This is a genomic window from Rhizobium sp. AC27/96 (genome assembly GCF_001692325.1).
Classification (GTDB): Bacteria; Pseudomonadota; Alphaproteobacteria; order Rhizobiales; family Rhizobiaceae; genus Rhizobium.
The window spans coordinates 1-54,515 of sequence record NZ_LXKN01000021.1 but is presented as its reverse complement, the minus strand read 5'-3'; the positions used below and the strand labels follow the sequence as shown (position 1 = coordinate 54,515).

The 54,515-nt window shown below is 60.0% G+C and carries 61 protein-coding genes and 1 tRNA gene (1 of these 62 running past the window's edge); 39 read left to right on the top strand and 23 right to left on the bottom strand.

Features of this window, described 5'->3' with window-relative positions; genetic code table 11:
• From A6U86_RS19445 to A6U86_RS19390, 12 genes are all read left to right on the top strand, one after another.
• On the top strand, positions 1-619 hold the 3' portion of the coding sequence (locus A6U86_RS19445; RefSeq protein ID WP_068394523.1) for a LysR family transcriptional regulator. The gene continues 239 nt to the left of window position 1, outside the view; only the last 619 of its 858 coding nucleotides appear in the window; the start codon falls outside the window, past its left edge; the stop codon is at positions 617-619.
• Positions 620-784: 165 nt separating this feature from the next.
• On the top strand, positions 785-1,441 hold the full coding sequence (locus A6U86_RS19440) for a response regulator transcription factor (RefSeq protein ID WP_068394590.1): 657 nt from the start codon (positions 785-787) through the stop codon (positions 1,439-1,441).
• The gene (locus A6U86_RS19435; RefSeq protein ID WP_068394521.1) at positions 1,438-2,814 is read left to right on the top strand and encodes a HAMP domain-containing sensor histidine kinase; all 1,377 of its coding nucleotides are present in this window, start codon (positions 1,438-1,440) and stop codon (positions 2,812-2,814) included. Before A6U86_RS19440 ends, A6U86_RS19435 begins: the two co-directional genes overlap by 4 nt.
• 105 nt (positions 2,815-2,919) lie before the next feature.
• Positions 2,920-3,603: an MtnX-like HAD-IB family phosphatase gene (locus tag A6U86_RS19430; RefSeq protein ID WP_068394519.1), complete on the top strand. Its 684-nt coding sequence runs from the start codon at positions 2,920-2,922 to the stop codon at positions 3,601-3,603.
• 20 nt (positions 3,604-3,623) lie between these two features.
• On the top strand, positions 3,624-5,042 hold the full coding sequence (locus A6U86_RS19425; protein ID WP_068394517.1) for an aspartate aminotransferase family protein: 1,419 nt from the start codon (positions 3,624-3,626) through the stop codon (positions 5,040-5,042).
• Between the two features lie 4 nt (positions 5,043-5,046).
• Complete coding sequence (locus A6U86_RS19420) at positions 5,047-6,000, top strand: arginase family protein (RefSeq protein WP_068394515.1); 954 nt, start codon at positions 5,047-5,049, stop codon at positions 5,998-6,000.
• Positions 5,997-6,350, top strand: a complete 354-nt coding sequence (locus A6U86_RS19415) for an EamA family transporter (protein ID WP_068394513.1) — start codon at positions 5,997-5,999, stop codon at positions 6,348-6,350. The genes A6U86_RS19420 and A6U86_RS19415 overlap by 4 nt, the downstream gene beginning before the upstream one ends.
• On the top strand, positions 6,347-7,219 hold the full coding sequence (locus tag A6U86_RS19410; RefSeq protein WP_068394510.1) for a fatty acid desaturase: 873 nt from the start codon (positions 6,347-6,349) through the stop codon (positions 7,217-7,219). Before A6U86_RS19415 ends, A6U86_RS19410 begins: the two co-directional genes overlap by 4 nt.
• Positions 7,209-8,024, top strand: coding sequence for a carboxylesterase (locus A6U86_RS19405; protein ID WP_068394508.1), 816 nt, complete (start codon positions 7,209-7,211; stop codon positions 8,022-8,024). Before A6U86_RS19410 ends, A6U86_RS19405 begins: the two co-directional genes overlap by 11 nt.
• Positions 8,005-9,153, top strand: a complete 1,149-nt coding sequence (locus tag A6U86_RS19400; protein ID WP_068394506.1) for a GNAT family N-acetyltransferase — start codon at positions 8,005-8,007, stop codon at positions 9,151-9,153. The genes A6U86_RS19405 and A6U86_RS19400 overlap by 20 nt, the downstream gene beginning before the upstream one ends.
• Complete coding sequence (locus tag A6U86_RS19395) at positions 9,153-9,578, top strand: EamA family transporter (protein WP_068394504.1); 426 nt, start codon at positions 9,153-9,155, stop codon at positions 9,576-9,578. The genes A6U86_RS19400 and A6U86_RS19395 overlap by 1 nt, the downstream gene beginning before the upstream one ends.
• On the top strand, positions 9,578-10,918 hold the full coding sequence (locus tag A6U86_RS19390) for a cyclopropane-fatty-acyl-phospholipid synthase family protein (RefSeq protein ID WP_068394588.1): 1,341 nt from the start codon (positions 9,578-9,580) through the stop codon (positions 10,916-10,918). Before A6U86_RS19395 ends, A6U86_RS19390 begins: the two co-directional genes overlap by 1 nt.
• On the opposite strand, the gene A6U86_RS19385 is transcribed toward A6U86_RS19390, so the two are convergent.
• Complete coding sequence (locus A6U86_RS19385; RefSeq protein ID WP_068394501.1) at positions 10,859-11,671, bottom strand: MipA/OmpV family protein; 813 nt, start codon at positions 11,669-11,671, stop codon at positions 10,859-10,861. The two genes, A6U86_RS19390 and A6U86_RS19385, sit on opposite strands and share 60 nt — an antisense overlap.
• A 333-nt stretch (positions 11,672-12,004) precedes the next feature.
• Between A6U86_RS19385 and A6U86_RS35230 the strand changes: the two genes are divergently transcribed.
• Both A6U86_RS35230 and A6U86_RS19380 read left to right on the top strand, forming a co-directional pair.
• Positions 12,005-12,184, top strand: a complete 180-nt coding sequence (locus tag A6U86_RS35230; protein ID WP_141683751.1) for a hypothetical protein — start codon at positions 12,005-12,007, stop codon at positions 12,182-12,184.
• Positions 12,185-12,281: 97 nt separating this feature from the next.
• Positions 12,282-13,028 carry a phosphatase PAP2 family protein gene (locus A6U86_RS19380; RefSeq protein ID WP_068394499.1) on the top strand — a complete coding sequence of 249 codons (747 nt, stop codon included), beginning with the start codon at positions 12,282-12,284 and terminating at the stop codon, positions 13,026-13,028.
• 36 nt (positions 13,029-13,064) lie between these two features.
• Here the strand turns inward: A6U86_RS19380 and A6U86_RS19375 are convergent, their stop codons facing one another.
• On the bottom strand, positions 13,065-13,706 hold the full coding sequence (locus A6U86_RS19375; RefSeq protein ID WP_068394497.1) for a DUF1007 family protein: 642 nt from the start codon (positions 13,704-13,706) through the stop codon (positions 13,065-13,067).
• Between the two features lie 220 nt (positions 13,707-13,926).
• A tRNA-Gly gene (locus A6U86_RS19370) sits at positions 13,927-14,001 on the bottom strand.
• Between the two features lie 242 nt (positions 14,002-14,243).
• Here A6U86_RS19370 and A6U86_RS19365 point away from each other — a divergent pair.
• The 4 genes from A6U86_RS19365 (at position 14,244) to A6U86_RS19350 (ending at position 16,955) form a co-directional block, all read left to right on the top strand.
• Positions 14,244-14,753: a prolyl-tRNA synthetase associated domain-containing protein gene (locus A6U86_RS19365; protein WP_068394490.1), complete on the top strand. Its 510-nt coding sequence runs from the start codon at positions 14,244-14,246 to the stop codon at positions 14,751-14,753.
• A gap of 159 nt (positions 14,754-14,912) precedes the next feature.
• Positions 14,913-15,887 (top strand): thioredoxin, encoded by a 975-nt coding sequence (gene trxA / locus A6U86_RS19360; RefSeq protein WP_068394586.1) that lies wholly within the window; start codon positions 14,913-14,915, stop codon positions 15,885-15,887.
• Between the two features lie 200 nt (positions 15,888-16,087).
• Positions 16,088-16,756, top strand: coding sequence for an LON peptidase substrate-binding domain-containing protein (locus tag A6U86_RS19355; protein WP_198929069.1), 669 nt, complete (start codon positions 16,088-16,090; stop codon positions 16,754-16,756).
• Between the two features lie 10 nt (positions 16,757-16,766).
• Entirely contained in the window at positions 16,767-16,955 is a 189-nt protein-coding gene (locus A6U86_RS19350) for a Trm112 family protein (RefSeq protein WP_037154712.1), read from the top strand.
• Positions 16,956-16,991: 36 nt separating this feature from the next.
• On the opposite strand, the gene A6U86_RS19345 is transcribed toward A6U86_RS19350, so the two are convergent.
• Positions 16,992-17,675: a class I SAM-dependent methyltransferase gene (locus tag A6U86_RS19345; RefSeq protein WP_068394488.1), complete on the bottom strand. Its 684-nt coding sequence runs from the start codon at positions 17,673-17,675 to the stop codon at positions 16,992-16,994.
• Complete coding sequence (locus A6U86_RS19340) at positions 17,659-18,129, bottom strand: Rrf2 family transcriptional regulator (protein ID WP_068394487.1); 471 nt, start codon at positions 18,127-18,129, stop codon at positions 17,659-17,661. Before A6U86_RS19340 ends, A6U86_RS19345 begins: the two co-directional genes overlap by 17 nt.
• A 179-nt stretch (positions 18,130-18,308) precedes the next feature.
• On the opposite strand from A6U86_RS19340, the gene A6U86_RS19335 reads away from it, so the two are divergent.
• Positions 18,309-18,959: a glutathione S-transferase family protein gene (locus tag A6U86_RS19335; RefSeq protein WP_068394582.1), complete on the top strand. Its 651-nt coding sequence runs from the start codon at positions 18,309-18,311 to the stop codon at positions 18,957-18,959.
• A gap of 58 nt (positions 18,960-19,017) precedes the next feature.
• On the opposite strand, the gene A6U86_RS19330 is transcribed toward A6U86_RS19335, so the two are convergent.
• On the bottom strand, positions 19,018-20,232 hold the full coding sequence (locus tag A6U86_RS19330; protein ID WP_068394484.1) for a ubiquinone biosynthesis hydroxylase: 1,215 nt from the start codon (positions 20,230-20,232) through the stop codon (positions 19,018-19,020).
• Between the two features lie 84 nt (positions 20,233-20,316).
• Here A6U86_RS19330 and tesB point away from each other — a divergent pair, with 84 nt between their 5' ends.
• The 7 genes from tesB (at position 20,317) to A6U86_RS19295 (ending at position 28,492) form a co-directional block, all read left to right on the top strand.
• On the top strand, positions 20,317-21,201 hold the full coding sequence (gene tesB, locus A6U86_RS19325; protein WP_068394482.1) for an acyl-CoA thioesterase II: 885 nt from the start codon (positions 20,317-20,319) through the stop codon (positions 21,199-21,201).
• Positions 21,202-21,415: 214 nt separating this feature from the next.
• Entirely contained in the window at positions 21,416-21,766 is a 351-nt protein-coding gene (locus tag A6U86_RS19320) for a P-II family nitrogen regulator (RefSeq protein WP_068394480.1), read from the top strand.
• Positions 21,767-21,793: 27 nt separating this feature from the next.
• Complete coding sequence (locus tag A6U86_RS19315) at positions 21,794-23,161, top strand: ammonium transporter (RefSeq protein WP_068394478.1); 1,368 nt, start codon at positions 21,794-21,796, stop codon at positions 23,159-23,161.
• 275 nt (positions 23,162-23,436) lie between these two features.
• A complete protein-coding gene (locus A6U86_RS19310; protein ID WP_068394475.1) occupies positions 23,437-26,109 on the top strand; it encodes a DNA translocase FtsK in 2,673 nt (890 codons plus the stop codon).
• 135 nt (positions 26,110-26,244) lie between these two features.
• A complete protein-coding gene (locus A6U86_RS19305) occupies positions 26,245-26,901 on the top strand; it encodes an outer-membrane lipoprotein carrier protein LolA (protein WP_068394473.1) in 657 nt (218 codons plus the stop codon).
• Positions 26,902-27,097: 196 nt separating this feature from the next.
• Positions 27,098-27,901: an exodeoxyribonuclease III gene (locus tag A6U86_RS19300; protein WP_068394580.1), complete on the top strand. Its 804-nt coding sequence runs from the start codon at positions 27,098-27,100 to the stop codon at positions 27,899-27,901.
• Positions 27,902-28,057: 156 nt separating this feature from the next.
• Positions 28,058-28,492, top strand: coding sequence for a GNAT family N-acetyltransferase (locus A6U86_RS19295; RefSeq protein WP_244510010.1), 435 nt, complete (start codon positions 28,058-28,060; stop codon positions 28,490-28,492).
• 96 nt (positions 28,493-28,588) lie between these two features.
• Here A6U86_RS19295 and A6U86_RS19290 read toward each other — a convergent pair whose 3' ends face one another.
• Together A6U86_RS19290 and A6U86_RS19285 are read right to left on the bottom strand one after the other, a co-directional pair.
• Complete coding sequence (locus A6U86_RS19290; protein WP_068394470.1) at positions 28,589-29,044, bottom strand: cyclic nucleotide-binding domain-containing protein; 456 nt, start codon at positions 29,042-29,044, stop codon at positions 28,589-28,591.
• Positions 29,045-29,053: 9 nt separating this feature from the next.
• Positions 29,054-29,737 carry a response regulator transcription factor gene (locus tag A6U86_RS19285; protein ID WP_068394469.1) on the bottom strand — a complete coding sequence of 228 codons (684 nt, stop codon included), beginning with the start codon at positions 29,735-29,737 and terminating at the stop codon, positions 29,054-29,056.
• 148 nt (positions 29,738-29,885) lie between these two features.
• On the opposite strand from A6U86_RS19285, the gene A6U86_RS19280 reads away from it, so the two are divergent.
• Both A6U86_RS19280 and A6U86_RS19275 read left to right on the top strand, forming a co-directional pair.
• Positions 29,886-30,434 carry a L,D-transpeptidase gene (locus tag A6U86_RS19280; protein WP_068394467.1) on the top strand — a complete coding sequence of 183 codons (549 nt, stop codon included), beginning with the start codon at positions 29,886-29,888 and terminating at the stop codon, positions 30,432-30,434.
• Positions 30,435-30,579: 145 nt separating this feature from the next.
• Positions 30,580-31,410, top strand: coding sequence for an aldo/keto reductase (locus tag A6U86_RS19275; RefSeq protein WP_068394465.1), 831 nt, complete (start codon positions 30,580-30,582; stop codon positions 31,408-31,410).
• 75 nt (positions 31,411-31,485) lie between these two features.
• On the opposite strand, the gene A6U86_RS19270 is transcribed toward A6U86_RS19275, so the two are convergent.
• On the bottom strand, positions 31,486-32,139 hold the full coding sequence (locus A6U86_RS19270) for an NADPH-dependent F420 reductase (protein WP_275507276.1): 654 nt from the start codon (positions 32,137-32,139) through the stop codon (positions 31,486-31,488).
• A 72-nt stretch (positions 32,140-32,211) separates the two neighbouring features.
• On the opposite strand from A6U86_RS19270, the gene A6U86_RS19265 reads away from it, so the two are divergent.
• Positions 32,212-33,108 (top strand): LysR family transcriptional regulator, encoded by an 897-nt coding sequence (locus tag A6U86_RS19265; protein ID WP_068394462.1) that lies wholly within the window; start codon positions 32,212-32,214, stop codon positions 33,106-33,108.
• Between the two features lie 42 nt (positions 33,109-33,150).
• Here the strand turns inward: A6U86_RS19265 and A6U86_RS19260 are convergent, their stop codons facing one another.
• Positions 33,151-34,605, bottom strand: a complete 1,455-nt coding sequence (locus A6U86_RS19260) for an MFS transporter (RefSeq protein WP_068394578.1) — start codon at positions 34,603-34,605, stop codon at positions 33,151-33,153.
• Between the two features lie 136 nt (positions 34,606-34,741).
• Here A6U86_RS19260 and A6U86_RS19255 point away from each other — a divergent pair, with 136 nt between their 5' ends.
• Positions 34,742-35,668, top strand: coding sequence for a LysR family transcriptional regulator (locus A6U86_RS19255; protein ID WP_068394460.1), 927 nt, complete (start codon positions 34,742-34,744; stop codon positions 35,666-35,668).
• On the opposite strand, the gene A6U86_RS19250 is transcribed toward A6U86_RS19255, so the two are convergent.
• Positions 35,645-36,133 carry a MarR family winged helix-turn-helix transcriptional regulator gene (locus A6U86_RS19250; RefSeq protein WP_068394458.1) on the bottom strand — a complete coding sequence of 163 codons (489 nt, stop codon included), beginning with the start codon at positions 36,131-36,133 and terminating at the stop codon, positions 35,645-35,647. The two genes, A6U86_RS19255 and A6U86_RS19250, sit on opposite strands and share 24 nt — an antisense overlap.
• 82 nt (positions 36,134-36,215) lie before the next feature.
• Here A6U86_RS19250 and A6U86_RS19245 point away from each other — a divergent pair, with 82 nt between their 5' ends.
• Positions 36,216-37,118, top strand: a complete 903-nt coding sequence (locus tag A6U86_RS19245; protein ID WP_068394456.1) for an EamA family transporter — start codon at positions 36,216-36,218, stop codon at positions 37,116-37,118.
• 107 nt (positions 37,119-37,225) lie between these two features.
• Positions 37,226-38,161: an HNH endonuclease gene (locus A6U86_RS19240; protein ID WP_068394454.1), complete on the top strand. Its 936-nt coding sequence runs from the start codon at positions 37,226-37,228 to the stop codon at positions 38,159-38,161.
• A 180-nt stretch (positions 38,162-38,341) separates the two neighbouring features.
• Here A6U86_RS19240 and leuC read toward each other — a convergent pair whose 3' ends face one another.
• The 4 genes from leuC to rplS form a co-directional block, all read right to left on the bottom strand.
• Complete coding sequence (gene leuC / locus A6U86_RS19235; RefSeq protein WP_068394452.1) at positions 38,342-39,751, bottom strand: 3-isopropylmalate dehydratase large subunit; 1,410 nt, start codon at positions 39,749-39,751, stop codon at positions 38,342-38,344.
• Positions 39,752-40,027: 276 nt separating this feature from the next.
• Positions 40,028-40,906 (bottom strand): amino acid ABC transporter permease, encoded by an 879-nt coding sequence (locus A6U86_RS19230; RefSeq protein WP_068394450.1) that lies wholly within the window; start codon positions 40,904-40,906, stop codon positions 40,028-40,030.
• A 34-nt stretch (positions 40,907-40,940) separates the two neighbouring features.
• Positions 40,941-41,738, bottom strand: a complete 798-nt coding sequence (locus A6U86_RS19225) for a basic amino acid ABC transporter substrate-binding protein (protein WP_068394448.1) — start codon at positions 41,736-41,738, stop codon at positions 40,941-40,943.
• A 309-nt stretch (positions 41,739-42,047) separates the two neighbouring features.
• On the bottom strand, positions 42,048-42,602 hold the full coding sequence (gene rplS / locus A6U86_RS19220; protein ID WP_068394446.1) for a 50S ribosomal protein L19: 555 nt from the start codon (positions 42,600-42,602) through the stop codon (positions 42,048-42,050).
• 423 nt (positions 42,603-43,025) lie between these two features.
• Between rplS and A6U86_RS19215 the strand changes: the two genes are divergently transcribed.
• From A6U86_RS19215 to A6U86_RS19200, 4 genes are read left to right on the top strand one after another with little or no spacing between them, the layout of a single operon-like run.
• Entirely contained in the window at positions 43,026-43,349 is a 324-nt protein-coding gene (locus A6U86_RS19215; protein ID WP_068394444.1) for a helix-turn-helix transcriptional regulator, read from the top strand.
• Complete coding sequence (locus tag A6U86_RS19210; protein WP_068394442.1) at positions 43,346-43,756, top strand: SRPBCC domain-containing protein; 411 nt, start codon at positions 43,346-43,348, stop codon at positions 43,754-43,756. Before A6U86_RS19215 ends, A6U86_RS19210 begins: the two co-directional genes overlap by 4 nt.
• A gap of 38 nt (positions 43,757-43,794) precedes the next feature.
• Positions 43,795-44,256: a DUF1801 domain-containing protein gene (locus A6U86_RS19205; protein ID WP_068394576.1), complete on the top strand. Its 462-nt coding sequence runs from the start codon at positions 43,795-43,797 to the stop codon at positions 44,254-44,256.
• Positions 44,257-44,313: 57 nt separating this feature from the next.
• Positions 44,314-44,541, top strand: a complete 228-nt coding sequence (locus A6U86_RS19200; protein WP_068394440.1) for a hypothetical protein — start codon at positions 44,314-44,316, stop codon at positions 44,539-44,541.
• Between the two features lie 75 nt (positions 44,542-44,616).
• Here the strand turns inward: A6U86_RS19200 and A6U86_RS19195 are convergent, their stop codons facing one another.
• Together A6U86_RS19195 and A6U86_RS19190 are read right to left on the bottom strand one after the other, a co-directional pair.
• Complete coding sequence (locus A6U86_RS19195) at positions 44,617-45,177, bottom strand: YcxB family protein (protein ID WP_068394438.1); 561 nt, start codon at positions 45,175-45,177, stop codon at positions 44,617-44,619.
• Positions 45,178-45,211: 34 nt separating this feature from the next.
• Entirely contained in the window at positions 45,212-45,697 is a 486-nt protein-coding gene (locus A6U86_RS19190; RefSeq protein WP_068394574.1) for a hypothetical protein, read from the bottom strand.
• Between the two features lie 266 nt (positions 45,698-45,963).
• Between A6U86_RS19190 and A6U86_RS19185 the strand changes: the two genes are divergently transcribed.
• The gene (locus A6U86_RS19185) at positions 45,964-47,151 is read left to right on the top strand and encodes a GAF domain-containing sensor histidine kinase (protein ID WP_068394572.1); all 1,188 of its coding nucleotides are present in this window, start codon (positions 45,964-45,966) and stop codon (positions 47,149-47,151) included.
• A 140-nt stretch (positions 47,152-47,291) separates the two neighbouring features.
• Here A6U86_RS19185 and trmD read toward each other — a convergent pair whose 3' ends face one another.
• The 6 genes from trmD to A6U86_RS36160 all read right to left on the bottom strand — a co-directional run bounded on the left by trmD (position 47,292) and on the right by A6U86_RS36160 (position 52,223).
• Positions 47,292-47,972 (bottom strand): tRNA (guanosine(37)-N1)-methyltransferase TrmD, encoded by a 681-nt coding sequence (gene trmD / locus A6U86_RS19180; protein ID WP_068394436.1) that lies wholly within the window; start codon positions 47,970-47,972, stop codon positions 47,292-47,294.
• Positions 47,973-47,996: 24 nt separating this feature from the next.
• Entirely contained in the window at positions 47,997-48,569 is a 573-nt protein-coding gene (gene rimM, locus A6U86_RS19175) for a ribosome maturation factor RimM (protein WP_068394570.1), read from the bottom strand.
• Positions 48,570-48,753: 184 nt separating this feature from the next.
• Positions 48,754-49,110, bottom strand: a complete 357-nt coding sequence (gene rpsP / locus A6U86_RS19170) for a 30S ribosomal protein S16 (RefSeq protein ID WP_068394434.1) — start codon at positions 49,108-49,110, stop codon at positions 48,754-48,756.
• A gap of 109 nt (positions 49,111-49,219) precedes the next feature.
• Positions 49,220-49,522 carry a chorismate mutase gene (locus tag A6U86_RS19165; protein ID WP_068394432.1) on the bottom strand — a complete coding sequence of 101 codons (303 nt, stop codon included), beginning with the start codon at positions 49,520-49,522 and terminating at the stop codon, positions 49,220-49,222.
• A gap of 17 nt (positions 49,523-49,539) precedes the next feature.
• Complete coding sequence (ffh, locus tag A6U86_RS19160; RefSeq protein WP_068394568.1) at positions 49,540-51,108, bottom strand: signal recognition particle protein; 1,569 nt, start codon at positions 51,106-51,108, stop codon at positions 49,540-49,542.
• 359 nt (positions 51,109-51,467) lie between these two features.
• On the bottom strand, positions 51,468-52,223 hold the full coding sequence (locus A6U86_RS36160) for a hypothetical protein (protein ID WP_369333210.1): 756 nt from the start codon (positions 52,221-52,223) through the stop codon (positions 51,468-51,470).
• A 76-nt stretch (positions 52,224-52,299) separates the two neighbouring features.
• Between A6U86_RS36160 and A6U86_RS19150 the strand changes: the two genes are divergently transcribed.
• Together A6U86_RS19150 and A6U86_RS19145 are read left to right on the top strand one after the other, a co-directional pair.
• Positions 52,300-53,295, top strand: coding sequence for a hypothetical protein (locus A6U86_RS19150; protein ID WP_068394428.1), 996 nt, complete (start codon positions 52,300-52,302; stop codon positions 53,293-53,295).
• A complete protein-coding gene (locus A6U86_RS19145) occupies positions 53,292-54,311 on the top strand; it encodes an MBL fold metallo-hydrolase (protein WP_068394425.1) in 1,020 nt (339 codons plus the stop codon). Before A6U86_RS19150 ends, A6U86_RS19145 begins: the two co-directional genes overlap by 4 nt.
• Positions 54,312-54,515: the final 204 nt, after the last annotated feature.

Sequence of the window (54,515 nt, the reverse complement as noted above, 5' to 3'; positions counted from 1 at the left end):
GACCGACGAGAGCTCTGGCGGGCAGCTGCGCATCGGCGCCATAGCTTCGGTTCAATCGGCGGTTCTTGCCCGCGCGCTCGTGCCGTTTCGGCAGCGGTTCGCGAGATATCACCTTCGCATTGTTCCCGGTGTCTCCCTGCATTTGCTCGACCTGCTCGATGCCGGCGAACTCGATCTGGCGGTGCTGATCGAACCTCCCTATGGCCTGCCGAAAAATCTCGTCTGGCGGCCGCTCTTGCGCGAGCCCTACATGCTGGCAGTTCCCGAACAACTGAGGGGTGACGATTGGCGGGCGCTGCTGCGCGAGCAGCCTTTCATCCGGTATGATCGCAGCTCTTTCGGAGGGCGGCAGGTGGACCGGTTCCTGCGTTCGCAATCGATCGATCCCAATGAGGCGATGGAGATCGACGACATAGCCGGCATGGCGGCATTGGTCGGGCGCGGGCTCGGGGTGGCGCTTCTGCCGATCATCGATGGCGGTCTGCCAGATATACCGTCAGTGCGCATGGTGTCGCTCGGCGACGCAACCTTTCACCGCGAGATCGGGTTATTGCAGCCGCTCGAAACCAGCCCGGCGGCCGCCTATCTGGCCGAGTGCCTGACCGCCGCGCAGGGATGAGATTGCGGCCTGGGATCTTTCCGGAGCAGCTTCGGGCGCCTGCCGGGACAGCACGCTTTTTCGCGGCCCTTGCCGGTGGAAATGATCCGTCATAGCTTTGCCACAAGGCCGCTCCAATTGCAGCCCACATCGACGACAGAATTTCTCGGCTAAATGGGGTCGATCGTGCGTGTTTTGCTAGTTGAAGACGACAATATTCTCGGGTCATCGCTCAAGAAGGCGCTGGAGAAGCATGCCTATGGCGTAGACTGGATGCGCGATGGTGAATCCGGTCTCGAGGCGGCCCAGCATTCTCACTTCGCGGCGATCGTGCTCGATATCAATCTGCCGCAGCTCGGCGGCATGGAAGTGTTGCGCCGCATCCGCCAGCGCGGCAATTCCGTGCCGGTGCTGTTGCTGACGGCGCTCGATTCGGTTCGCCAGAAGGTTGAGGGCCTGGATGAAGGCGCGGATGACTATCTGGTCAAGCCCTTCGATCTGGATGAATTGCTGGCACGCCTGCGCGCGCTCATTCGCCGGCGTGACGGCAGGACCGAAAGCGTCATTCGCTGTGGCGATGTCGAGGTCGATCCATCGGCCATGGTCGCGCGAAAGGCCAATGCGCAGGTACATACGACAGCGAAGGAGTTCCATCTCCTGAAGCTCTTGATGGAACGCAGCGGCCGTTATGTCACGAAGAACGATATTGAATATGCGCTTTACGACGCCGAGAATACCGTCGAGAGCAACACGATCGAAGTGACCATTTATAATCTGCGCAAGAAGCTCGGCACCGATTTCATCAAATCGATCCGCGGCGTCGGCTACATGATCGAGCGATGAACAATTCCACTCTTACCCGCAACCTGTTTCTCCGGATCGCACCGGTCGTCGTCGTGACCATCGTCGTGATTGCCGCCTTTGCCTTCAACAGCGCGACGCGGGAAATCAACAATATCTACGATGCCCAGCTGATCGACGATGCGAACGTCATCTGGAGCTTGCTGCGCCGTCCGCTGGAGAAGAATCCAGGGCATGGGGCAAAGCAGATCGACGACATCGACTTCAACATGGACAATCAGCTGGCCTTCAACGAGGACGCCGATGACTATGCCGATGCGCACATGTTTCGCGCCTGGGTCGACGGCAATATCCGTTTCTACAGTAGCACGGCCTTTCTCTCCGACGTACCGCAGCAGAAGGTAGGGTTCACCACCCTGGTCTATGGCGGCGAGGACTGGCGCGTCTATTCGCTGCCGATCCCGAACACGACCATCGTGATCGAGCTTGGCGAAAAGATCGCGCTTCGCGAAACGCTCGTCTCCAATATCCTGCTCAATCTCTTCTTTCCGCTTTTGATGCTCGTGCCGGTCATCGGCTTTCTTATCTGGCTCGGCATCAACAGCGGCCTGCGCACGATCCACGGGGTGGTGCGGCAGATCCGCACCCGATCGCCCGACGACCTCTCGGCAATCCCGGTCGAAGGGCTGCCGCGCGACCTGCTTCCGCTCGGCCGCTCGATCAATCAATTGCTGGAAAAGCTTGCCCAGTCGCTGACGCTCGAACGGCGCTTTTCGGATCTGGCCGCGCATCAGCTGCGCACGCCGCAGGCCAGCGTGAAGCTGCTGCTACAGATGCTTGGAAACAGCGACAACGAGCACGAGCGGCAGGCGATCGTCGCCGACCTGGTCGCCAGCAACAACCACGCGACGCACCTGATCGAGCAATTGCTGCGGCTGGCGAGGGTGAGCCATCACCCTCTTAATCCGACATCGGTCATGGTTTATCATCTGGTTGCGTCCGTGCTTGCCGAATTCGGCAACATCATCACGAGCCGCGAGCTCGACGTGGTGCTGGAGGGCGACGAAAAGGTCGAGGTCAAGACCGACGAATCGCTGATGCGTTTGCTGGTCACCAACCTTCTGGACAACGCCATCAAATACACGCCTGTCGGCGGCAAGATCAGGGTCTCGATCTCGTCGGAAGACGGTTTCGGCCAGGTTTCGATCAGCGACAGCGGGCCTGGTATCCCTCTGCATGAGCGGGAGGCGGTGTTCCAGCGGTTCTACCGGCTCAACACGCTTCATAGCGAAGGCGCCGGGCTTGGGCTTGCCATCGTCGCCGATACGGCGGACCGGCTTTCGGCGACGGTAGAGCTTTCCACGCCGCGTTGGAGCAAGGGTCTCCAAGTAGACCTGAGATTGCTGGCAAACTAATAAATCAACTTCTCATCGTTTTTCATTCTCGCTTCATTTTCCGCTCATGCCCGGCTCATCCGAGGTTGTTAGACGCAACTTAGGATAAGGCGAAAGGGCATTTTCATGCAGGTGTTTTGCGATTTTGATGGAACCATATCCATCGAAGACGCGACGGATATGGTGTTAACCCGTTTCGCCGGTTCCGAGTGGGAAGACATCGAGCGGCTCTGGAAGCAGGGACAGATCGGTTCCGGCGAGTGCATGCGCCGGCAGATCGCTCTCATTCAGGCCAGCAGGACGGAACTCGATCAATTTCTCGACACGGTGTCGATCGATCCGGGTTTCGAAAGCTTCCTGTCCTATTGCCGCAAAGGCGAACTGCCCGTGACCGTCGTCAGTGATGGCGTCGACTATTTCATTCGCCGGATTCTGGCGCGTCACGGTATCGACGGCCTCCCGATCGTTGCCAATGTGCTGACCTGCAGCGTCAGTCAGGGCCGCGAGGCCTATTCGCTGTTCCCGCCGTTTCAGGCGACGGGCTGCGTATCCGGCGCCGGCGTCTGCAAATGTCGTGTTGTCGATAGCAACGACCTCCAGGTCTATATCGGCGACGGGCGAAGCGATTTCTGCGTTTCCGACAAGGTCGACCTCGTGTTCGCGAAGGCGAAGCTCGTCGACTACTGCGAAGAAAACGACATTCCCTATGTCGGTTTCGAAGACTTTTCCGATCTGCTTCCAAAGATGGAAGCCGTTCTCCCGAGCGTCGAGCGACGCTCCCGTGCGCTGCCGCATTTCAAGACAGCGTGAATTTGACCGAGAGGCATTGAATGAAAACGAATGTAGCCGAAGCCTTCAGCGGCGTGACCGAGTCCGTCCGCTCCGAAGAAGAATTGCGCGCGCTTGAGGAAGTCTATTGCTCCCATGGCGATACCGTTCACTATACCGACAAGCCGAAATTCTTCGAAGGATGCGAAGGTTCCTTCGTGTATGACAGTACGGGAACGCCATTCCTGGATCTGCAGATGTGGTATTCCGCCGTCAACTTCGGCTACCGCAACGAGCGTCTGAATGCTGCGGCTCACCGCCAGCTCGACGTGTTGCCGCAGGTCGCCTCGCAGTATCTCCACCGCGAGAAGGTCGAGCTTGCAGCCATGATCGCGCAGGACGCCGAGCGCAAGTTCGGGCACAAGGGCCGCGTTCATTTCAACGTCGGCGGTTCGCAGGCCGTCGAGGATTCGCTGAAGCTGGTGCGTAACTACACCGGCGGCAAGAGCCTTATGTTCGCCTTCGAGGGCGGCTATCACGGCCGTACGCTCGGCGCTTCGGCGATCACCTCGAGCTATCGTTACCGCCGCCGCTACGGCCATTTCGGCGACCGCGCCCAGTTCGTCGAATTCCCCTATTACTTCCGTGGCCCGAAGGGCATGTCGAAGGAAGAATACGGCCATTACTGCGTCCAGAAATTCGCCCGCCTGTTCGAGAGCGAATATAATGGCGTCTGGGACCCGAAGGCCGGCAAGTCCGAATATGCCGCTTTCTATATCGAGCCGATCCAGGGCACGGGCGGCTATGTCATTCCGCCGATGAACTTCTTCGTGGAACTGAAGAAGGTTCTGGACGATCACGGCATCCTGCTCGTCGTCGACGAAATCCAGATGGGCGTCTATCGCACCGGCAAGCTGTGGTCGATCGAGCATTTCGGCGTTTCGCCGGATGCGCTGGTCTTCGGCAAGGCGATCACCAACGGCCTCAACCCGCTATCCGGCGTCTGGGCGAAGGAAGAAATGATCAACCCGACCGTCTTCCCGCCCGGCTCCACGCATTCGACCTTCGCCAGCAACCCGATGGGAACGGCAGTCGCGCTCGAAACCATGAAGATGCTGGAAGAGCAAGATTTCGGCGCCGCCATCATGGAGAAGGGCGCTCACTTCCTCGACGGCCTGCAGCAGCTCCAGAAGCGCCACGCCATTGTCGGCGAAGTAGATGGCCTCGGCCTCGCGCTGCGCATGGAAATCTGCGAGGAAGACAGCTACACGCCCAGTAAGGCGACGATGGACTGGATGTGCGACGAGGGCATGAAGGGCGATCTTCAGGTCGGCGGCAAGACATACGGCCTCGTGCTCGATGTCGGCGGCTACCACAAGAACGTCATCACCTTCGCGCCGAACCTGCTCATCACCCGCGAAGAGATCGATCTGGCACTTAACCTGCTCGATCAGCTTCTGACGCGCGCTGCCCGGAGATAAGAGATTGCAACTCCTGCTTCTTCATCTCGATGATGCGCTGGAGTTGCAGCCGGATTTCGTGCGCGCCTGCAAGTTTGCCGGCGCGCACCAGTATTTCGACAAGGATGCGGGGCGTGAGGTCCGGCTTTGGGGCAAGCAGAATGCCCTGGCCAATCTCAGCCGCGAAATCGTCAAGAATACGCCTGCGACGGGTAAGGACCCGCAGCTCTGCTTCATGGGGTCCGGCGACTTCCATCACATCACGGCGATGCTCCTCGATGGCGCGCTGGAACGTCAGCCTGGCCCCGCGACGCTGATCCATTTCGACAACCATCCGGATTGGGTGACCTTCGACGGCGGCCTGCATTGCGGTTCCTGGGTCAACAGTGCCCTTGCCAATGCCAATATCCAGAAGGTCATTACCATCGGCGTCTGCAGCAGCGATCTTCGCAGCCCCGAGCGCAAGGGAGCCAACCTCCACTGGCTCGGCGAGGGCAAGCTCGAGCTTTATCCTTACGAGCATCCGCCGAGCCGCGTTCTTGCCGACTATGGCACCGGCGCCAGCTACCGGCAGGAAAAGGGCGCTCTGCACTGGAAATCGATCGCGGAGATCGGCGAAGAGAATTTCATCGACCGCATGCTCAGCCGCATTCGTACCGAAGCGGTTTACGTGACGATCGACAAGGATGTTCTGGCGGCGGATGACGCCGTGACGAACTGGGACCAGGGCCGCATGCGGCTGCCCTATCTTCTGGCCCTGATCAGCGAAATCGGCAGCCGCCATCGCATCATCGGTGCGGATGTCATCGGGGATTATTCTGTTCCGAGTTATGCTGGCAGCCTGCGCACCAAGCTGATGAAGCGGGCCGAGATCCTGATCGACCAGCCGCGCATCCGGCAGGGTGCCGAAACGACCAGAAACATCAACAGCGCCGCCAATCACGCGCTGCTGGAAGTGCTGGCGGAGTATATGGAATGACAGGTAGCCTGACGCTGCCCATGCTTGGGCTCATACTCTTCTGCGTGCTGGCGGAGACCGCGCGCGAGGTCTGCTTCAAGCAGTCGGCCAACGAGCATGCGCTGCTTTCGGCGCTGGCCAAGCCCGTGACCTGGCTCGGCATTGTGTTCTGGGCTGTCGAGCTTTTTGCCTGGACGGCAGTGCTCGAGCGCGTACCGCTCACCATCGCCTTTCCCCTTATGGCGCTGAGCTATGTCGTCATCGTGTTTGCCGGGGCCGTAATCTTCAAGGAAAACATCAACCTACGTCACGCGACGGGCGTGTTCTTCGTGACCGCTGGCGTGGCCTGTGTGGGAGTTACCGGACTATGAAAATCTTTGCGCACTCCAGATGGGATGTCGCGCCGGTACTGGCTGCCGTCGCGCATCTCGCTTTCGATGTCTATCTGATCGTCGGCTTCGAAAGCCGTCCGCTGTGGGTTTCCGTGATTCTCGGCTGCCTCTATGCCGTGTCGATCTCCTGGAACATCAACAGCATCTCGCACAATTTCATTCATACGCCCTATTTCAAGGCGCGTTGGATGAACTACGCCTTCAGCCTGCTGGAATCCGTCGCGATCGGCTTCTCGCAGACCTATTATCACTGGGTGCATATGCGCCATCATTCCGGCAACAGCGACCGGCCGGATGAAAAGGGCGATACCGTCGATCTGCTGTCGATCTATCGTCACGGCCGTGACGGCCAGCCCGAGAATGTCTGGTCCTACACGTTGCTGAGTTTCTTCCGCGACAGCCTCGGCGACATCCACAAGGCCATCGCCCGCCGCCGCCCCTTCGATGCGGCCTGGGGCCGGTTCGAGCTCTTCTTCTTCCTGGGTCTTGCGGCGCTCGCGCTGATCTATGACTGGAAGGCCGTGCTGTTCTTCGTGCCTTTCTATTATATCGGCAACTGCCTGTCGTCGCTGAACGGCTACTATGAGCACCTGCATGGCGATCCGGACGAGCCGATCGCCTGGGGCGTTTCCAGCCACAAGCCCTTCTACAACTGGCTCTGGTTCGGCAATGGCTATCATGCCGAACACCACTATCGGCCTCGCACCCACTGGACGAAGCTGCCGACACTGCACGAGCAGATCAAGGACGAGCAGGAAAAGGCCGGCACGCATGTGATCAGCACCTGCCATGCGCTTGGCTTCATGGCCAAGGAAAACCGGCAGTCGGAGCTGTCTCATGAAAGCTGATGAGTTGAGCTTCTTCATGGAAGGCTCAAACGGCAAGGGCGTTCTCCTCGTGCATGGGTTGACGGGGGCGCCGGCCGAAATGAAGCTGGTTGCCCGTCACCTCAATCGCAGGGGTTACAGTGTCTATGCGCCGCTGCTGGCCGGTCACGGCGTCGACGTCAAGACGCTGCGCGGCTCGCGCTGGCAGGATTGGCTTGAAAGTGTCGTCGAAGCATCGGCGTTGCTGGCCTCAAGGACGCAGGAAGTCTTCGCCGCCGGTATCTGCGTTGGCGGCAAGCTTGCTATGCTGGCCGCCGAGCAGCAGCCGGGCAAGATCGGCGCGGTGGCCATCTACTCGCCCTGCTTCAGCTATGACGGCTGGGATGTTCCTTTCTACTACCCGCTTCTGGCATCGCAGATCGGCTGGCTGTCGCGCGTGCCCTTCCTTGATCGCCTGAGCTTCAGCGAGACGGCTTCGCTCGGGATCAAGGACGAGCGGATGCGGCGGCTGATCGAAGGCATGGCGAGCGAGGGCGTTCTGGAACGATTTCCCGGCAAGGGCCTGGTCGAGATGCACCGGCTGGGCAAGACACTCAGAGGCAAGCTGCCCGACATGCAGACGCCGACGCTGATCCTGCATGCCGAGGATGATGATCTCGCCAGCCCGAAGCATGCCCGTTACATTTCCGATCACATTGGCAGCCCGCACGAGCTGAAGTGGATCAAGGACAGCTATCATATGATCCATGTGGATCGACAGCATCGCCAGGTGGCTGATTTTACCGCGGATTTCTTTGAGGCGCGTCATGTCGCAGCCGCTGCTTAAGCTTGTGCCCAATCCGCCAACCAATCCGGTGACGGAAGTTCATTTCAGCATCCGCGCGATCGGCCGCGATGCGTGGAATGCCTGTTTTCATGGGCAGGTCGAAGATTATGATTGCCTGCTTGCGATCGAGGAAGCCGGTATCGAGGGCTTCGAATGGCGGTATATCACCGTCGTCGAGGACGGGCGCATCAGTGCCGCCATGCCGGCCTTTCTCTGCCTCTATGCTCTGGACACGACGCTGGAAGAAGGTTTCCTGCGCCGGTCCGTGCGCCGCGTGCAGCGCTATTTCCCGAATTTCCTGAAGCTGCGCCTCGCCTGCCTGGGCTCACCCTGCACCGAGACGGGGGCGATCGGCTTTCATCCGGATGTGCCGGACGAGCGCCGCAGCCTGCTGTTTACCGAAATGCTGTCCTTCTTCGAACAGTTTGCCGCGACGGAGCGTTGCGCGCTGGTCGGGCTGAAGGATATTCCCGAACAGTTCTCGACCGAGTTTGCCGCACCGCTATCCACGCATGGCTATGCCTCGATCGGTGGCTTGCCGACGGCCTGGCTCGACATCGATTTCAAGACGATCGACGAATATCTCGGCAAGCTTTCCGCCGGCACCCGCAAGGATATGCGCCGCAAGCTGAAGTCCTTCGAACAGGTGCGGGTGGAGATCAGGACGGATTTCGGATCATTCCTGCCGCAGGTGGTGGCGCTCTACCACGATACGCGCAATCGCAGCGATTGGCAGTTCGAGGAGCTTACCCCCGAATATTTCGAGGGAATTCTTACCCGCATGAGTGGCCGCTCCTATTGCGCCTTCTATTTTGTCGAAGACCAGCTGCTTGCCGCCAATCTGATCGTGCATGACGATCGCATCGCCATCGACAAGTTCTTCTGCATGGAAGGAGACAAGGGGCGGCCCTATAATCTCTACTTCCTCAGCTGGTTCACCAACCTGCGCTACTGCCTGGAGCATGGCATAAGCCGTTACCAGAGTGGCCAGGCCTATTACGAGAACAAGATACGTCTCGGCAGCAAGCTGACCGCCAATGCGATGTTCTTCCGTCATCGCAACCCTTTCCTTCAGAGGCTGCTGCGGCTGGTGTCGCCGCTGTTCTCGACAGACGAGGCGGGTTCGTAATGCCTATGCGTCTTTCCTGGCTCGCCGTGCCAGTGCTCAACACTCTATTCCAGTTCTTCATCAAGCTGGGTGCGGAGCAACTGAACGGCGAGGGCATGGAGGCCTGGTTGTGGCAGGCGCTTTCCTCCTACTGGATACTGGCGGCGATCGCCGTGGAGGTCGTCACCTTCTTCATCTGGATGAATGTGCTTGCCGAGCTCGATCTCAGCCGCGCCTTTCCTCTTTCGGGCATCAGCTACGTGCTGATCATCGCGACGGGCTGGTTCGTCTTCGGCGAGCGGGTGGTTGCATTGCAGGTGATCGGCAGCGGCCTGATCCTGACGGGTGTCTGGCTGATTGCCGGCGCCAACGTGGAAACGGAAGATCGTGGCGACTGGGACGCCAAGCGCGATGGATTGCGCACGGGCGCAGGCAAGGATCGATGATGTCCAATCAACAAGCTGAAAGCCGTCCCAACGGCAGCGGTACAGGTGTTTTCTCCGGCCTGGTGGACTGGTGTGTTAGACGTGGAGTGTCTTCCATCGTGACGCGCGGCGCACTGACCGTGACGACGGCCAGCGGCCGCGTCCTGACATTCGGCGACGGCACGGGCGAGCCCGTCCATGTCCGCTTCACCGACGATCGTGCCGAATGGGCGTTCCTGATCGACGCCGACAGGCTGCTTGGCGAACTCTATATGGACGGCCGTTTCATCGTGGAGCGTGGCACGCTCTACGACTTCGTGGCGATGATGCTGCGCGAGGCGCAGAACAGCACGCATCCGCTCATCGCCCGCATTATCGACGATATCAGAACCAGGCTGCGGATCTTTCGCCACCGCAATCTGCCGGGCCGTTCGAAGACCAATGTCGCGCATCACTACGATCTCGATGGCCGGCTCTATGAGCTGTTCCTCGATCCGGACCGGCAATATTCCTGCGCCTATTTCGAGCATGCCGACCAGTCGCTGGAGGAGGCGCAGCTTGCCAAGAAAAGGCATCTTGCCGCCAAGCTCCTGATCGAGCCCAACAACAGCATTCTCGACATCGGCTGCGGCTGGGGCGGCCTGGGGCTGCATCTGGCCGAGCACGCGCCCGGCGGCTATGTCCTCGGCGTCACGCTTTCCGAAGAACAGCACGAATATGCCTCGAGACGCGTGACCGAAAAGGTCGGCGGAACGCCGGCGGAAGTACAGTTCGCGCTCAGGGACTATCGCAGCCTGACCGGCCGTTTCGACAGGATCGTTTCGGTCGGCATGTTCGAGCATGTCGGGCTGGCATCCTATCGCACCTTCTTCCGCAAATGCGCCGAGCTGCTTGAGGATGACGGGATCATGGTGCTGCACACCATCGGCTGCTCCGCGACCCCAGGCTTCACGACGCCCTGGCTCGACAAATATATCTTCCCGGGCGGCTATATCCCCGCCCTTTCCGAGATCATTCCGGAAATCGAGGCGGCCGGGCTTACGGTCACCGACGTTGAAGTGCTGCGGCTGCATTATGCGAAGACGCTCGAATGCTGGCGAGAGCGCTTCATGGCGCGCTGGGGCGAGGTCGCGGAGCTCTATGACGAACGTTTCTGCCGCATGTGGGAATACTATCTTTCCACGGCCGAGGCGGCCTTCCGCTACGAGGATCTCGTCGTCTTCCAGATCCAGATCGCCAAGCGCAACGACATCATCCCGCTGACGCGGAACTATATCGCCGATCATGAAGCGCGCAGCGCCTCAAAAATTGACGTTGAAGGTTCTGTTGAGGGTAAAGCCGATAATGTTCTGGTCGGATGAGCCGAACCGCGAGGTGATCGGACTATCCGCGGCGTCGCCGACCAGGCGGTTATATTTCTCGTAGACCTGTACGCTCCATTCGGGCGAGATCGTGTAGCTTGCCGCCACCGTGAAGCCAACCGATTTCACGCCGGCTTCGGCATCGAAGGCGCCAATGTGAGCCTTCCTTGCGGCCTGGCTTTCCGAAATGCCGAAATTGCTGCGCATATAGACGGAGTTTGCCATCGACAGGCGCGGTCCGGCGGACAGGAGCCACTTGTCGCCAAGGGGCTGAAACCAGTCGAGCGCGAAATCACCGACCAGACCGTCACCGCCCCACAGGGACTGGCGCACTTCCGTTCGAAACCGGAGCCGATTTTCCATCAGCCAATATTGCGCGAAGCCGCCGGCGTCGAAATTCCAGCGGACCTTGCGCTGGCTCTGCAGCTGCAGATTGTTGAGGTCGAAGCGGTCATCTCTCAAGCCGACCACAGGCCCGATTTCAAGACCGTGGAAATCGAAAAGGCCATAGTCGAAATTATCGTCGGGAGCGCTGTATTCCGTGGCCTCACCGAGGCGATGAATGTCGAAAGAGGGCAGGGCGCCGAAAGTATAATGCTTCGAGCCTTCGTAACTCGGTCCATACTCGACGGTGGCGCCAAGCGTCACGACCCAGGTATCGGATGTGGATTTTGCGGCATCTTCCGCCATGGAAGACACCGGAAATGCAAGGATGGCGGCTCCAGCCCAAAGGCCCAGGCCGGCAATGGCCATCAGCCGGCCGGAAAAAGATGTCCCAACACTTAACACTCTGACAACACCCGATCCCTGATCGCCCTTGCGGCACTACTATCACAGCTCAAGCTTCCGAAAATAGCAAAAATTTTAACGGCAAACATTACGGCAGACTGACGGGTGGAGCCTTTTGCACCATTTGCGGATGATCGGCCGCGGCCGCTGTCGGATTCCCCGGATCGTTGCCTGGAGGCGACGGTCTCGTCCTGTTCATTTGCTGGCAATCGAGCGGTTCCCCGGCATGGACATACAGGCCCCTGCCGCCGTCGATGGTCGCCGGGGGTGCGGGCGACAATAGAGGCACAACATTTCATGAACCTGAAAACAACGGGCAACGACCGCAGTCCGATTGTTTATCCGTCGCTGTTGGCCGTCGTCGATTTCATCAATAGAGCATTTCCAGGAAAAGTGCGCAGCGGTTTTCCGTCCGGAATGCGTACAAACAAGGAGATAGAGCGCTTCGCTATTCGAAGAAGAGCGAAAATGCTCTAGATAGCCAATGTCCCTTGCGGACAGACCTAGAACAGGGCTGGATCGATCCGGCGACGCAAAGCGGTCCCATGAAGGCACGGCAGGCAGGTTTGAGAGCATGAACGGTCAAGAACCGCAAAGATCCGGCATAATGGGATGGGTGAGCCGCTACGAGCCGCTGTTGCTGGTGATGTTCGCCGCCCTTTCTGGCGGCATTCTTCTGTTCGTCTATCTGACGGGCGAAGTTATCGAAGGAAGCACGAAGGGGTTTGACGAGGCGATCCTGCTGGCGCTGCGCCAGCCGAATGAGCTCTCCACTCCGATAGGGCCGGGATGGCTGACCCATGCGGTCAAGGACATCACGAGCCTCGGCGGCACCACGGTGCTGACCTTGATGACGGTGCTTGTGACGATCTATCTGCTGCTGGACCGGCGGCGCGCCATCGCCATCTTCGTGCTGGCCTCCGTACTTGGCGGATGGGCGCTGAGCACGATGCTGAAGCTCGGGGTTGCCAGGCCACGGCCGGATATCGTGCCGCATCTGGTCGAAGTGAACGATCTGAGCTTTCCGAGCGGCCATGCGATGGTCTCGGCGGTGACCTATCTGACGCTGGCGGCCCTCATATCAGGTACCCGCCGCTATCGGTCGACCCGTCTCTTCATCGTCGCGGTCGGCATTCTATTGACGCTGATGATCGGCATGAGCCGCCTCTATCTCGGCGTGCATTACCCGACGGATGTTCTCGGCGGCTGGTGCGCCGGGGCAACCTGGGCGCTCGGCTGCTGGCTTATCGCCCGGCGCTTCATATCGCTATCGCGCGGCACTGATGGTCCAACGCAGGCCGATCGGCCGCCACTGGAATGAGAGAGGCGTCAAATCGTCTGTGGCGCGCAGGCGATATCAACACTGGACTTCCAGCCGTGTGGCTACCAGAAGCGAATAGTCCGTGCCCTTCGGGTCGCTGAAGAACATGCTGGTGAGTGCCGCCTGGTTTTCCGCCATGACTTCCTTCGGATTGGGCCTCACGACCTTGCGCTTGCAGCGGCCCGAGGTTGCTCCTGAAACGGTCATATCGTTGTCGGTGGCGAAATCGACGGCCGTGTAGAGCGTCTTGTCATAGATCCCGAAGATCGTGGTTCCCTTGAGGAAGGTCTTCTGCTCGGGCTTCAATGAGAAGGTGAGAATCAGTGAGCCGTCCTTGTAGTCGGCCTGAATGGCGTCGGGCTTGGCCATGGGCACGGCTTTGCCGTTGCTGGTGACGTTGGTGTAATAGCCGTATTGCGCGAGCGAATCCCTCACCGTCTTGCCCACGGCCTTGAGTTCGCTTGGCGTGAGCGTCTGGTCGCCGGCCTTGTCGTAATCCATGAGGACCGAGGAGGAGAACACTTCGTCGAAGTTCCAGACATTGCGCAACTCGCTGATGGAGCCGTCAGGCGCCGTCACGACCTCGAATTTGGCGTCGATGAAGATATGCGGATGGGCAAGCGCGGGCACGGGCAGAAGCGACAGTGCCGCAATCAGCAGGGACGTCTTTCTCATCATGCCAGCAATACCGCGTTCCACCAGTCCATTTTATCTGGAGACCTGAACGTCAATTGAGACTGATTTGAGACCCAGGGAGCATCCATAGCGGTCGATCTCTCCGATTCGCCGGACACTGGCAATTGGATTGCCCCCGTGTGTGGATCACCGTGCCCGTCGACGGCCATCAACGCCAAGCCATTGCTGGCTTATTTGCTCTGAAATCTGTTTCGGAGGAAATTGGAGCGGGCGAAGGGATTCGAACCCTCGACCCCAACCTTGGCAAGGTTGTGCTCTACCCCTGAGCTACACCCGCTCATTGCCACAACAGTCCGGGGTAGTGTGTTGGACCGTGTGCGTCGTCTTGCGGCGACGGGCGCTATATGGCCCAACCGTTTTTCAAATGCAACAGGGAAATGACGAGTTCGCCAAGAAAAATCTCAAGCCCTTTGCTGCAACTCCCGGAAAGCCCGGAAACAGCGGGCTTCGGCCTCTGAAAGATTGCAATGAAATTGTGGGCGACGTATCAGGAGCGAACAATTTCCATCGCGAGGCGCCATGACCGAGACCAGCCCGAAGACACGCGACGATCTTTTCCTGTTCCTGGATGGGCTCGGCGTTGCCCACAGCACCAAGGATCATGCCCCGGTCTTTACCGTTGCCGAATCGGTGTCCCTGCGTGACGAGATTCCCGGCGGCCACACGAAGAACCTGTTCGTGAAGGACAAGAAGGACAATTTCTTTCTGCTGACCGTCGAGGAAAATGCGACCGTCGACTTGAAGACGGTGCATACGCTGATCGGTGCGGCCAGCAAGGTTTCCTTCGGCAAGCCGGAAAAGCTGATGGAATATCTCGGCGTCATCCCCGGTTCGGTGACGGCATTCGGGGCGATCAACGATACCGGCAACAATGTCACCTTCGTCCTCGATGCCGACCTGATGGCGCATGGCATCGTCAATTGCCATCCTCTGTCGAACGATGCGACGACATCGATTGCCAGCGCCGATCTGCTGCGCTTCATGGAGGCGACGGGTCATGCGCCGCTGGTCTTGAAAGTGACAGGTTAAGGTACGATTTTAGCGCTAAGATTAAGGCAGGCGGCTTGTCTTTCGATTGTCCAGTCGCTTTGACTATTTCACCGAGCGTAATGCCATCCGGATGTGATCAATCCGTTTGGGAATCATGCTCTTCACAAGATCAAGGATGCCGGCAGGCGGGAGACACTCATGAGCGGTCCGAACAATCCCTATAACGCTTCCTTCGGTGGGCAGATGTCGGCCTCGGCGTCGTTCGGAGCTGCCCCCGCAGCATCCGGCGTTTCGCCGATCAAGGACACGACGACCGCGACCTTTGCCAAGGACGTCATCGAGGAATCGCGCAACCAGCCGGTGCTGGTCGATTTCTGGGCGCCCTGGTGCGGTCCGTGCAAGCAGTTGACTCCGGTGCTCGAAAAGGTCGTCACCGAAGCCCAGGGCCGCGTGAAGCTGGTCAAGATGAATATCGACGACCATCCGTCCGTTGCCGGCCAGCTCGGCATTCAGTCGATCCCCGCAGTCATCGCCTTCGTCGACGGCCGTCCGGCCGATGGTTTCATGGGTGCGGTTCCCGAAAGCCAGGTCCGGCAGTTCATCGATCGCCTCGGCGGTCCCGCAGGCGGTCCCGATGATCAGGCTGCCGAGATCGCCGCTGTCCTGGAGGAGGCCAGTGGCCTGCTCGCAGCCGGCGATATCAATGGTGCGGCCGAACTGTTCGGCGCGGTGCTCCAGGCCGATCCGGAAAACCCGAAGGCGCTTGCCGGCATGGCGGAATGCATGATTGCCGCCGGCCAGAGCCAGCGGGCGCGTGAAGCCTTGACGGACCTGCCCGAGACGCTTGCAAACGATGCCGGTATCCAGGCGATCGTCAAGAAACTCGATCAGATCGACGAAGCCCGCAAACTCGGCGACCCCGTTGCGATCGAACAGGAACTGGCCACCAACCCCGACAATCACGAGCAGCGTGTCAAGCTCGCCAAGATCTGCAATGTCGAAGGCAAGCGCGATGAGGCGGCAGAGCATCTGCTTGTCATCATGCGCAAGGATCGTGCTTTCGATGATGATGGCGCTCGCCGTCAGCTGCTCGAATTCTTCGATGTCTGGGGTCCGAAGGATCCGGCGACGATCGCGGCACGCCGCAGGCTTTCATCGATCCTGTTTTCCTGAGGGAGAACGAGGCCTTCGCACGATCGACCGCCAACGGGCGGTCGATAGCGGAATAGGTCCATCGGCGCTCCCACGCAAAATAGTCTTGTGTTTTCGGCAGACGGGCCCACATTGTCGGGTGCGCGGCGTGAGATGGGCAACGGCCGCGAGTATGTCGTTCCTGCGCGCCCATTGCGGCGCGCGGCGCAGTGATCAGCGGGATGGAAAACATGCAAGTCGGTAATGCCAGATATCTAAAGCCGAGCGATCTGCCCGAGACCGTAGCCGTTTTTCCCTTGTCCGGGGCGTTGCTGCTGCCCGGCGCGCAGCTTCCGTTGAATATTTTCGAGCCGCGCTATCTCGCCATGTTCGACATGGCCATTGCCGGCAACCGCTTGATCGGCATGGTTCAGCCGGCGATGGGCGAGCCGGCCGAGTCCACCAATCTGTCGCATGTCGGCTGTCTCGGGCGTATCACCTCCATCTCGGAAACCGGCGATGGGCGCTATATCGTTTCCTTGACCGGCATTTGCCGCTTCCGGCTGATGGAAGAGGTCACGGGTCACCAACCCTATCGCACATTCCGCATCACGCCGTTCATTTCCGATCTCAAATCGCGCGATGAAGAGGATACGGTCGATCGTGCGGCGTTGCTCGCAGCTTTCCGGGCCTATCTGGACGCCGACAATCTGGAGGCGGATTGGGACAGCGTCGAGCGGGCCGACAATATGATGCTGGTCAATTCGCTGTCGATCATGGCGCCCTTCGATCCAGCGGAAAAGCAGGCCCTTCTCGAGGCGCCTGATCTCAAGACCCGCGCCGAGACCTTCATCGCCATCGTCAAGATCGTGCTTGCCGGCTCGGGTGACACCGATCCCATCATGCAATAGGAATTTGCCGATGGATGTCACGGTCAGCAAAGTCGATCCGAAACTTCTCGACCTGCTCGTCTGCCCCTTGACCAAGGGGCGGCTGAGCTATGACCGCGAGAAGAACGAGCTTATCTCGGAAAAGGCACGTCTCGCCTATCCGATCCGCGACGGCATTCCGATCATGCTGATTTCGGAAGCACGCCGCATCGAGGATTGAAGCCCGCTTCGGTGGGCGGTCGGCAGGGCTAGTTCGCTAGGCGTAGGCCACCCATCCTTTGAAGCTGAATGCGGCGTAGAACAGGGTGACGTCGGAAAAGCCGGCCTCGCGCAGCATGGCTTCCTCCTCCTCGGGCGGCAAAATATGTAGCCGCTCGCGCATGGCATTGCGCGCATTTTCCAGCCTTCCGATGTCCACTCCATCCGCTGCGCCATAGGCGACGTGGCGATCAATCCACATCGAACGGTCCGGCTCGGTCTGGGGAAAGCTGACATGCGCCAGAATGAACGGCGCGCCGGCCTTCAGGCGGCGGCGAACGTCCATCAGTGTTTCGAGGCGCCGCTGTAGCGGCACATGATGGAAGGTCAGCAGGCATGTGGCGGCGTCAAACGGGCCTTCGGGTGCGGCATCGATGTTGCCGTGGTGAAGGCGGATTCGTTCAGCGTGGTCTGCGGCCACCTGTCGGGCCAGTTGCAGCATGTCGGCCGAAGGGTCGACGCCGTCGAAAGACCAGCCGCGTTGCATGTCCGCGAATGCCTTCAGCTCCAATCCTCCGCCGGCCCCCAGGACGAGCACCCGGCCGTTTTCGGGTGTCCGCTCGGCGAGCAGCATCGCCGTCATGCGATGGAGGCTTGAGAAACCGGGCACCTGCCGGGGCGGGCCTTCGAGGTAGGATCTGACTGCATCTCCGGCGAAGTTGGATTCATGATGTTGAGCCATGCGCAGCCTCCAGTTTCGCCAGGTGCCGGCGGTCCGCTATTCCCGCCTGAACATCGGCATGGAGTTTGGCGAGGGTGATCTCACCGAAGCGGGTCATCATCAGCAGTTGAGCCTCCTGCAGCGTCTTGTCGAGGTTTGAATTGACGGCCTGCTCGACGAGGCAATCCGGTGCCTCCGAGCGTCTGCCGAAAGAGACGAGTGCCGGGCTTCCAAGCGCCAGATAGATATCGAGGAGGGTGATCTCCGAAAGATCGCGGGACAGCACCCAGCCGCCGCCATGGCCCTTCTCGGAACGCACATAGCCCCGATCGCGCAGTCCGGCCATGATCCGGCGGACGACGACGGAATTGGTATTCAGCGAGCGCGCCATGGCTTCCGATGTCACCGGCGCGCGCTCATATGCCATGTGCAGCAGGATGTGCAGCACATCTGAAAGACGACTATCTCTACTCATGTAACTTATACTATTACATGATGGGACGTGAGTCAAATCGCGGCAATGCCGGCGTAGCCGCAGCGACAACATTTGGTTCAGGGAGTGTTCGATCCGATCGTAGCGACTATTTCGACTATGGGGTGTCGGGATCTCGGCCTGCCAATCGTCTTCTAGGCAGACACGCTATGGAGGATGCGATGACGATTACCATTACCGCGTTTGAACGCTCGCCCGATCGTGGCAAGGGTCTGGCTCGCGATATGCGCCTTCGCTGGGCGCTCGAAGAGGTCGGCCAACCCTATGACGTTCGTCTTGTCTCGTTCAAGGAGATGAAGGAACCTCGACATCTCGCACTTCATCCGTTCGGACAGATCCCGACCTATGAAGAAGCCGACCTGGCCTTGTTCGAGTCGGGTGCGATCGTGCTCCACATCGCCGAGCGCCATGGGCGCCTGCTGCCGGGTGAGGCGAATGCGCGGGCGCGCGCCATCACATGGATGTTTGCCGCACTCAACACGGTCGAGCCACCGATTTTCGAGCGCAGCCTTGCCACGATCCTTGAGCGTGACGAGCCGTGGTACGAAAAGCGTCTCCGCGCCCTCGACGAGAACATCCGGCGGCGGCTGGCCGGCCTTTCCAATCGGCTCGGCGATGCCGACTGGCTCGATGGCGAATTCAACGCCGGTGATCTTCTGATGATTACGGTCCTGCTCCGACTGAAGTCATCGGGCATCGTGGACGAATATCCGAACCTTTCCGCCTATGTTGCCCGCGGCGAATCGCGGCCCGCGTACCAGCGCGCTTTCGCCGCTCAATTGGCGGTGTTTACCGCGTCTCTATCCGGCTGAGCGAGGTCTGCTTCCCCCCAATAGCGCGCATTTTGATTGCTGGCTCAGTCTCTATCCGTCAGATCGCCTCTCCGGCGAGCAGGCGCGGATTGTTCTTGGCGGTCGTGCCTGCCGCCTGTCCGATGAAGAAGGATTTGAGGTTCGGCAGGCGTTCGACGATCCCCAGTCCGAAATCGCGGGCGATGCGCAGGGGCGTGTTGTCGTTGGAAAACAGCCGGTTCAGCACATCGGTCGTCACCCCCATGCGGAAGGTGTCGAAGCGTCGCCAGGTCTGATAGCGCTCGAGGATATTGATCGAGCCGATGTCGAGGCCAAGGCGATCGGCTTCGACGATGGTTTCGGCAAGCGCCGCCACATCCTTGAAGCCGAGATTGAGGCCCTGGCCGGAGATCGGATGGATGCCATGGGCCGCATCGCCGGCAAGCGCGAAGCGCGGTGCGACGAAGGAGCGGGCAAGCGTCAGGCCGAGCGGAAAGGCGCGGCGGTCGCCGATGGTACGCAGGGCGCCGAGCTTGTGGCCGAACCGGCGCTCCAGCTCCTCATCGAAGACCAGATCGTCCGAGGCGACCAGCCGATCCGCTTCGGCTGTGCGTTCCGTCCAGACGAGCGAGGAACGGTTGTTCTTCAGCGGCAGGATGGCGAAGGGTCCCGACGGCAGGAAATGCTCTTCGGCACAGCCGCCATGCGGGCGCTCGTGCTCGACGGTGACGACGATGCCGGACTGGCCGTATTCCCAATTGACCGTCTTGATACCTGCCATGTCACGCAGCTTGGAACGCACGCCGTCGCAGGCGACGAGGAGCCGCGTCTCCAGCGTGGTGCCATCCAAGAGCGTGAGGGTGGTCTTGCTATCATCCGTGACGAAACCGGTGGCGCTGAGGCCATGCTTGATGGTGATACCCAGGCGCTCGCAGGCGCCGCGCAACGCGCCAACCATGGCAAGGTTCGGGATCATATGGGCAAAGGGCTGTCCCTCGGCCACTTCGCCGTCAAAGGTCAGGAAGACGGGGCGCACGGGATCGCTGGTGCGCGAATCGGTGACGATCATGCGGGTAATCGGCTCGGCCTCGGGCGCGATCTCATCCCATACACCCAGGACATCCAGCATCTTGGAGGCGGAAGCGATGATCGCCGAGGCGCGCATGTCCTTCTTCCAGGCGGTTTCGGGAGCGGCTTCCACGATCATGACATCGAGATGAGGAGCTGCCTGCTTGACGGCGACCGCAGCGGCGAGACCCACATATCCGCCACCCACTACCAGCATGTCCAACATTCGCGCTTCCCTGTGTCCTACTGTCACTTCGTGTTCTATATAGAGCATCCTGATCGTGGTTCCTACCATTGGAGTTCAAGCAAAATGTCGCGAGAGACCGATAAGCTCACCCCGATGGAAGTCGTGCTCGCAACGCTTGATCTGGAAACGATCGAGATGAACCTGTTTCGCGGCAACAGCCCGCAGGTCGGCTGGCAGCGCGTCTTCGGCGGCCAGGTCATCGGCCAGGCGCTGATGGCGGCGCAGCGGACTGTGGATGGCGATCGCTTCGCGCATTCCCTGCACGCCTATTTCATGCTGCCGGGCGATCCCTCCGTGCCGATCCTCTATCAAGTCGACCGCCTGCGCGACGGCTCCAGCTTCAACACGCGGCGCGTGCTGGCGATCCAGCACGGCAACGCGATCTTCGCGCTGACGGCCTCCTTCCAGATCGACGAGGAGGGCTTCGACCACCAGGGCGAGATGCCTGACGTGCCGATGCCGGAAGATCTCATGGGTGAACAGCAAATCATGGAACGCTATCTGGCGCATGCGCCCGAGAATGTGCGCCGCTATTGGGAGCGCAAGCGGGCGATCGAGATCCGTCCGGTGTCGATCGAGAGCTATTTCTCCCGCTCGCAACCAAGCCAGCGGCAGAATATCTGGGTGCGTCTCACAGGCCCGGTTCCGGACGATCGGCTCTACCACAATGCCGTGCTCGCCTATCTCTCCGACATGACCTTGCTCGATGTCGCGCTGAACGCGCATGGCACATCTGTCCTGGATCAGAGCATCCAGGTGGCGAGCCTCGACCACGCCATGTGGTTCCACCGCTCGTTCAAGCTCGACGACTGGTTGCTCTACAGCCAGGAGAGCCCCAGTGCTTCCGGCGCGCGCGGTTTTACCCGCGGCAGCCTGTTTACGCGATCCGGTGTCTTGATTGCGTCCGTCGCGCAAGAGGGCCTGATTCGTAAAAAGGCAAATGATTAAATAAAGTGCAAACTTATAAATTTGCACTTTATTTGGGCGACAACCGCGCCGAGAGTTGCCGCTTTATTGGGTTTCTGTAATAAATCCCTTTTATTTCAATAGTTTATAAATGTGTCACGAATCTGGCACGCCCCTTGAATGTGTATACCCGGTCGCTGCTGAAACACTCGTCGGCGGCAAGGAGAGTCGGCTCCATGCCGAGGGTAAACAAAGGATGGGAAACCAGATGAAAATTGTGATGGCCATTATCAAGCCGTTCAAGCTCGATGAGGTCCGTGAGGCCCTCACGGCTGTCGGCATCCAGGGCCTGACTGTGACCGAGGTAAAAGGCTACGGGCGCCAGAAGGGACATACTGAAATCTATCGCGGCACCGAATACGCCGTCAGCTTCCTGCCGAAGCTGAAGATCGAGGTCGCAGTCGCGACCGAAATCGTCGACAAGGCCGTCGAGGCCATCGCGACGGCCGCCAAGACCGGCCAGATCGGCGACGGCAAGATCTTTGTCTATTCGATTGACCATGCCGTGCGCATCCGTACCGGCGAAACCGATTCCGAAGCTCTGTAAGACACGGCTGATCAGGGAGTTATTTGCATGTCATTTTCCAAGCTTTCCTCCACCTTGACACGGGTGGGTGCGCTTTCTGCGGCCCTGCTCGCGCCGGCGATCGCGTTTGCGCAGGACGCAGCCCCGGCTGCTGCAGCCGCTGCCGCTGCCACGCCCGTTCCAGACAAGGGCGATACCGCCTTCATGTTCATCTCCACCATCCTCGTGCTGTTCATGCTCGTGCCGGGCCTTGCGCTGTTCTATGGCGGTCTCGTCCGCTCGAAGAACATGCTCTCCGTTCTGATGCAGTGCACGATGATCGGCGCTGTCGTGATGATCCTCTGGGTACTCTACGGCTATTCCTTTGCCTTCGGCGGCGGCACCAGCCCTTATTGGGGTGGCACGGCCAAGATGTTCCTCTCCGGCGTCACGCCCACGAGCACGGCTCCGACCTTCTCCAAGGGCGTCGTCATTCCTGAATTGATCTTCATGCTGTTCCAGATGACGTTTGCCGCCATCACGCCGGCACTGATCATCGGCGCCTTTGCCGAGCGCATCAAGTTCGGCGCAGCCGTGCTCTTCTGCGCGCTGTGGGCGACCTTCGTCTACTTCCCGATCGCTCATATGGTCTGGGATTCCAACGGCATGCTCTTCAAGATGGGCGCTCTCGACTTCGCAGGCGGCACCGTCGTTCACATCAATGCCGGTATCGCAGGCTTCGTCGGCGCCCTCATGGTCGGCAAGCGCGTCGGCTTCGGCAAGGACATGATGGCTCCGCATTCGATGACGCTGACCATGGTCGGTGCCTCGATGCTCTGGGTCGGCTGGTTCGGCTTCAACGCCGGCTCGAACCTCGAAGCTTCCGGCGGCGCGATGCTTGCCACCGTCAATACCTTCGTCGCAACGGCCGCTGCCATCATCTCCTGGTCGCTGGTTGAAACCTTCACCCGCGGCAAGGCCTCCATGCTCGGCGGCGCTTCCGGCATGGTTGCCGGCCTCGTTGCCGTCACGCCGGCTGCCGGTATCGTCGGCCCGATGGGTGCGATCGTCCTTGGTCTGATCGTTTCGCCGCTGTGCTACTTCTTCGTATCCGTCGTGAAGAACAAGTTCGGCTATGACGATACGGCAGATGTCTTCGGCGTACACTGCGTCGGTGGTATCTTCGGCGCACTGGCGACCGGCGTATTTGCCAGCGCGTCGCTCGGCGGCGTCGGCTATGCCGATGGCGTGACGATGGGAAGCCAGGTCGTGGTCCAGGCAACCGCAGTCATCACCACGATCCTGTGGTGCGGCATCGGCTCCGCGATCCTCTACAAGCTGGTCGACGTCATCATCGGCCTGCGCGTAGCGCCTGAAGCCGAGCGTGAAGGTCTCGACCTCGCCTCGCACGGCGAAGCTGCCTACCACAATTCCTGATCCGGGCTTGCGATGCCGGGGTAAAAAGCCCGGCATCGCTGAACATCCCGTCGCGTCCTGTTTCATCGCAAATAGGTCGCTTTTGGCCCGAACTCCGGTTCGGGCCCTTTTTGTTTTCGGGCTTGGATATCCACCGCCGAATCCCTTGATTCGCTCGGTTTGGCTGCATGGTTAACATGCCATTAACCCTCCTCTGATTAGGTAGGGCTAACCTGCCGGCGAGTGGGCATAGACCGATTCGCTTGCGCTTTCGACACGGAACGGGGCTGGATATCATGGGCAGAAGCAATTCGGCGGCGTTGAGCGGTCGCCCCGACCGTTTATCGCTATCGAGTGTGGTTTGGCGTCAGGTCAAGGGTCTGACAGGCTTCGCGCTGCTGTTGCTGCTGGCGCTGGCCGTCGCGGCACTGGCGACCTGGAATGTCATGGACCCCAGCTATTCCTACGCCACGGCCAACGCCCCGACGAACCTGCTCGGCTTTCCCGGTGCCGCCTTCGCCGACATCATGATGCAGGCCCTCGGGCTTGCTTCCGTCGTCGCGATGCTGCCCGTGGCCGCCTGGGCCTTTGCGATGATAGCGAACCGCAAGCTCAATCGCGTGCCGTCACGTCTCGGTGCTTGGCTCGGCGGCTGCGTCGTTGCGGCCGGCTCCATCGCCTGTTTTCCCGCACCGCCCACCTGGCCGATCCCGAACGGCATCGGCGGCGTCGTTGGTGACATCCTGCTGCGTTTTCCCGCCCTTTTCATCGGCACCTATCCGAGCGGCATCGTCGCCATCGTGATCGGGTCGGTTCTGGCCGTCCCGGCGATCTGGCTCATGCTGTTTGGCGCCGGTGTGATTGGGGAAAGCCTTGTCGAAGAAGAGGATGGTGAGGACGAATACGAGGAAACCCGCAGCCGTGCGCGCCGGGTCGGCGATGAAGACGAGGATGACGACCGCGGCGGCTTTCTGGGCAATTTCCTGGCCTTCGGTGCGGTCATGCATGCTTGGTACAATACCCAGGCCCGCCTTCGCCGCCTGTTCGGCATGGGGCCGCGCAAGCGCCGTGACCATGCTTTCGATGCCCCTTATGATTTCAATGACGACGAATTCGGCACGCTGAACGAACCCATGCGCGCCAAGGCGCCGATGGCTCGGGGCGACCGTGTCGAGCCATCGCTTGAGAGCTCGGCTGTGCGCCGCGTCGTTTCCGCTCCCTCCATCAGCCTCGGTGACGATGATGACGAGGACGAGGATGCGTCCTATGAGCGCGACTTGCCGCGTCCGGCCGGCATTCTGGCCGACGACGAGGACGAGGATGAATGGCCGCTGCGTCCGGCAACGCCGAAGGCGGCAGCGGGGCAACGCGTTATCCCGCCAGCGTCGCGCCCGAAGCCCGGCGTGCGGGCCGAGCGCGAAGCGCAGACTTCCTTCATCCGCCCCTATGGCTTCCAGCTTCCAGCCGTGCATCTGCTCGCCGAGCCCAGGGCGGTTGCGCGCGATGCGACGCTTTCGGCCGATGCGCTGGAACAGAATGCCCGCATGCTCGAAGGCGTGCTTGAGGATTTCGGCGTCAAGGGCGAAATCATTCACGTCCGTCCGGGTCCTGTGGTCACGCTCTACGAACTGGAGCCGGCGCCGGGCATCAAGTCATCCCGCGTCATCGGCCTTGCCGATGATATCGCTCGCTCGATGAGCGCGATCGCCGCCCGTGTCGCCGTCGTTCCCGGCCGCAATGCCATTGGCATCGAATTGCCGAATTCAACGCGCGAAACGGTCTTCCTGCGCGAGCTCGTCGCCAGCCGCGATTTCGAGACCTCCAAGGCCAAGCTCGCCATGGCGCTCGGCAAGACCATCGGCGGCGAACCTGTTATCGCCGACCTCGCCAAGATGCCGCATCTGCTCGTGGCCGGTACCACCGGCTCGGGTAAATCCGTCGCCATCAACACGATGATCCTGTCGCTGCTCTATCGCATGACACCGGAACAGTGCCGCCTGATCATGATCGATCCGAAGATGCTGGAACTCTCCGTCTATGACGGCATTCCGCATCTGCTGTCACCTGTCGTCACCGATCCGAAGAAGGCCGTCGTTGCGCTCAAGTGGACCGTCCGCGAGATGGAAGAGCGCTACAAGAAGATGTCGAAGATCGGCGTGCGCAACATCGACGGCTTCAATTCCCGCGTCGAGCAGGCCGTCGCCAAGGGCGAGGCGATCAGCCGCACGGTGCAGACCGGCTTCGACCGCCAGACCGGCGAAGCCATCTACGAGACCGAAGAATTCGATCTGAAGCCGATGCCCTATATCGTCGTCATCATCGACGAAATGGCCGACCTGATGATGGTCGCCGGCAAGGACATCGAAGGCGCGGTGCAGCGCCTGGCGCAGATGGCGCGTGCGGCCGGCATCCACGTCATCATGGCGACGCAGCGTCCGTCCGTCGACGTCATCACCGGCACGATCAAGGCGAACTTCCCGACACGCATCTCCTTCCAGGTGACGTCGAAGATCGACAGCCGCACCATTCTTGGCGAGCAGGGTGCCGAACAGCTGCTCGGCATGGGCGACATGCTCTATATGGCGGGCGGCGGGCGCATCCAGCGCGTCCACGGCCCGTTTGTCGCCGACGGTGAAGTCGAGGATATCGTCGCTTACCTGAAGACACAGGGCTCGCCGCAATATCTCGACGCCATCACCGCCGACGACGATGAGGATGAAGACGGCCACGGTCCGGCAGGAACTGCCAATCTTTCCGATTCGGAAGATCCCTACGATCAGGCGGTCGCGATCGTTCTGCGGGATGGCAAGGCTTCGACCTCCTACATCCAGCGCCGGCTCGGCATCGGCTACAACCGCGCGGCGTCGCTGATCGAGCGTATGGAGCAGGAGGGCCTGATCGGCCCGGCCAACCACGCCGGCAAGCGCGAAATTCTCGTTCCCACCGAAGCGGATATTCTGGATCGTTGAGGCGTTCCGGCTTTCCGCGCCGGATATTCCGCCTATGTTCAAGGACATTTGATAGCGACCCCAGCGAACCACGGGCCGCCGCGCCATGAAGACGCCGATTTTGCGCGCCATGGACAAAGCATAAAGGAGAATTCGATGACAAAGATTGATGCGCAGCCCTCGACCCGACTTTCCCTGAGCCGCCGGCATTTCCTCGGCGCCATGGTCGCGGCCGGTGCGGCAGGCGCTCTGCCGGTTTCGGCTCTTGCTCAGGCCCAGGCGCAGGCGGCCGCCGTCAATCCGAATATTGCCCAGGCCATTGCCGATCACTTCTCGTCCATCAAGTCGATGAAGGGAGGCTTTCTGCAGATCGGGCCGCGCGGCGACCAGATGAGCGGCACGTTCTTCATCCTGCGCCCCGGCAAGATGCGCTTCAACTACGATCCGCCGTCCCGCATGCGCGTGATTTGCGACGGCAACAACGTCCAGGTCATCAACGACCAGACGAATACGAAGAACATGTACCAGCTGTCGAAGACGCCGCTCAGCCTTCTGCTTGCCAACAAGATCGACCTTTCGGCCGATATGGTCCGCAGTGTTGATTCGCAGTCGGACTTGACCAAGATCACGCTTGGCAACCGCACCGTCTTCGGCGATTCGACGATTGCGATGATCTTCGATTCGAAGACCTACGATCTGCGCCAATGGACCGTTATCGATCCGCAGGGCAAGACGACCGACGTCATCATCAACAATGTGAAGACCAATATCGCCTTCGACGACAGCGTTTTCCGTATCGACTACATCCGCTGATCGCTGTCTGGATCTTTGGTAGCTGAGGAAGCGCCGAATGGCGCTTTTCTTTCCGCTGCAGCCGGTCTAAAGCCTTATCCTGAGTAGAGTGTTTCACGGAATCGCTGAACCGCTCCAGCTGTCCGTTTTGACACAATTCCGGCCGGAAAACCGCTGCGCACTTTTCCTGGAATTGCTTTATGGGAAAGGCGTTGGCATGGGATTTTCGATTGCGACCTGGAATATCAATTCGGTGCGGCTACGCATGCCGATCGTCGAACAGTTCCTGATGCAGGGCCGGCCCGATATTCTCTGCCTGCAGGAGACCAAGGTCCCGAACGAGCTTTTCCCGTATGCGCCGCTGCGCGCGCTCGGCTATGAGCATATCATCATCCATGGCCAGAAGGGCTATCACGGCGTGGCGATCGCCTCGCGTTTTCCGCTGATCGAGGATCACCGCCAGGATTATTGCAATGTCGGCGATAGCCGGCATATTTCGGCGATCTTCGAGCGTGGTGGACGCCGCATCCGTGTGCATAATTTCTATGTTCCGGCCGGCGGCGACGAGCCGGATCGCAGCATCAATCCGAAGTTCGGCCACAAGCTCGATTTCATCGAGGAAATGAAGCACCTGAGCGCGAATGCCGAACCGAATACCTCGGCGATCCTGGTCGGCGACCTCAATATCGCGCCGCTGGAGCACGACGTCTGGTCGCACAAGCAGCTGCTGAAGATCGTCAGCCACACACCGATCGAGACCGATGGGCTGATCGAGGTGATGAAGCGCGGCTCCTGGCTCGATCTGATGCGCCTGAATGTGCCTGACAGTGAGAAGCTCTATACGTGGTGGAGCTACCGCGCCAAGGACTGGGAAGCTGCCGATCGCGGCCGCCGCCTTGATCACATCTGGTCGTCCTCCGATCTCGGCCCACACCTGCAGCGGATCGAGATCCTGAAGGCGGCCCGCGGCTGGGATCGCCCATCCGACCATGTGCCGGTCACGGCGCATTTCGATCTCTAGTGGGTAGAAAGAGCGGTGTCTTCCGCTCGTTGATCGATCTGCATGGCGGCCGTCAAATGAAGCCACCAACGGCTGGATTCGATCTGCCCGTAGGTCTATCCTGCTATCATGAGTGGAAATAGAGACCCCATCCTTCGGGCAGCGCGACGAGAAGATATGGCCAACCTGCGCGCTGTTCTTCACGACACGTTCAACAGCACTTGGCGGCCCAATATCACGGAGACCGCTGCGCAGGCATTTCTCGAGGAAGAAAAGCCTGCCGCCTATGTGGATATGCGCGGGCTTCAATTCTGGGTGGCCGAGGTTGCCGGTGAGGTCGTCGGCTTCGTCGATTGGGAGGACGACTTCGTGCACGCCCTCCACGTGCATTCAGCGCATGCCCGACGGGGAATCGGACGGCGCCTGATGGACCATGCGGAGAAGCAGATTGCCGCCGCCGGCTTTGCCACGGCGCGGCTGGAAACCGATACATTCAATCATCCGAGCCAAGCCTTCTACGCAGCCCGAGGCTATCGCGAGGTTGAGCGCTATCCGGACGAGGATTGGGATAGTGGGCTGACGACGGTCTTGCTCGTAAAGCCGCTGTTCTGAGACTGGTCGCCTCGACAGTCCGTCCATCGGACAGGATTCATCCGTCAGATTTTCATTATTAAGATAGTTGAGCCAAAAGCCGCTGGTCGATGAGAATTAGGAAAACCGGCCAAGCAGTGCCGCCGTCTGCCGGGCAAGCGCTGCGAAGTTTTCGCGGATGCGATTCTGGATCAACAGGCCGGCATCGGGATATTCCTCGATCAGCCGGTGAAAAAGGGCGCGTGTGATGCGGATGACGTCGGACTCTTCGGCGGCGACGGCTGTATATTTCCGCTCCACCAGCGTCACCATGGCCAGCTCGGACAGCATCGTTCCGGCTTGCACCACCGCTTCCACCTGCTTTTGCCCTGATGTATCGATGGTGCTGAGTTCGAAGCTGCCGCGTGTGACGACATAGGCGCATTCGGCCGGTGACTTCTCCCGAAACAGGGTCTGGCCCTCGGTCACATGACGACGATCGGCGCCGAAGGCGATCAGCCGCAACGGCTCATCGCCCATGCCGTGAAACAGCGGCAATTGCGACAGCAGCCGGATATCGTCGTTCAGCGCCATGTCTGTGGCCTATGGAATGATTTTATAGCCACCGTTTTCCGTCACCAGGATTTCAGCATTGGATGGATCGCGCTCGATCTTCTGGCGAAGGCGATAGACGTGGGTTTCGAGCGTGTGCGTGGTCACGCCGGAATTATAGCCCCAGACTTCTTCGAGAAGGATATCGCGGGTCACGACCTTCTGGTCGGCGCGATAGAGATAGCGGATGATTGCCGCTTCCTTTTCCGTAAGGCGGATCTTCTGTCCGTCTTCGGTGGTGAGCAGCTTCTGGCTCGGCTTGAAGAGATAGCGGCCGACGGTGAAGGTCGCGTCTTCGCTCTGCTCGTGCTGGCGCAGCTGCGCGCGGATGCGGGCAAGCAATACGGCGAAGCGGAAGGGCTTGGTGACGTAATCATTGGCGCCGGCTTCGAGGCCGAGGATGGTGTCGGAATCCGTGTCGTGGCCCGTCAGCATGATGATTGGCGACTTGAAGCCGTTCTTGCGCAACAGCTTTACGGCTTCGCGGCCATCCATGTCGGGCAGTCCGACATCCATGATCAGGAGATCGACAGGCACGGTGCGTGCGGTCTGCACGCCCTTTCCGGCCGTCATTTCCTGCAGGACGTTGAATTCCTCATAAAGCGATAATTGCTCGACCAACATTTCACGCAGGTCGTTGTCATCATCCACCAGGAGAATGGTGCGTGCGGTCATGCCGTTCGGATCCTCGTTCTAATCCCACCTAAGTCCTACGCCAAATTGCATTTTTAGCAAGTCGCGACGCGGCTCAGGCTTGGTGGTTTGGTTGTAACTGCTATGATTTCAAATGAAATCACGCGCAAAGCAAAAACATGTGAGGAAAATGGAAAAGACAAGGGCAGGGACCAGGAGGCCCGCTTCCACGATCGTCGTACGTCCTGCGCCGGGTAAGAAGACGCGCGCGCTGGTCAAGGTCGGACCGTTGACCGTTCCAGCCGCGATCGGCCGATCCGGACGCAGCATCTTGAAGCGAGAGGGCGACGGCGCGACACCGATTGCCTCCATGAAGCTGCTTTATGGCTTCACGGGCGGCGACCATGTCCGCTTTCTCCACAGCGCTCTTCCTATGCGGCGTATTCGCAAGGACATGCTGTGGTGCGACCAACCTGACGATGCCAATTACAACAGGCTGGTGAAGGCTCCCTTCAAACCCAGCCATGAGGAGATGCGGCGCGGCGACGGGCTCTACGACATATGCCTCGTGCTCGACTGGAATGTGAGTTCGCGCCGGCGTCATCGCGGCTCGGCGATCTTCTTTCACCTGATCAGGCCCGGCTACGAGCCGACGGCCGGATGCATCGCCGTCAGCCCTAGCGACATGCGGCGCATCCTGCCGCTGATGCGCAAGGGAACGACTGTCCGGGTTGTCTGAATGTCCGGCCGGGGTTAAACTCTCGGTATTCTCCACTATATAGGTTTTCGACCGGCGGCCCGCGCGGGCCAGGACGGGGACCCTTTCTTTCCGGATTTAAATCGCGCCTTCACTCCATCCACTTCCCATCACCTGGAGATTTATCGTGACCACACAACCGACAATCACGTTCAACGACGGCAAGTCCATTCCGCAGGTCGGCCTCGGTGTCTGGCAGACGCCGGAAAACGTCGCGCCTCTGGCCGTCAGCACGGCTTTGAAAGCCGGCTATCGCCATGTCGACACGGCAGCCATCTACGCCAATGAAGATGGCGTCGGCGAGGGCATGCGCCAGTCCGGCGTCGCCCGCAAGGATATCTTCCTGACCACGAAACTCTGGAACGAGGCGCAGGGCTTCGATTCCACCCTGAAGGCCTTCGACGAAAGCCTGAAGCGGCTCGGCACCGACTATCTCGACCTCTACCTCATTCACTGGCCGTCGCCGCACCGCGACCGCTACCTCGATACCTGGAAGGCATTCGTCCGCCTCAAGGAAGAGGGCCGCGCGCACTCGATCGGCGTCTCCAACTTCGCCAAGGAGCATCTCGACCGCATCATCGGCGAGACCGGTGTCACGCCTGTTCTGAACCAGATCGAGCTGCATCCGACCTTCCAGCAGAAGGCGCTGCGTGAAGTACATGACAAGCTCGGCATCAAGACCCAGTCCTGGAGCCCGCTCGGCCAGGGCAAGCTCCTGACAAACGCCGTGATCGGCAAGGTCGCCGCCAAGCACGGCCGCACGCCGGCGCAGATCATCATTCGCTGGCATATCGACAACGGCCTGATCGTCATTCCGAAGTCGGTCACGCCGAGCCGTATCGAAGAGAACTTCAATGTTTTCAACTTCAAGCTCGACAGCGACGATCTGGCTGATCTCGACAAGCTCGATTCCGCGAGCGGCCGCATCGGCCCGGATCCGGTGAAGGCAAGCTTCTGATCCTGTTCGTCGGATTTCATTGATGGGAAGAGGCCCGGAGCGAAGAGCTCCGGGCCTCTTTTGTCCTGATCGATGTCAGATCTGAACCCAGGCGGGGGCCACGGAAGGCCCCTTGCCGAGGAAGAAGCCGAAGTGGATGTTCATCTCGCCGATGGGCTCGATGAAGCGGGCATTGGTGAGCGGACCTGCGTCGACGGATTCGAAGCCGATCGATTGAACGAGGCTGGATACTGCCGCCTTGGCCTTCTCATCGTCGCCGGCTACGAAGACCTGCAGCACCTTGCCTTTGCGTGCCTCGACCGGCAGAAGCGTCGCGAAGATGGTGTTGAACGCCTTCACCACGATGGCATCGGGCGCCAACGCCTGGATTTCTTCGGCCGCCGATGTCGAGTGGCCGACAACGAGACCGCGGAAATCTGCCGTGATCGGGTTGCTGATATCGACCAGTATCTTTCCCTTGAGATTGCCGGCTTCCCTGAGGGCGTCGGCCACCGCGCCATAGGGCAGCGCTAGTATGACGATGTCGGCGAGCTTGACGGCGGCGGCGATCCCACCCGCTTCGACATTCGCGCCCAGTTCGGCGGCAAACGCGGCCGCCTTTGCCGGATCACGGTGGCCTATCACCACGTCTGAACCCGTTCCAGCCAGCAGGCGTGCCAGGCCCGCACCCATATTTCCAGTACCGATGACAGCGATTTTCATGGTCGTCAGCTCCTTGTTGTTGCTGATGAATAGATAGTATTATCGCCATATCGGGATAAATGATCTAAATAGAGCTATACTTGAAATGGAACGTTTCTAATGGATCGTTTTTCCAGCATGAGCATTTTCGTCAAGGCGGTCGAGCTTGGCTCGTTCAGCGCGGCTGCCGATGCATTGAACATGTCTCCGCAGCTCGTCGGCAAACATGTGCAATTTCTCGAACAGCATCTGGGCGTTCGGCTTTTGAACCGCACCACGCGCCGCCAGCATCTGACAGAGATCGGCAGCCAGTTCTATGAGCGCTCGCGCAATATCCTGGCCGAGGTCGAGGCAGCGGAGGCTTTGGCGGCGGAGACGCGGGCGGTGCCCAGGGGAAAGCTGAAGGTCAATGCCCCCGTCACATTCGGGATCAATGCCCTGGCGCCGAAACTGCCGAAATACCTCGGTGCTCATCCCGAGGTTTCGATCGACCTGTCGCTGTCGAACCGGTTGGTCGATCTGATCGACGAGGGCTATGATGCGGTCTTTCGCATCGGCGAACTTGCCGACAGCGGCTTGATCGCCCGCCGCCTCGCCCCGTATCGGCTCGTCATCTGCGCTGCGCCGAGCTATCTGCGCTCTCGTGGCGTGCCCTTGAAACCGAATGATCTCCAGGACCACGATTGCCTCATCTTCTCGCACACCATGTTGAGGACGCATTGGGACTTCGAAGGGCCGGGCGGGAATGTCAGTATTCCCATCTCGGGCCGGCTGATGGTCGACAACGGCGAAGCGCTGCTGCAGGCGGCGCTGGCAGGGCAGGGTATCATCCTTCAGCCGTTCGAGCTTGTTCGATCGAGCCTGGAGGCCGGGACGCTCTTGCCTGTCCTGCCTGAATACAGCGTGCCGACGCGACCGCTGCATATTCTCCACGCACCCGATCGCCGTATCACGCCGAAGCTGCGTAGCTTCCTCGACTTCGTTTCCGCCGAATTCGGCAGTCACGGATCGTCTTGATCGGATGGCGGATTATCCTCCACCATCCCCTTTGCTTCACTCTCACGAGACTTCTTGCGAGAGCACGGTGCGCTTTGCAAAGACCAGGCTCGTGAGGGCGATCGCGAGCGTTGCGGTGATCACGAGGGCGCCGACCGCGAAGGTGATCTGCATCCCGCTCGCCACCGCTTCGGGCGCCGCCACGGTTACGTTGGCGGTTCCCGATGCCAACGTGAAGACCGCGCCCATGACGGATGCACCTGATATCAGCCCGAGATTTCGCGACAGGCTCAGCATGCCCGAAATTACACCGCGCTGCTCGGAGCTTATATCCTTCATGATCGTGGTGTTGTTGGATGCCTGAAAAAGCGCATAGCTTGCCGTAGTAATGACCAGCGGGCCGATATAGCCGGCAATCCCGAAGCTTCCCTGCAGCGCTGATATCAGCGACAGGCCGATGATCATGCCGATGAGGCCTGTTACGGTCATGCGATGTGCGCCGAAGCGATCGACGATGCGGCCGGCGGGTATGCCCGTCAGCGCCGACACCAAGGGACCCGCGGACATGATGGCACCGACATGGGCTGCATCGAAACCGAGGGCATGGGAGAGATAGAAAGGCCCGACCACCAATGTTGCCATGATGACCGTGGTGACCAGTGTGCTCATGGCAAGGCTCGTGCTTAGCGACGAGTTTCTGAACATCGACAGGCGCAGCAGCGGCGACTTCACTTTCGTCTCGGCAAAGGCGAAGAGTGCTGCGCCCAAGGCCGCTGCCAGCAGCAGGCCGATATTCAGCGCGCCGAAGCTGCCATGGCCCATCGTCATGGCGAGCGCATAGGCGGCAAGCGTCAGGGCCAGCAGCAGCGTGCCGACCGCATCGGGGCGTCCCCGGGCGACCTTCCGGTCGGGGCGATCTGCCGGCAGGAAGCGGGCGGCGAGCAGGAAGTTGACGATACCCAGCGGCAGATTGACCAAAAAAATGGTCTCCCAGCCGTACCAGGCAATCAGGATGCCGCCGAGCGACGGGCCGAGTGTCGTACCGATGGCGGACATGGTGCCGAGCAGGCCCATGGCGCTCCCCGTCCGCTCCTTCGGCACGGTTTCGCCGACCATCGCCACCGTCAGCGCCATCATCATGGCTGCACCGAGGCCCTGCAAGGCGCGTGCGGCAATCAGCAGCCACAGCGTCGGTGCTATGCCGCAGAACAGCGAGGCGAGTGTGAAGAGCGCTATTCCCGTCAACAGCAGTCGCCGTCGTCCCACGATGTCGCCGAGCTTGCCGACGCTGACGATCAGCGTGGTGATGGCGAGCAGATAGGCGAGCACGATCCACTGTACCTGCTGGAAGGAGGCGCCGAAAGTCTCTGCCAGCGTCGGCAGGCCGACATTGGCGATGCTGGTATCGAGCGAGGGCATGAGCATGGAGAGCGAGAGGCTGGCGAGGGCCCAGCGGATGGAAGGTGCTGGTCCTGTACGCCGGGCTTTGCCCAGTTCTTCAATGATTGGCTTCAACATGAGCTCCAATTCTGGCGGCATAAGAAAGTCCCGGCAGAAAGGTAGCCATTGCAGCGATATGGCGGAACGCGCAGCATTTGCATTTCATTCGTGCGTTTGACGCTATGTATTGGTGAATTCATGCTATGGTCGCGTCATGTCCACGCCCGATCTCAACCTGCTGGTCACTCTCAACGCCCTGCTTGCGGAGGGCAGCGTCGCGCGCGCTGCCCGGCGATTGCGGCTGAGCCCGTCCGCCATGAGCCGGGCCCTGGCGCGCCTGCGCGAGACGACGGGTGATCCATTGCTGGTGAGAGCCGGTCGCGGGCTCGTGCCGACACCGCGAGCACTGGAGTTGCGCGAGCGTGTCGGCCAGCTCGTGGAGGAGGCCGAGGCAGCCTTGCGGCCCTCCGAGACGTTGAATTTGAAACAGCTCGCGCGGACGTTCACGCTACGCGTCCGCGAGGGTTTCGTGGAGAATTTCGGCGCCGAACTGATCACCCGGATTGCTGAACAAGCGCCGGGCGTGCGGCTCTATTTCACGCAGAAGCTGGACAAGGACAGCACGCCGCTGCGCGACGGCACGATCGATCTCGAAACCGGCGTCGTCGGCGACGATACCAGCCCGGAACTGCGAACGCAGGCCCTGTTTCACGACCGTTTCATCGGCGTGGTCAGGCGCGGCCATCCCTTAAGCGAGGGGCCAATGACGCCGGAGCGCTATGCTGCCGGGCAACACATTCTCGTTTCGCGGCGCGGCTTGCGGAAAGGACAGATCGACGAGACGCTGGAAAGGCTGGGGCGCGAACGGCAGATCGTCACCATCGTCGGCAGCTTTTCGGCGGCGCTGGCTTTGGCGCGCGCCTCCGATCTGATCGTCAGCGTACCCGAGCGGTATACCGGCAACCTCAGGGCCGGCATGCATAGTTTCACGCTGCCGGTACCGACGTCGGATGTGACGATCTCGCTGCTCTGGCACCCTCGGCTGGACGCCGATCCGGCGCATCGCTGGCTGCGCAGTTGTATCCGGGATGTCTGCGGCGAGCGGCGTTCCGACCTGTCAGCGAGATTCGAAGCTGGCTAAATAATTGCGCAGCAGGTCGTCGAGGGCAGTCCTTTCCTCGTGCGAGAGGGAGGAAACAAGCCGAGCCTGCGTTTCCACATGCGCCGTCACGGCGGCATCGATGAGCCTGAAGCCCTCTGGGGTTAAAGAAATCAGAAAGCTGCGGCCGTCATTCGGGTTCTGGCTGCGGGCGACGAGACCGGCCTTTTCCAGCTGGTCGATACGGTTGGTCATGGTGCCCGATGACACCATCATCGTATCCATTAGGTCGCTGGGGGAGAGCGTATAGGGCTCACCCGAGCGGCGCAGGGTCGCCAGCATATCGAAGTTCGCCGAATTCAGGCCGAAGCGTCCGAAGGTCTTCTCCATTTCGCGCGAGAGATGAAGCGTGAGATTGCGCATGCGCCCGAAGAGGCCCATGGCCGTCGTGTCGAGATCGGGCCGCTCGCGGCGCCATTGGTCCAGAATTTTGTCGATACGATCCATGCCTGGACATCGCCATGAATTTATCTTGACGTCAAGGCATTTCGGTTTATCTTGAGGTCAAGATAAATTTGGGGCCAGGGCCATGAACCGTAATGTCGACCTTCTGCTGACGGCCATCGCGCCGGCGATCTGGGGCAGCACCTATCTGGTGACGACGCAGCTCCTGCCCGCCGGCTATCCCCTCACGGTCGCAACCCTGCGTGCGCTGCCGGCCGGGCTCTTGCTGCTGCTCATCGTGCGTCGGCTGCCGCATGGGATCTGGTGGATCAAATCTCTCGTCCTCGGCGCGTTGAATTTCTCGATCTTCTGGTGGCTGCTGTTCATCTCGGCCTATCGCCTGCCTGGTGGCGTGGCGGCGACGGTCGGCGCGGTCCAGCCACTGATCGTCATCGTGCTGGCGCGACTGCTGCTCGGCTCACCGATCAAGAGCCTCTCCATCATCGCCGCTGTCGCCGGCATCGGCGGCGTGGCTCTGCTGATCCTCACGCCAAATGCAACGCTCGATCCCATCGGCATTGTCGCCGGTATTGCCGGCGCCTTCTCCATGGCTGGCGGAACGGTGCTCAGCCGCCGCTGGCGGCCGGATGTCTCGCCGCTGACCTTCACGGCGTGGCAGTTGACGGCCGGTGGCGTCTTGCTGCTGCCATTCGCCCTCCTGCTCGAGCCGCCGCTGCCGCATTTGACCGGCGCCAACATCATCGGCTTTGCCTATCTCGGGCTGATCGGCGCGGCGCTTACCTATATCCTCTGGTTTCGCGGCCTGTCGCGGCTCGAGCCTTCAGTGGTCTCGCCACTCGGCTTCCTCAGCCCGACGACCGCGGTGATCCTGGGCTGGGTGGTTCTCGGCCAGCAGCTGAGCCCGATGCAGATCTTCGGCATCGTTGTCGTGCTCGGCAGCGTCTGGCTCAGCCAGCGCGCGCAGCAAGGTCAGCCGGCGGGTGGTGCCGCGCTTGGTGTCGATAAGGCTGCAGTATCGAAACGTTAGCTTGCAACGCTGGGTATGTTGAAACGTAGATGGGCCCTTTTCGAAATCTCTTGCCTCCAAGGATGTACTTGATACCTTTTGATCGAAAACGTCTTGAAAGTTGAATCGTGGCAAAGGCAGTTCTCACTACGAAAGTGGATCCGACATACGACGACTTGCCGGAGCAGCGTTATCACTTTCCACGGACGTATCTTCGGCAGATTGAGGCCGCTCTGGGAGACTGGATTGTTTACTACGAGCCTCGGCGCCCCAGCGCCGATCTCATGCGGGCTGGTGGCAAGCAAGCATATTTCGCGACCGCTCGCATTGCTTCAATCATTCCCGATCCGTCAAGGCCGGATCACTACTATGCCCTTATCGAGGATTTCTTGCCGTTCGATCATGCTGTCTCGTTCAAAGATGGCGGACACTATTTCGAGCGCGGCCTTCGGAAGGACGATGGTTCGACAAATAAAGGGGCATTTGGGCGTGCCGTCAGAAATATGTCCGACGCCGAATATGACCTCATACTCGCTGCTGGTTTCGCCCATGTCATTGGCGCGAGGAATCGAGAGCGCCCATTTCCCGATCCGCCAGAGCTGGTGCAAGCAGGTTTCAATGATGAGCCACAGGTAGAATTCGAACCTGAATTCGTCGATCGTCGTATCGTGTCAAGCCTAGTTCAACGACCATTTCGAGACCGAGCTTTTTCCGCAGCAATCAAGACCGCGTATAACGACACATGCGCGATAACTGGTATCAAGCTGATCAACGGAGGTGGTCGTTCCGAGGTTCAAGCCGCCCACGTTCGGCCCGTGGCTGACGGTGGCCCTGACAGTGTTCGAAACGGAATTGCGCTTTCCGGCACCGTGCATTGGATGTTTGATCGGGGGCTGATCTCCGTTGATGACGATTATAGCCTGCTCATTGCGCGGGGCTCTGTTCCCGATACCATAATGCGCCTCGTCAACCCCGAACATCGGTTACTACTCCCCTCGCGGCATGACGAGTGTCCCCATCAGCAGTTTCTAAAGTATCATCGAGCAAAGGTATTCAGGGGATAAGGAGATTATTTTCGGGATCGGACTCACAGTCCACCGACACCCGGGCGAGCAATTACGCTCACCATTCTTTGACGAAGAAATCTTTGTTTAAATATGCCAGCCGGAGAACCCGAACTCTTCGCGACAAACAAAAAGGGCGGCCTTTCGGGCCGCCCTTTGCTATTCATGCCTCGAAGTGGATCAGTTCCACTCGCGGATATCGACGAAGTGTCCGGCGATCGCGGCGGCGGCGGCCATGGCCGGGGAGACCAGGTGCGTGCGGCCCTTGAAGCCCTGGCGGCCTTCGAAGTTGCGGTTCGAAGTGGATGCGCAGCGCTCGCCCGGCTTCAGGCGGTCGTCGTTCATGGCGAGGCACATGGAACAGCCAGGCTCGCGCCAGTCAAAGCCGGCCGCCTTGAAGATCTTGTCGAGGCCTTCGGCTTCCGCCTGTTCCTTCACGAGGCCGGAGCCCGGAACGATCATGGCGTCGACGGTGGAGGCCACGGTCTTGCCTTCGACGACCTTGGCGACGGCGCGCAGGTCTTCAATGCGGCCATTGGTGCAGGAGCCGATGAAGACGCGATCGACGTTGATCTCGGTCATCGGGGTGCCCGGCTTCAGGCCCATGTAATCGAGGGCGCGCCACTTGGACGTACGCTTGGTCTCATCCTGGATTTCGTCCGGGTTGGGAACGACACCCTGAACGGAGATGACGTCTTCCGGCGATGAACCCCAGGAAACGATCGGCGGCAGCTGGGCGGCGTTGAGCGTGACGATGCGGTCGTAATGCGCGCCTTCGTCCGAGGTCAGCGTCTTCCAGTAGGCAATCGCCTGTTCCAGCTCTTGGCCCTCCGGCGCGCGCGGCTTGCCCTTGATATATTCGAAGGTGATCTCATCCGGCGCGATCAGGCCGGCGCGGGCACCGCCCTCGATCGACATGTTGCAGATGGTCATTCGGCCTTCCATCGACAGCGCGCGAATGGCTTCGCCGGCATATTCGATGACGTAGCCGGTGCCGCCTGCGGTGCCGATTTCGCCGATGATGGCAAGGATGATGTCCTTGGCGGTGACGCCCGGCGGCAGCTGGCCGTCGACCTGCACCAGCATGTTCTTCGCCTTCTTCTGGATCAGCGTCTGCGTGGCGAGCACATGCTCGACCTCGGAGGTGCCGATGCCGTGCGCCAGCGAGCCGAAGGCGCCATGCGTCGAGGTGTGGCTGTCGCCGCAGACGATGGTCATCCCGGGCAGGGTGAAGCCCTGCTCAGGGCCGATGATGTGGACGATACCCTGGCGCTTGTCGCTTTCGGAGTAATATTCCACGCCGAATTCGGCAGCGTTCTTGGCCAGCTGCTCGACCTGGATGCGGCTTTCCTCGTTCTTGATGCCGAGGTGGCGATCGGGCGAGGTCGGAACGTTGTGGTCGACGACGGCCAGCGTCTTCTGCGGCGCGTGGACCTTGCGGCCGGTCATGCGCAGGCCTTCGAATGCCTGCGGCGACGTCACCTCATGGACGAGATGGCGGTCGATATAGAGAAGACAGGTGCCGTCATCCTGTGCGTCGACCAGATGGTCGTCCCAGATTTTATCGTAAAGTGTGCGTGGAGCGCTCATGGCTACAGATCCATATTGGCAGTGTCGTAAATGGGGATTGACGGATCAGGACCGCCGGCCTCGGGTGTGATCAGCGAAGTCGGCTGTTGAGCGCGCCAGAAATCATCGCAAAGAAGCGTGCCGGCAGGCGCTTATGGTCCTGCAGCACGAAAGCCGTGACGTAACGTCCGTCTTTGCTCATGATCTTACTCATGGCCATGCTCATATCAATTTTCAAAACCTTCGGCAATGGCGACGATAGGCTCTATCGGTACGGCCGGCATTTGACCGAACCGATCACACCTGTGCCCCGGGTGGCTGGCCCGCAGCCATCCGGGGGAAGGCGGAGCGATCGCTGCCGGAGCGGCGACGCATCCAGGCTTCGAGCTGCCGCAGCAACAGAGACAGGCCGACTGTCAGCAAGAGATAGATGAAAGCGAGGATCGACAGCGTTTCGAAATAGCGGAAATTGGCCGAATAGTAGAGCTTGGCGAGCTGGCTGATATCGGCAACCCCGAGGACTGATACCAGCGAGCTGTCCTTGACCATCGCGATGAAATCGTTGGAGAGCGGCGGCAGGATGACGCGGATTGCCTGCGGAAAGACAACGAGGCGGAAGCGCTGGAAGCGGCTGAGGCCGAGTGCCTTTGCTGCCTCGATCTGGCCCTGGTCGACCGCCTGGATGCCGGCGCGGAAGATTTCGGCGATGAAGGACGAATAGGCGATCGTCAGCGCGATGATCGTGCGCCAGACGAAGGGCACGTCGCGGGTGATGAGTGGATTCGTCCAGCCGGCGGAGACCAATGGGGACGTGATGAAGTTATAGACGGCAACGAAGGCCGGCGTGCCGACAAAGGCGATATAGGAGAGCAGTACCAATATCGGGATGCCGCGCACGATCTCGATATAGAGGCGTGCCACTTGCCGCAGCACGAGGAAATCCGACAGGCCGAGCAGTGCAAGCCCCAGGCCAAGCAGCATGGCGAGCGTAAAGGCCACCAGCGTCACGAAGATTGTGACGCCGATGCCGTTCAGCAGAAGAGAAAAAATCTGGGCGTAGAGGCCGTTCGCCGCAATTGCGAAAGAGGCGCCGATGCCGAGGATGGCAAGGACGACCAACCACCAGGGAAAGTCCTCCTTGCCGCGGTGCCCGCCCGGGCCTGCCAAAGGTGCCATCAGAGCGGGCTTCCGGTATGTCGATCTGCAGCGTTCATTGGCCCATCTTGTAGTCGAGGAACCACTTCTTGTTCAGCGCTTCGAAGGTCCCGTCGGCCTTGAGGCTGGCAATCGCCGCGTTGACCGGAGCGACGAGATCGGAGCCCTTCTGGAAGATGAAGCCGAAATCCTCGGAGCCGAGGGGGCCGCCGATCAGCTTCAGGCCGCCATTGGAGGCATCGACATAGCCCTTGCCGGCCGTGCCGTCAGTCAGCACCATGTCGACGTCACCGGTCTTCAGCGCCTGCACGGTGGCGCCGAAGGTTTCGAAGGTCTTGATGCGCGGGTTCTGCTCGTTGCCGTCAAGGACCGAATAGACGGCGGTGTAGAAGGGTGTTGTGCCCGGCTGCGCGCCGATCAGGCCGTCCTTGAAGGCGGCGAAGCTCTTCGCCTCGGTGAAACGCTTCTCGTCACCGCGCACGAGCATGAACTGCTCGGAGCGCATATAGGGGTCGGAGAAATCGACCTTCTGCTTGCGGTCATCCTTGATGGTGATGCCGGTCATGCCGATGTTGTACTGGCCTTCGGAAACGGCCTGGATCATCGCGTCCCAGCTGGTGTTCTGGTACTCAACCTTGAAATTCAGGCGCTTGGCGATCTCGTTCATCGCGTCATATTCCCAGCCGATCGCCTTGTTGGTCTTTGGGTCGATGAACTGGAGCGGTGGGTAAGCATTTTCCGTAACGACGATGACGGTCTTGCCGTTAAGGTTCGGCAGGTCAGCGGCGAAGGAGGTGAAAGGGGCGAGCACGAGGGCGCTGAGGCCCAGAAGGAACGAACGACGGAATGCCATGGAAATTTCCCCGATTAGCGTGGCGCGAAAGTGTCATATTTGGAAAGCCAATGGCAAGGCTGTTGCCATGGCGGCAATCATAAAAAATGGGAAGGGAATTCTAAAAACAAGCGGTTGGTAGAAAATTTTTTACGGCATAATAAAGCAATTTTTTTATAAATTAATCAAAATAATTGTTTCATATAAATCATAAGAACATTTCTCATGGAAGCAGCCGGCGCATTTTTACCTGGAAATCCTCAAGGCATCAGGCAATAAAAAAGGCGACCCGAGGGCCGCCTTTTCGTCATGATCCCGATGGATCGAGACTTATTCTGCTGCCGGTTCAGCGGCTGCGGCGGCTTCAGCAGCAGCTGCTGCTTCGGCTGCGGCCTTTGCTTCGGCGGCTTCTGCTGCTGCCTTTTCGGCTGCCAGAGCCTGGGCTGCTGCAATCTTTTCAGCTTCGATGCGAGCCTTTTCCTCGGCAACTGCCTGGCGCTCGGCGTCGTTGAGCTTGCGGGCGCGGGTACCGGTGTTTTCAACGATACGGGCAGCCTTGCCGCGCAGGTCGCGCAGGTAGTAGAGCTTGGCGCGACGGACCTTACCGCGGCGAACGATTTCGACGCTTTCGATCATCGGCGAGTAGATGGGGAATACGCGCTCGACGCCTTCGCCGTAGGAGATCTTGCGAACGGTGAAGTTCTCATGCAGGCCGCCGCCGGAGCGAGCGATGCAGACGCCTTCATAGGCCTGAACGCGGGTACGGTTGCCTTCCGTGACCTTCACGTTGACGCGAAGGGTGTCGCCAGCGGAAAAATCAGGGAGCGTGCGCTTGGCTTCGATCTTGGCAGCCTGTTCGGCTTCCAACTGCTGAATGATGTTCATGTTATCAACCTCGTTGTTGCTTCAACAGCCAGAGCGCCCATAACGATCTATCCCCGGTCGGACCTCTGGAGGTCTCGCCTCGGATATATGCCTTTAAAGGCAGGGGCGAATACGTCTGCTTTTCTTTGGTGGTTGATGGGAAACTTCCCATGCCGGCCGCGCACATATCGCATTGTCATGGCTTTGTCACCCCTTTGCGGGGAATTTCGTGGCCTTTGCTCGATCTGGCGGGTTCAAAGGGCAATTTTTGCCCCGAATTGGCGCGCATGCGGATTATCACCCGGCAAGGCAAATAGCCGTGGGGCGCGTGGGCATGGATGGTCGATCGCGTCTCTGGTGCGGATTCTTGAGTTCATGCCGCTTGACTTATTCATAGCTCGCTGGCTATATGTTAATTCATAGCCAACGGGATATGGGTTTCTGGTGTCGAACATTCATGACGCGCTCTTTAAAACGCTCACTGACCCCACTCGCCGGGCCATTTTCGAACGGCTATGCCGCGAAGGTGAGAAGACGGTCGGGGTTTTGACGGAGCGGGCCGGCGTTTCGCAACCGGTCGTCTCAAAGCATTTGGCGGTGCTGAAGCGGGCCGGGCTGGTGCGCGACCGCCATGAGGGCCGTCAGACACATTATAGCGCGCAGCTTTCGGCGCTTGCGCCGCTGATCGATTGGACGAGCCAGATGGCCGGGTTTTGGGAAAGCCGGTTCGACGACCTCGAAGATCTTCTGAAAAGGATGGACCAATGAACGACACATCGACTGAAATTCGCACCGTCGTCGTCGAGCGGGACGTGGCGTTTCCGCCGGAAAAGATCTGGCGCGCGCTCACGCAGCCGCACCTGATCCAGGAGTGGCTCATGAAGAACGACTTCAAGCCCGTCGTCGACCATTCCTTCAAGCTGACCGCCGAATGGGGTTCCGTCGACTGTCAGGTACTCGAGGTCGAGGCGAACAAGACGCTGTCCTATACCTGGAACGCTCACGGTCTCGAAAGTGTTGTCACCTGGATACTCACGCCGAGGGGCGCGGGCACTCATCTGCGCATGGAGCAATCGGGCTTCCGGCGGGATCAGGAGCAGGCATACCAGGGCGCCAAGTATGGGTGGCAGCGGTTCTTTGCAAATCTGGAAACGGTTCTGGTGGGGCAAGGCTGAGGTCTGCCGTGACAATGAACCGCCGGGTGATGACAATGATGAGGAAAGCGAGCGCAGCGATGAAGAAAAGCGACCCGAGTGAAAACCAAGAAGGGGCCACGCCCTCTCAAATCATCGATGCGAAAATCGCGGAAGCGACGGACTGGCGGGGCGAAATGCTGGCGCTTATCCGGCATGTCATCAAGCAGGCTGATCCCGATGTGGTCGAGGAATTGAAATGGAGAGGAGTTCCGGTGTGGTCGCATGCCGGGATCATCTGTACCGGCGAAACCTACAAGAGTGCGGTGAAGATGACCTTTGCCAAGGGCGCTTCGTTGGAGGATCCGTCAGGCCTGTTCAACTCCAGCCTCGAAGGTAACACCCGGCGCGCGATCGATTTTCATGAAGGCGACGAGATCGACGAGGAGGCATTGGAGGCGCTTATCCGTGCCGCCGTGGCCTTGAACATGTCCTCGGCCAGTCGGTCGAAGGGGAAGTCACCGGCGCGTCCGGCAAGGTAAGCGTAGAGCAATCACCCATGCAGCCGGCCTTCGGCGCGTTTCCAAAAGGAGGTGTCAATGAACTGGAGCAATTATATCAGGCAGGCCCATCGCTGGCTGTCGATTGTCTTTACGGCAACGGTCATCGCCAACTTCGTCGCCATGGCTTTGGGGACGCCGCCCGCCTGGGTGGTCTATTCGCCGCTGCCGCCGCTCTTCCTGTTGCTGTTCAGCGGTCTCTACATGTTTGTGCGGCCTTATATCAGCAAGTGGCGCGATGCAGAGCTTAGGCAGCAGACGCCATAGGCGCAGAGAGATGATCCGCAGTGTTGGGGAGAACTGTCGGCCTTGCGCACAGGTGAAAGGGGACAAGCGTCACTGTCAAAACCCGCGATGATCCGGCACGGTGAGAGCCAGAGCCTGTAATTCCCCGATCTGATCACTCGTCAGGACACGCTTCGGCACGATCCGGTAGAGACGTTGCGACTCATAGAACAGCATGCAGTGGCGATCCTGCCGCGCCTTCAGGAAATCGCTCCACTGCAGGCGTGCCTCGCCAAAATCGCTCCAAAGGTGCACCCCGTTTTCGGTCCATGAAAAATGATAGGGTTTCTGCAGCGTTTTTTGCTCGCGGAAGGTTCGTCTCGCTGCTCGTCCGCCCAGCGTGTACACGATCAGAAAAGGGATGCCGATGATCGCGACGGGCGCGAGGATCGCGAAACCGAGGGCGGACAGAAATGCGTCGTGCGCATCGGCCAGATTGCCCACCAGAAATCCGCAGACCACAACCCCCAGCAGCCATGTGATCGCAAGGCGGGTCAGTCCACCTCTGCCGCCAAGATGCTGCCGAAAATGCAGGCGGTGAGCCTGGGCCAGATCCTGTGGCTCGAGCTGAATGAGAATGCCTGCGCGCTTTTCATCGTCATGCTTGAGTTCAGGCATAAGATTTCCTCGTTCGCAATTCTGCCCTTGGCCGTCAGGGGGAGCCGAGATTGGGGCGCAATTCCTCGACGATCGTTTCCAGATTTCGCGGCGTCACCTGCCAGCGCCGCGGGTTGTCATATTCGAAATCGGCATTGAAACGCCGGCTTTCCCGGTTGAACTGAAAGAGCATCTTGATGAAATCGCCGCGATGCTCCTCCCGAAGCCATTCACGATAGGATTTCACCTCCCGCTCGACAGCGTCGGTGAGGAAGGCGACGGCATGAGGCTTGCCGCTCCGGTCGTAGGCATATCCGTAGCTTTCGACCACATCACCATCGGCATCTATGCCGAAGATCGCCGATACCTCGACCCAATCGATCGTGTCGAGCTCGCCGGAATTGACCATTTCCCGCGCTATCGCATCCATGCGTTCCACCTTTTGAAAAGCCGGCTGTGCAGCGGCGAGAGCCGTCAATGCAAACAAAGCAAAGCCGACTATGGTCAGTCGCGATAACAGATTACGCAACTTGTCTGCCATGGAGCCTCCTCGATTGACAAGACCTCGCATCACCAACGCCAATGGGCGCAGATATTCCGTCCCTTTGCCGGCCACGACTTGCGGCAGCATTGCCCTAGAGATAGCGCGGCATTTCCAAAAGCACATGAGACTGATCGATTTCAATCGGCCTTCAAATGCGCCGCTCGAGCGAGCCGTCCGGCTATGTGAAAAGCAATTGCGTCGGCAGATTGCGGACGTTATCGTCCGGCTTGAGACTTGATATCACGAACCTGTTCAATGGGCGTATGGCAGAAGATTTTCAGAGCGACATTGAGGCGGTTCAACGGATAGATGCCGTACCGACGATTCTCGACGTTGTGTGCAGCACGACCGGCATGGGTTTCGCGGCTGTGGCGCGCGTTACCGAAGACCGGTGGATCGCCTGCCAGGTGCTGGACAATGTTCACTTCGGTCTGCCGGCCGGGGGAGAGCTAAAGGTCGAAACGACGCTTTGCCACGAGGTGCGCCAGCATCACGAGGTCATCGTCATCGATAATGTCGCCGAAGACCCGGTCTATTGCGAACATCACACCCCGCGGATATATGGCCTTCAGAGCTATATTTCCGTGCCGATCGTCCTGCCCGACGGTACGTTCTTCGGGACATTATGCGCCATCGATCCCAAGCCGCATAAGCTCAGCAACCCGCAGACGCTTGCAACCTTCAAGCTGTTCGCCGAGTTGATAGCCTATCATCTCGACGCCGGCTCCAAGCTGAATGCCGCACGCACCGATCTGCTCGATGCGCAGGCGGCATCGGAATTGCGCGAGCAGTTCATCGCCGTGCTCGGCCATGACCTGCGCAATCCGCTGGCCTCGATCGATGGCGGCACCCGCATGCTGCTCAAGGAGCCGCAGAGCCAGACCGCGCAGACGATTTTGACATTGATGCGCGGCAGCGTGCTTCGCATGTCCCGGCTGATCGACAATGTGATGGATTTTGCGCGCGGGCGATTGGGTGGTGGAATAGGGCTCGAGAGGATTTCCGGGAGATCGCTCAATTCCACGCTTGAGCAGGTTGTCGCGGAAATTACATCGGCTCATCCTGAACGCAGCTTCGAAACCGATATAGATGTGCGGGATGACGTGCGCGTCGATCATGGCCGTATTGGCCAGATGTTGTCGAATATCCTCGGCAATGCGGTCACGCACGGATCCGCCGATGCGCCGGTTCGCGTCTCAGCCTTCGTCAGGGACAGCACTCTTTACATATCGGTTGCGAATGGAGGCAATCCCATTCCGGATGCCGCGAAAGCGCTGTTGTTCCAGCCGTTCAGCCGAGGCGATGCGGGAACAAGCCAGCAAGGGTTGGGATTGGGGCTCTATATCGCTTCCCAGATCGCCGAGGCTCATGGCGGACGCCTGGAGGTCAGCTCGGATGACCGTGAAACGAAATTCACCTTCACGATGCCGATAGAGCCGACCCGGTCTTGATCTGATCGCCGCCGGACTGACGAGGTGGCTAGAGTATTTTCGCTTCTCTTCGAATCGCGAAAACGCTCTATCTCCTTGTTTTTGAGTATTTCCGGACGGAAAACCGCTGTGCACTTTTCCTGGAAATACTCTAAACCCGATTACTTTTCCAAGAGATCCGGCCGGCGTACCCGCGTCAGTTCTTCGGCCTGTTCTTTCTGCCATTTCGCGATGGCGGCGTGGTTGCCCGAGGTCAGCACGGCAGGGATCTCGCGGTCTTCCCAGATCTGCGGGCGGGTATAGTGCGGGTGCTCCAGCAGGCCGCCCTCGAAGCTTTCATGCAGGCCCGAAAGGTCATTGCCCATGACGCCTGGCAGGATGCGGACGATGGCGTCGAGCAGGATGAGCGCCGCCGGCTCGCCGCCAGAGAGGATGTAATCGCCGATCGAGACTTCCTCCAGATTGCGCCCGTCGATCACCCGCTGGTCGACGCCTTCGAAGCGGCCGCAGACGATGATGACGCCATCGCCGGCGGCAAGCTCACGCACGCGCTTCTGGGTCAGCGGCTTGCCGCGCGGGCTCATCAGCAGGCGCGGCCGGCTGTCGTTTTCGCTGGCATGATCGATGGCGCGGGCAAGCACATCCGGTTTCAGCACCATACCGGCGCCGCCGCCGGCGGGCGTGTCATCGACGGTGCGATGCTTGTCGGTGGTGAAATCGCGGATCTGCACGGTGTCGAGCGCCCATTGGCCGCGCTCGATTGCCTTGCCGGCAAGGGACGTGCCGAGATGGCCGGGAAACATCTCCGGATAAAGTGTGAGGATGGTCGCCCGAAAACTCATGGCGCGGTCACTTCCCAATGAGGATTACTTCTTCGTCTTGCCTTCCGGCTTCGGCGGCTTGCCGATGAGGTCGTCGGGATTGTCGACAAGGCCGGCTGCCAGTGGATCGATCAGGATCTTGCCGCCTTCCAGATCGATTTCGAGCACGGCTGCCTCGGAAAAGGGGATCAAAACCGGGCGCTTGCCCGGACCCTTCAGCTCCAGGAGATCACCGGCGCCGAAATCATAGACGCCGCTGACCGTGCCGTAGCCGGTACCCTTGTCGTCGACCGCTTCCAGTCCTTCGAGATCGGCGTAGAAGAATTCGTCGTCGTCGAGCTCATCATCCGGCAGGTTGTCGCGCTCGATGTAGAGCTCCAGCCCGTTCAAGGCCTCGGCGGCGTTGCGGTCGTTGACGCCGCGCAGCCGCACCACGACCACATTCTTGGCTTCGCGGATTTCCAGCACCTCGAAGCTGCGGCCGTCCATGCTGTGCAGATGGCCATAGTCGCCGAGTGCCGTGGGGTCGGATGTATAGGCGCGAGCCCGCACCTCGCCCCTGAGGCCCTGTGCCGCGCCAATAGTCGCCATCAATACCGGGTTTTGCAGTTTCGTCATGGTCTCTTCGCCGATTGCCGGGATCATCGCATAATTCCTTAAATCGGAATCGACTTTATGAATTATGCAGCAAATCTGAGGCGCTGTCGTTGCGTTCTCTCATAGGATGAACATCAGCCGATGGGAAATAAAAAACGGGCGACATGTCGCCATGCCGCCCGTTTTTGATGATTGCAAAGGCCGATTATTCGGCAGCAGCGGCGTCAGCGGCCTTCTGTGCCTTTTCAGCAGCGCGTTCCTGAGCGCGCTTGCCCGGCTTTGCCTTTTCCGGGTTGTTCTTGGCTTCGCGGGTAGCGACGCCTGCTTCAGCGAGGAAGCGCAGAACGCGGTCGGTTGGCTGAGCGCCGTGGTCGAGCCAATGCTTGATGCGCTCGGCATCGAGCTCAACGCGCTTGGCGTCGTCCTTGGCGAGCATCGGGTTCCAGGAACCGACCTTCTCCAGGAAACGGCCATCGCGCGGCGAACGGGCATCGGCGATAACGACGTGGTAGTACGGGCGCTTCTTGGAGCCACCGCGGGCGAGACGAATTTTCAGTGCCATAATTTCTACTCCTTAGGCTTTTCTTGACCGCTTCGTTGAGGCGGTATGTTCGTTTCTGTTATGCGTGTCGCAGGCGTTCTCTCGATAAGCCGCTTGACGCAATTCGGGATCACGCCTTCAGATCGGCTGCGATCTGCTCGTGATGCCGGATGACTTCCTTGATGACGAAGTTCAGGAACTTCTCGGCGAAATCCGGGTCCAGATTGGCGTCCTTTGCCAGACGGCGCAGGCGTTCGATCTGGTATTCTTCGCGCGCCGGGTCAGCCGGCGGCAGCTCGTACTTGGCCTTCAGCACGCCGACCTCTTTGGTACAGCGGAAGCGTTCAGCCAGCATATGCACCAGCGCGGCATCGATATTGTCGATGGACTGGCGGTAGTTGCCCAATTGGGCCTTTACTTCTGGATCAATCATGGGGGTCAACGATCCTTTCACTTCTTCTTCGGCAAACCGGGAAGTCCCGGGAAACCACCACCGAGGCCTGGCAGCTTGGCGCCGCCGAGACCCGGCAATCCGCCACCGTTACCGAGGCCCGGCAGGCCGCCTGGACGGCCGAGGCCGGCGGCTTCGGCCTGCTTCTGCAGGGCTTCGAGCTGTTTGGGGTCCATGTTCGACAGGTCGGGCATGCCGCCCATTCCGCCGCCAAGGCCCATCTTGCCGGCAAGGCCGCCCATCAGCTGCTTCATCATGCCGCCTTTGCCCTTGCCGCCCATCATCTTCATCATGTCCGCCATCTGGCGGTGCATCTTCAGAAGCTTGTTGATGTCGGAGGCGTCGGTGCCGGAGCCGGCGGCGATGCGCTTCTTGCGGGAATGTTTCAGGATGTCAGGGTTGGCGCGCTCTGCCTTGGTCATCGAGGAGATGATGGCGAGCTGGCGGCCGAAAAGCTTGTCGTTCAGACCGGCAGCGGCCATCTTGTCCTTCATGCCGGACATGCCGGGCATCATTCCCATGATGCCGCCCATGCCGCCCATGTTCTGCATCTGGCGCAGCTGGTCTGCGAGGTCGTTCAGGTCGAACTTGCCCTTGGCCATCTTGGCGGCCATGGCGGCCGCCTTTTCGGCGTCGATATTCTCGGCGGCTCTCTCGACCAGCGAAACGATATCGCCCATGCCGAGGATACGGTCGGCGATACGGCGGGGATGGAATTCCTCCAGCTCGCCCATCTTTTCGCCGACACCGATCAGCTTGATCGGCTTGCCTGTCACGGCGCGCATCGAAAGGGCTGCACCGCCGCGGCCATCGCCGTCCATGCGGGTGAGTACGAGGCCGGTAATGCCGACGCGCTCATCGAAATTGCGGGCGAGGTTGACGGCATCCTGACCGGTCAGCGAATCCGCGACCAGAAGGATTTCGTGCGGATTGGACCGCTTCTTGATGTCAGCCATCTCGACCATGAGCGGCTCGTCGATATGCGTGCGGCCGGCGGTATCGAGAATGACGACGTCATGGCCGCCGAGCTTGGCGGCCTGCACGGCGCGGGCGGCGATATCGGTCGGCGACTGGCCCGCGATGATGGGCAAGGTATCGATGTTGGCCTGGACGCCGAGCTGGCGCAGCTGCTCCTGCGCTGCCGGACGGCGCGTGTCGAGCGAGGCCATCAGGACCTTCTTGCGGTCGCGGCTCGTCAGGCGGTGGGCGATCTTGGCGGATGTGGTGGTCTTGCCCGAGCCCTGCAGACCGACCATCATGACGACGACCGGCGCCGGCGCGTTGAGGTCGATGCCGACGCCCTCGCCGCCGAGCATTTCGATCAGCTCGTCATGGACGATCTTGACGACCATCTGGCCTGGCTTGATCGACTTCAGGATCTCGGCGCCGACGGCCTTTTCACGGACGCGGTCGGTAAAGGAGCGAACAACGTCAAGCGCCACGTCGGCTTCGAGAAGCGCACGGCGAACCTCGCGCAGTGCTGCGGAAACATCGGCTTCCGAAAGCGCGCCGCGGCCTGTCAGTCCATTCAGAATGGAACCAAGACGGTCCTGGAGGTTTTCAAACATCAGTTCTTCCTTATCGATCGCCTGGAGCTTTGGATTTGCGCATATGCGCGGGTCTTTGCCCGAAAACGTCGTGCTTTTCCATGACGAAAACAAGACGCAAAGCCAAAAACCACCCGAGGGCGCATCGCGCTGTCGGGTGTTGACCTCCGGGATCTCTTTATACCTTTATGGGTCCCGGTCGGTGGCTCGGAGGCTTGTGCTCGTCGCAGATTGCGGGCGATAAACAGGAAAAGGCCATCAAAGTCAACCCAAAGCGGCGGAAATGCTCTTTCCGCTATTTCAATGATTGGTTTTTTAGCTGGTCAATTGGGTATTTAGTTTGGAGAGGATCAGGTCGCACTGCACAAAGTCGATTCTGGTTATGGAGGGCTGGGATTTGGTGGCCAGTTCTTTTCGTTATATTCAAGTTGATTTCTGAGCTGCTCACCATTGAAAATTAGAGAGATTTCGCCTGTAGCGCCTCTTTGATAGTTGGGTTCTGTCCGAACTCTGTCATTTATGTAGAATCCTTCCATCGAATCCCTGAATCTGATTAGTCTCATAATGTGTATGCCGCGATGATCGCCGCCCTGCTCGACAGGGTGTTCAACTCTCCTCGTTTGATAGGTCCAGATTAACCCCTCGTCCGCACCTTGACCTAAAGTGCAGGTAACCGATGTTGATCTATTACGAGGACCCCAAGCCGTAGCGCTGATCTTAAACGGCGACCGTTGTATGATCTCGTGAGCAGTAGGATACCATTCTCCGTTGGCGGTACTTCGATACCATCCTATCCACCGACCTGAGTAATCAGGTATGCCAAGTAAGCTCTGGATCCAGCGAAATCGCTTCCAGCCTATGTTAATGATTACTGAAGAAATTACGAAGCCGCTGGAAAGCGTCCCGATGATCTTGAGAGAAATATTTAGAACTTCAAGATTAACTGATTTCTGCGAAATGCTGCTGACCAGCACTGCAATCACGGTGGAGACAAGACCCGTTAGTATCGCCAAATATTTTATCGAGTTATGCAAATTGTTGTCCCACGTCCTGTTGATTGCCAAGAACCTATCAGAAGTTGCACTTGCACTCAATATTGAGGTTCTCTTTCGAGGTATCGAAAGATCAGGCAGCATGAAGGTGATGATTACGCCGGTCTGCTATTGTCGTATCTATTAGTCATAACGATATGATTCCCCGAGACGGTTTCGAATGAATGATGCAGCCCTGACCAATCTTCTTGCGGCCTGTCGCATCTATGCCGGCGGCCGGGTCGATGCGCGGTTCAACGCGGCGGCGCAGGCCTTTTATGCCGACGCCAAGGTGCAGGCGAAAATCGTGACGAGGGCGGCACGGGAGCTGCGCGGACTGCCGCCGCCGGGAGCGGCGATCCTGGCCAATATGCTCGGCACCATCGCCGAGACTGGCGGTTCGGCCGAGCGCAGCGGCCCAGCCGTATGGGAGCTTTTTACGGCTTGGCTGCCGCAGATCCATCGTGGCTTTGCCGGCCGCAAGGAATTGAGCCCCAAGCAGCGGCAGCTGCTCGAGGCCTTTCAGCTGCTTGGCCAGTCCGCCGTCACGCATCTCGCCGCGATGCCGAAAGAGCGCGCGCTTGCCGCCGGTGACGCCAATCTGATGGCGCAGCTGGCCCAGCTGCAGGACTATACTCCAGGGGCTGCCTGGGTGCGCCATATGCTTCTGAGCCGCAGCGACCGCTTGCTCGTCCTCCTGCATGGGCCGAGTGGACGCGGCTTTCGTCTGCGCTACGAGAATATCGTCAACTGCTTTCATCTGTTCACGCTGATCCAGGCCGCCTTCGGTGAGACGCTGCCGGGCGGCCGCGCGCCCAACAGGTTCATTGTCGATATGGCGCGCTGTGTCACCGTGGTGGAGGAGGGCAATGACGAGCCCTGGTGGCGCTATGAAACGGTGCAGCCCGATTTATCCGGCACCACAGAGATATCGGGCGAAGCCTCCGTTGATACTATTGCGCGCGTCGAGGGCACGCAGGTCGTTCTGCTGTCGCCCTCGGTCGAAGGCGCGGCGTTCTGGGATACGAGCTTCTTCACGCCGCAGCTTTTTGCCATGCCTGCGAATGTCGTGATCGAAGAGACGCTGACGGCACGCGAGAGCGAAGAGTGGCTGGCGAGGATTGGGCGACCCGCCAAGCGGGACGAGACGGATGAGCGAAAGGCGGACGGAGAATGACGACAGCATCAGGTTCCGGCCGAAAGCGGAATCCCTATTATCAAGGCCCGACATCAGACCATTTCGATGGCCTGCGCTTCTTCAATCCGGGCGGGGTCGGGCCGGGCAATTCGCTTGATCTGCTGAAATGGCAGCTCGCCGGCGGCCGGGTGCGCTGGCCCAATCCGGTCATCAGCATGTTTCCGCCCGCCAAGCCCGACCGGCATGTGTTTGGTCAGCAGATGCGGGTGACGATGGTCGGGCATGCCTCGATGCTGGTGCAGATCGCCGGCCTCAACATCCTGACGGATCCAGTCTGGTCGGAGCGGGTCAGCCCGTTCCGCTCTGTCGGGCCGAAGCGTGTGGTGCCGCCCGGCATCCGCTTCGAGGACCTGCCGCCCGTCGATCTCGTGCTCGTCACGCACAATCATTACGACCATTTGGATGTTGCGACGCTCGCGCGGCTGCAGGCCGTCCATCGGCCGAAAATCGTCACGCCACTCGGCAATGACACAATCATCCGTCGCACCGTTGCCGATGCCGATATCACCATTGTCGATTGGGGCGATCGCATTGCCGTCAAGGGCGGGGTGACCATTGACGTCGAGCCCTGCCACCACTGGTCGGCGCGCGGCATGGGCGACCGGCGCATGGCGCTTTGGGCGGCTTTCGTGCTGACGACGCCGGCTGGCAAGATCTACCATGTGGGCGACACCGGCTTTCACGATGGTATCAATTATGAGGCCGTCAGGCAGAAGCATGGCGGCTTCCGGCTCGCGATCCTGCCTTTTGGCGCCTACGAGCCGCGCTGGTTCATGAAGGGGCAGCACCAGAACCCGGAAGAGGCAGTGAAGGGCATGAAGCTCTGCAGCGCCGCCTATGTCGCCGGGCATCATTTCGCGACGTTCCAGCTGACGGACGAGGGGATCGATGCGCCGGTGCAGGCGCTGGACGTGGCGTTGAAGGCGGAGGGCGTGGAGCCGGATCGCTTTCGGCCGCTCAGGGCTGGAGAAGTGTTCGACGTGCCGGCGGTTTGAGCCTTGACCTCAAGCACCTTCTCCCCTGGGGGAGAAGGTGGCCCGAAGGGTCGGATGAGGGGGATAACCATCCTGAATCCGCAGGCTTTCGTGCTTCCGGCAACTCCCCCTCATCCGCCTGTCGGCACCTTGTGTGTTGTATCTCTGTTAGACTGCTGCCTGTCCGGTTTGTCGGCCCGATGTTCGCGCATCAGGCCGACCACC

What these genes read in the sequence shown, in the direction of transcription:
- A6U86_RS19200 (WP_068394440.1), top strand. Translation starts at nt 44,314, where the DNA reads ATGAACTGGAGCAATTATATCAGGCAGGCCCATCGCTGGCTGTCGATT.
- trxA (WP_068394586.1), top strand. Translation starts at nt 14,913, where the DNA reads ATGAGCGGTCCGAACAATCCCTATAACGCTTCCTTCGGTGGGCAGATG.
- A6U86_RS19430 (WP_068394519.1), top strand. Translation starts at nt 2,920, where the DNA reads ATGCAGGTGTTTTGCGATTTTGATGGAACCATATCCATCGAAGACGCG.
- A6U86_RS19405 (WP_068394508.1), top strand. Translation starts at nt 7,209, where the DNA reads ATGAAAGCTGATGAGTTGAGCTTCTTCATGGAAGGCTCAAACGGCAAG.
- trmD (WP_068394436.1), bottom strand. Translation starts at nt 47,972, where the DNA reads ATGAGTTTTCGGGCGACCATCCTCACACTTTATCCGGAGATGTTTCCC.
- A6U86_RS19355 (WP_198929069.1), top strand. Translation starts at nt 16,088, where the DNA reads ATGGAAAACATGCAAGTCGGTAATGCCAGATATCTAAAGCCGAGCGAT.
- tesB (WP_068394482.1), top strand. Translation starts at nt 20,317, where the DNA reads ATGTCGCGAGAGACCGATAAGCTCACCCCGATGGAAGTCGTGCTCGCA.
- A6U86_RS19340 (WP_068394487.1), bottom strand. Translation starts at nt 18,129, where the DNA reads ATGAGTAGAGATAGTCGTCTTTCAGATGTGCTGCACATCCTGCTGCAC.
- A6U86_RS19245 (WP_068394456.1), top strand. Translation starts at nt 36,216, where the DNA reads ATGAACCGTAATGTCGACCTTCTGCTGACGGCCATCGCGCCGGCGATC.
- A6U86_RS19280 (WP_068394467.1), top strand. Translation starts at nt 29,886, where the DNA reads ATGGAAAAGACAAGGGCAGGGACCAGGAGGCCCGCTTCCACGATCGTC.
- A6U86_RS19205 (WP_068394576.1), top strand. Translation starts at nt 43,795, where the DNA reads ATGAGGAAAGCGAGCGCAGCGATGAAGAAAAGCGACCCGAGTGAAAAC.
- A6U86_RS19380 (WP_068394499.1), top strand. Translation starts at nt 12,282, where the DNA reads ATGAACGGTCAAGAACCGCAAAGATCCGGCATAATGGGATGGGTGAGC.
- A6U86_RS19335 (WP_068394582.1), top strand. Translation starts at nt 18,309, where the DNA reads ATGACGATTACCATTACCGCGTTTGAACGCTCGCCCGATCGTGGCAAG.
- A6U86_RS19165 (WP_068394432.1), bottom strand. Translation starts at nt 49,522, where the DNA reads ATGATTGATCCAGAAGTAAAGGCCCAATTGGGCAACTACCGCCAGTCC.
- A6U86_RS19385 (WP_068394501.1), bottom strand. Translation starts at nt 11,671, where the DNA reads ATGGCCATTGCCGGCCTGGGCCTTTGGGCTGGAGCCGCCATCCTTGCA.
- A6U86_RS19435 (WP_068394521.1), top strand. Translation starts at nt 1,438, where the DNA reads ATGAACAATTCCACTCTTACCCGCAACCTGTTTCTCCGGATCGCACCG.
- A6U86_RS19260 (WP_068394578.1), bottom strand. Translation starts at nt 34,605, where the DNA reads ATGTTGAAGCCAATCATTGAAGAACTGGGCAAAGCCCGGCGTACAGGA.
- A6U86_RS19190 (WP_068394574.1), bottom strand. Translation starts at nt 45,697, where the DNA reads ATGGCAGACAAGTTGCGTAATCTGTTATCGCGACTGACCATAGTCGGC.
- A6U86_RS19395 (WP_068394504.1), top strand. Translation starts at nt 9,153, where the DNA reads ATGCCTATGCGTCTTTCCTGGCTCGCCGTGCCAGTGCTCAACACTCTA.
- A6U86_RS19345 (WP_068394488.1), bottom strand. Translation starts at nt 17,675, where the DNA reads ATGGCTCAACATCATGAATCCAACTTCGCCGGAGATGCAGTCAGATCC.
- A6U86_RS19230 (WP_068394450.1), bottom strand. Translation starts at nt 40,906, where the DNA reads ATGGCACCTTTGGCAGGCCCGGGCGGGCACCGCGGCAAGGAGGACTTT.
- A6U86_RS19320 (WP_068394480.1), top strand. Translation starts at nt 21,416, where the DNA reads ATGGGAAACCAGATGAAAATTGTGATGGCCATTATCAAGCCGTTCAAG.
- rplS (WP_068394446.1), bottom strand. Translation starts at nt 42,602, where the DNA reads ATGAACATCATTCAGCAGTTGGAAGCCGAACAGGCTGCCAAGATCGAA.
- A6U86_RS19295 (WP_244510010.1), top strand. Translation starts at nt 28,058, where the DNA reads ATGGCCAACCTGCGCGCTGTTCTTCACGACACGTTCAACAGCACTTGG.
- A6U86_RS19195 (WP_068394438.1), bottom strand. Translation starts at nt 45,177, where the DNA reads ATGCCTGAACTCAAGCATGACGATGAAAAGCGCGCAGGCATTCTCATT.
- A6U86_RS19375 (WP_068394497.1), bottom strand. Translation starts at nt 13,706, where the DNA reads ATGATGAGAAAGACGTCCCTGCTGATTGCGGCACTGTCGCTTCTGCCC.
- A6U86_RS19400 (WP_068394506.1), top strand. Translation starts at nt 8,005, where the DNA reads ATGTCGCAGCCGCTGCTTAAGCTTGTGCCCAATCCGCCAACCAATCCG.
- A6U86_RS19330 (WP_068394484.1), bottom strand. Translation starts at nt 20,232, where the DNA reads ATGTTGGACATGCTGGTAGTGGGTGGCGGATATGTGGGTCTCGCCGCT.
- A6U86_RS19265 (WP_068394462.1), top strand. Translation starts at nt 32,212, where the DNA reads ATGGATCGTTTTTCCAGCATGAGCATTTTCGTCAAGGCGGTCGAGCTT.
- ffh (WP_068394568.1), bottom strand. Translation starts at nt 51,108, where the DNA reads ATGTTTGAAAACCTCCAGGACCGTCTTGGTTCCATTCTGAATGGACTG.
- A6U86_RS19210 (WP_068394442.1), top strand. Translation starts at nt 43,346, where the DNA reads ATGAACGACACATCGACTGAAATTCGCACCGTCGTCGTCGAGCGGGAC.
- A6U86_RS19305 (WP_068394473.1), top strand. Translation starts at nt 26,245, where the DNA reads ATGACAAAGATTGATGCGCAGCCCTCGACCCGACTTTCCCTGAGCCGC.
- A6U86_RS19285 (WP_068394469.1), bottom strand. Translation starts at nt 29,737, where the DNA reads ATGACCGCACGCACCATTCTCCTGGTGGATGATGACAACGACCTGCGT.
- A6U86_RS19255 (WP_068394460.1), top strand. Translation starts at nt 34,742, where the DNA reads ATGTCCACGCCCGATCTCAACCTGCTGGTCACTCTCAACGCCCTGCTT.
- A6U86_RS19250 (WP_068394458.1), bottom strand. Translation starts at nt 36,133, where the DNA reads ATGGATCGTATCGACAAAATTCTGGACCAATGGCGCCGCGAGCGGCCC.
- A6U86_RS19185 (WP_068394572.1), top strand. Translation starts at nt 45,964, where the DNA reads ATGGCAGAAGATTTTCAGAGCGACATTGAGGCGGTTCAACGGATAGAT.
- A6U86_RS19145 (WP_068394425.1), top strand. Translation starts at nt 53,292, where the DNA reads ATGACGACAGCATCAGGTTCCGGCCGAAAGCGGAATCCCTATTATCAA.
- A6U86_RS19300 (WP_068394580.1), top strand. Translation starts at nt 27,098, where the DNA reads ATGGGATTTTCGATTGCGACCTGGAATATCAATTCGGTGCGGCTACGC.
- A6U86_RS19350 (WP_037154712.1), top strand. Translation starts at nt 16,767, where the DNA reads ATGGATGTCACGGTCAGCAAAGTCGATCCGAAACTTCTCGACCTGCTC.
- A6U86_RS19315 (WP_068394478.1), top strand. Translation starts at nt 21,794, where the DNA reads ATGTCATTTTCCAAGCTTTCCTCCACCTTGACACGGGTGGGTGCGCTT.
- A6U86_RS35230 (WP_141683751.1), top strand. Translation starts at nt 12,005, where the DNA reads ATGAACCTGAAAACAACGGGCAACGACCGCAGTCCGATTGTTTATCCG.
- A6U86_RS19150 (WP_068394428.1), top strand. Translation starts at nt 52,300, where the DNA reads ATGAATGATGCAGCCCTGACCAATCTTCTTGCGGCCTGTCGCATCTAT.
- leuC (WP_068394452.1), bottom strand. Translation starts at nt 39,751, where the DNA reads ATGAGCGCTCCACGCACACTTTACGATAAAATCTGGGACGACCATCTG.
- A6U86_RS19225 (WP_068394448.1), bottom strand. Translation starts at nt 41,738, where the DNA reads ATGGCATTCCGTCGTTCGTTCCTTCTGGGCCTCAGCGCCCTCGTGCTC.
- A6U86_RS36160 (WP_369333210.1), bottom strand. Translation starts at nt 52,223, where the DNA reads ATGCTGCCTGATCTTTCGATACCTCGAAAGAGAACCTCAATATTGAGT.
- A6U86_RS19365 (WP_068394490.1), top strand. Translation starts at nt 14,244, where the DNA reads ATGACCGAGACCAGCCCGAAGACACGCGACGATCTTTTCCTGTTCCTG.
- A6U86_RS19310 (WP_068394475.1), top strand. Translation starts at nt 23,437, where the DNA reads ATGGGCAGAAGCAATTCGGCGGCGTTGAGCGGTCGCCCCGACCGTTTA.
- A6U86_RS19415 (WP_068394513.1), top strand. Translation starts at nt 5,997, where the DNA reads ATGACAGGTAGCCTGACGCTGCCCATGCTTGGGCTCATACTCTTCTGC.
- rimM (WP_068394570.1), bottom strand. Translation starts at nt 48,569, where the DNA reads ATGACGAAACTGCAAAACCCGGTATTGATGGCGACTATTGGCGCGGCA.
- A6U86_RS19425 (WP_068394517.1), top strand. Translation starts at nt 3,624, where the DNA reads ATGAAAACGAATGTAGCCGAAGCCTTCAGCGGCGTGACCGAGTCCGTC.
- A6U86_RS19290 (WP_068394470.1), bottom strand. Translation starts at nt 29,044, where the DNA reads ATGGCGCTGAACGACGATATCCGGCTGCTGTCGCAATTGCCGCTGTTT.
- A6U86_RS19390 (WP_068394588.1), top strand. Translation starts at nt 9,578, where the DNA reads ATGTCCAATCAACAAGCTGAAAGCCGTCCCAACGGCAGCGGTACAGGT.
- rpsP (WP_068394434.1), bottom strand. Translation starts at nt 49,110, where the DNA reads ATGGCACTGAAAATTCGTCTCGCCCGCGGTGGCTCCAAGAAGCGCCCG.
- A6U86_RS19410 (WP_068394510.1), top strand. Translation starts at nt 6,347, where the DNA reads ATGAAAATCTTTGCGCACTCCAGATGGGATGTCGCGCCGGTACTGGCT.